This window comes from Siculibacillus lacustris (assembly GCF_004328075.1).
In the GTDB taxonomy this organism is placed as follows: domain Bacteria; phylum Pseudomonadota; class Alphaproteobacteria; order Rhizobiales; family Ancalomicrobiaceae; genus Siculibacillus; species Siculibacillus lacustris.
This window is the reverse complement of record NZ_SJFN01000002.1, coordinates 171952-226493: the sequence shown is the minus strand read 5'-3', so window position 1 is coordinate 226493 and position 54542 is coordinate 171952. Positions and strand designations below refer to the sequence as shown.

Below are 54542 nucleotides of genomic sequence, written 5' to 3'. Positions count from 1 at the left end.
TTCGCCGGCGCGGCCGGGCCGCTGGTGCGCCCGCTCGCCACCGCCGAACACGTCCATGGCGCCACCGGTTTCGAAGGCTACGACCTGCCCGAGCCGAAGATCGTCGCCACCCCCGGCTTCGCGCCGCACGTGGTGATCGATCTGGTGATGAACCGCCCGCCCAAGACCGTCACCCTGTGCTGCCTGGCGCCGCTGACCAACATCGCCCTGGCGCTCGCCGAACGTCCCGAGATCGCCGCGCGGCTGGCCGAGATCGTGCTGATGGGCGGTGCCCGCCGCGAAGGCGGCAACATCACCCCGGCCGCCGAATACAACATCTTCGTCGATCCGGAAGCCGCCGAGCGGGTGCTCGCCTGCGGCGCGCCGATCACCATGATCCCGCTCGACTGCACCCACAAGGCGCTGACCAGCAAGGCCCGCCTCGCCGCCCTGCGCGCCCGGGGCACGCCGTTGGCGGAAGCCTTCTTCCACCTCCTGAGCTTCAACAAGCTGTTCGACGAGGGCCTCAAGGGCACCGACGGCGGGCCGCTGCACGATCCGACGGTGGTCGCCTTCCTGCTGCGCCCCGCGCTCTTCAGCGGCCGGCGGGTCAACGTGGCGGTCGAGCGCTCGGGCGAGTTCACCCGCGGTCAGACGGTGGTCGACTGGTGGGGCGTCACCGACCGGCCGAAGAACGTCCTGTGGATCGACGATCTCGATGCCGACGGCTATTTCGAACTGGTGTTCGAACGCCTGATCCGCGCCGAACGACGCTGATCGCCCGGCTCGGATCCGAAGTCGGATCCCGAATCAGATTCCGAACAGCCGGGCGATCTCGTCGACCGCGATCGAGGCCGAGACCGCGCCGTCGCGCACCCCGCCTTCGAGGTCGTGCAGACGGCCGCGCACCTTCGGGTCGGCGCGCAGCGCCTGCATCACCCGCTCCTCGAGCATCGACCACATCCAGGCGACCTGCTGGGCCCGGCGCCGTTCGGCGAATTCGCCGGTCGCCCCGAGCTTGAGCCGATGGGTCTCGACCAGCGCCCACATCTCGTCGAGGCCGATGTTGGCCAGCCCCGACACCAGCACCACCGGCGGCGTCCAGTTGGGGCTCTTCGGCGCCATGATGTTGAGGGCGGAGCGATATTCCGACGCCGCCCGCCGCGCCCGGGTGGCGTTGTCGCCGTCGGCCTTGTTGACCGCGATCAGATCGGCGATCTCCAGCACGCCCTTCTTGATGCCCTGCAATTCGTCGCCGGCGCCCGGCAACATCAGGACCAGGAAGAAATCGACCATCCCGGCGACCGTGGTCTCCGACTGCCCGACTCCGACCGTCTCGACCAGGATCACGTCGTAGCCGGCCGCCTCGCAGAGCAGCATGGTCTCGCGGGTCTTGGCGGCAACCCCGCCGAGCGTACCGGAGGCGGGCGAGGGGCGGATGAAGGCATGGGGATCGACGGCGAGCCGGGCCATCCGGGTCTTGTCGCCGAGGATCGAGCCGCCGCTGCGCGACGACGACGGATCGACCGCCAGCACCGCGATGCGATGGCCCTTGGCGGAGAGATTGGCGCCGAGCTGGTCGATGGTCGTCGACTTGCCGACCCCCGGCACGCCGGTGATGCCGACCCGGAGCGCCTTGCCGGTCACCGGCAGCAGGTGTTGGACCAGCGCCCGCGCCTTGGCCTGATGCTCGGGCTTCTTCGATTCGACCAGCGTGATGGCGCGGGCCAGCGTCGACCGGTCGCCGGCCTTGATCCGCTCGGCGAGATCTTCGATCGACACGTCGTGGGAGGCCGCGGTCGGGCGCGGCTCCCGGACCGGCGGGGTCGTCGAGACCGCTCCGGCGACGTCGACCGAGACGTGGGCGAGGCCGTCGGTCGGCGCGGCGAAGACGGATTTGGTCATGGCGATCGGCTCCGAGGGCTGTGGCCGTGCGTCGGCCGGCGATGCGGGTCGTCGCACCTCAGCCGGGCGGCGTCCAGATGATCCGTTGTAGCATGCCCGTGTCGAGGATTTCACGCGGCGGCAGGCTGGTGGCCATCGCCGCCTCGCCCTGGAACGAATAGGTCAGCGTCACGTTGGGCGCCCCGCGCGACCGGCAGATCGCCATGCCGAGCCACAGATTGGTGCCGATCCGGCAGGTCGCGGGGTCGGTGCGGGCTTCCGCGAAGCTCATGCCGGGCCGTTCGCCGGCCGGTCCCACCACGTGATGGGTGACGCCGTGGATCTGGGTGATGCGATTGCCTTGCCCCAGGATGTGCAGCACCTGGATGCGGCCGCCGTAGGCGTCCTTGAACAGCACCAGCGCGTCGGGGGTCGAGGTCTCGAGCCCGATGGTGACGTGGCCGGTGGTGTAGCCGGGGAACTGCGCCAGGATCGCCTTGGAGTCGAAGGGCATCGCCGCGCCGATCGGGCCCGCGCCGGCGGCGGTGATCTGCAGGAAGGTGTCCGCGGTCGCCTGGAACGAGGGCGCCGCCGGCCCGCGCGGCGCACTCGGGCGGAAGCTCTCGCCGGTCGGGGCGCAGGCGGCGAGCGCCAAGGCGAGACCGAAGGCGGTCGCCGCGCGAGCGCCGGGGGGCGTCGTCTGGGGTCTGTCGATCATGATCCTCGTCCGTTGGCGAATCGGCACGCCCGCTCTCACCGGGTGATGGGCCGGCGCGCGCGCCCTGTCCACATCCGGCCCGATCGCGGCGGGAGCATGGCGGCAGCGTTGCGTGGATACACGAGGACGCCGGCACAAAAGAGCGGGGTGGTGCGAACGCTCGGCCGCACCACCCCGCCGTCTTCGCCGCGAACGCCCCGATCGACCCGGATCGGGGCGACCGATCGTCGGCTCACAGGCCGGCCGCACCCGCCTGGGCGACCGCCATGTCGTTCTCCACCGAGCTGCCGGAGACCCCGATCGCCCCGATGATGACGCCGTCGGCGTCGTGCAGCAGCTCGCCGCCGCCGAACAGCACCAGCCCGCCGTTGGTCACTTCGATGCCGTAGAGCGACTGGCCGGGCTGGGAGATGTCGCCCAGTGCCTTGGTCGACATGTTGAACATCCGCGCCGTCTTGGCCTTGCGGATCGAGATGTCGACCGAGCCGAGGAAGGCGCCGTCCATCCGCTCGAAGGCCTTGAGGGTGCCGCCGGCGTCGACGACGGCGATGTTCATCAGCGTGCCCTGGCGCCGGGCCTCGGCCTTGGCCGCGGCGATCGCCTTCAGCGCCTGTTCGAGCGTGAGATCGGCGGCGAGTTGCAGTTTCGAGGTATCGGGCGCCGCGGGTGCCGCGCTGTGCTTGGACATGGGGTTCCTCCACGTTTCTCGTCGTTGTCGCCCACCGATTGGACACGCGCCATCGATCGGCCGTCCGATCGGGCGGCGGATGGTCGCGAGGATCGTCCGAGAGGCGAGGGCGGGCGCCGGCAGCCTCGCGCAGGACCGGAGGGCGGTCAATGTGGGTCCTTGGCCTGCGCCGATTTGTCGGAGGCACCGGAATCGTCGCAGATTGCGACGCCCGAAACGATGGAGGCCGCCCCTTTGCAGAGGCGGCCCCGGATTCGGCGTCGAAGAACTTGCGCAGCGCGATCGGCCGGTCGGCGTCGGATCACTCCGCGGCCTTGGCCTCCGCATAGCCGAGCTTGACGTTGAGGTCGTGGATCAGCTTGATCGCCGCTTCGGCGATCACCGTGCCCGGCGGGAAGATCGCCGCCGCGCCGGCGTCGATCAGCGCCTGGAAGTCCTGCGGCGGGATCACGCCACCGACCACGATCATGATGTCGGGACGGCCTTCGGCCGCCAGTGCCGCCTTCAGAGCCGGCACCAGGGTCAGGTGACCGGCGGCCAGCGACGAGACGCCGACGATGTGGACGTCGTTCTCCACCGCCTGACGGGCGGCTTCTTCCGGAGTCGCGAACAGGGGTCCGATGTCGACGTCGAAGCCGAGGTCGGCGAAGGCCGAGGCGATCACCTTCTGGCCGCGGTCGTGACCGTCCTGGCCCATCTTGGCGACCAGGATGCGCGGACGGCGGCCGTCGTTGGCTTCGAAGGCATCGACCAGCTTCTGGATCCGTTCGACCGCGTCGCCCATCTTCGAGACCTCGCGCTTGTAGACGCCGTGGATCGACTTGATCTCCGCGGTGTGACGCCCGAACACCTTCTCCAGCGCCAGCGAGATCTCGCCGACCGTCGCCTTGGCCCGCGCCGCCTTGATGGCGAGCTCGAGCAGGTTGCCGCCGGCCTTGGCCTGGGTGGTCAGCTCTTCGAGCGCCGCCTGGGTGGCCGGCTCGTCGCGCTCGGCCCGGAGCCGCTTCAGCTTCTCGATCTGGGCGGTGCGCACCGCCGAGTTGTCGACCTTGAGGACGTCGATCGCCTGTTCGGTGGTCGGCTTGAACTTGTTGACGCCGACCACGGTCTGCGAGCCGGAGTCGATGCGCGCCTGGGTCTTGGCCGCAGCTTCCTCGATCCTGAGCTTCGGAATGCCGGCTTCGATCGCCTTGGCCATGCCGCCGAGGCTCTCGACCTCTTCGATGTGGGCCAGCGCCTTGGCGGCGAGATCGGCGGTCAGCCGCTCGACATAGGCCGAGCCGCCCCACGGATCGATGGTCTTGGTGGTGCCGCTCTCCTGCTGCAGCAGGATCTGGGTGTTGCGGGCGATGCGCGCCGAGAAGTCGGTGGGCAGCGCCAGCGCTTCGTCGAGCGCATTGGTGTGCAGCGACTGGGTGTGGCCCTGGGTCGCCGCCATCGCCTCGATCGCCGTGCGCACCACGTTGTTGTAGACGTCCTGGGCGGTCAGCGACCAGCCCGAGGTCTGCGAGTGGGTGCGCAGGCTCAGCGACTTCTCGTTCTTCGGATGGAAGTTCTCTTCGACGAGCTTGGCCCACAGCAGGCGCGCGGCGCGGAGCTTGGCCACTTCCATGAAGAAGTTCATGCCGATCGCCCAGAAGAACGACAGGCGCGGCGCGAAGGCGTCGACGTCGAGGCCGACCGCGCGGCCGGCGCGGATGTACTCGATGCCGTCGGCCAGCGTATAGGCGAGCTCGAGATCGGCGGTCGCCCCGGCCTCCTGCATGTGATAGCCGGAGATCGAGATCGAATTGTACTTCGGCATGTTCTTCGACGTATAGGCGAAGATGTCCGAGATGATCCGCAGCGAGGCGGTCGGCGGATAGATGTAGGTGTTGCGGACCATGAACTCCTTGAGGATGTCGTTCTGGATGGTCCCCGACAGCTTGGCCTGATCGACGCCCTGTTCTTCCGCCGCGACGATGTAGAGGGCGAGAACGGGGAGCACCGCGCCGTTCATGGTCATCGACACCGACATCTGGTCGAGCGGGATGCCGGAGAACAGCGTGCGCATGTCGTAGATCGAGTCGATCGCCACGCCGGCCATGCCGACGTCACCGGTCACCCGCGGATGATCCGAATCGTAGCCGCGATGGGTGGCGAGGTCGAAGGCCACCGACAGGCCCTTCTGGCCGGCCGCGAGATTGCGGCGGTAGAAGGCGTTGGAGTCTTCCGCCGTGGAGAAGCCGGCATATTGCCGGATCGTCCAGGGCTGGTTGACGTACATCGTCGGGTAGGGGCCGCGCAGGAACGGCGGCAGGCCCGGCCAGGTCTTCAGAAAATCGAGACCCTCGAGATCGGCGGCGCCGTAGACCGGCTTGACGTCGATCTCCTCGGGCGTCGTCCAGATCGTGGCGCCTTCGCTCGAGGCCGGCACCGCGACGGTGGCGAAGGGAAGCTTGGTGAAATCCGGAATGCGGCTCATGGCCCAATCCTCGTTCTGGTCTGTCGGGAGGCGGACCGGATCGGTCGGGCTCGTCCCGGGAAGCGATCACGCCGGGCGGCCGAGAGCCGGCCGGCGAAGGTGGGTCGCGGGCGGACCGGGCCGCGAGGCCCGGTCGCGGCCCGAGGTCAGCGGCCGAGCGCCGCGAGCGCCTGGGTCAACACGGCCACCACGTCCTGGCCGAGATGGATGAAGCCGGTGACCCCGGCGGCCCGCAGCGTCGCTTCGCGGTCCGCGTCGGCCGGCTTGCCGGCGAGATAGATCGGCGATGCGCCGGCGGCGACCAGAGCCTCGGCGGCCGGAACCGCCTGCGTCTCGTAGACCGCGTCGGAGGAGGCGATCACCGCCCCCTTGGCGCCGGAGGCCTTGAACGCCGCGATCAGTTCGTCGAGCGAGGCGAAGCCGTCGTTGGTCAGCGCCTGGATGCCGCCCGCCTCGAAGAAGTTCTTCGACCAGGTGGCCCGCCCCGTGAAGTCGGCGATCCGCCCGAGATTGGCGAAGAACAGCTTCGGCCGCTCGCCCGTTGCCGCCAGCACCGCGTCGGCGGTGTCGCGCAGGGTCTCGAAGGCGGTGTCGAGCTCGACCGCCCGGAAGGGGGCGACCGTTTCGGCGGCGGCGATCTCGGCCGGCGCCTTGGGCTGGGCGTCGATCACCGGCACTTCGCGCTCGGCGATGTTGGGGAACTCGCTGATGCCGGTCACCGGCTCGCGCCGCTTGGCGATCGCGTCGAGACGCTTCTTGGCGACCGCCGCGACCTTGGCGAGGAACGAGCCCGAGCGCAGCGCCGCGACGATGCCGCCTTCCGCCTCGAGGCCCTGGAACAGCGTCCAGGCGAGCTCGGCGAGCTGATGCGTCTCGGTGTCGACGAGGCCCGACCCGGCCGCCGGATCGGCGACCCGGTGGAGGTTCGATTCCTCGATCAGGATGGTCTGGGTGTTGCGCGCGATGCGGCGGGCGAAGGCGTCGGGCAGGCCGACCGCCGAGCTGTAGGGCAGCACCGTCACCGAGGTCGCGCCGGTGACCCCGGCGGCGAAGGTGGCGATGGTGGTGCGCAGCACGTTGGTGTGGGCGTCGCGCCGGTTCATCATCCGCCGCGCCGTCTCGACATGGATGCGGGCGGGCGTCGGGGCGAGGCCGAGGGCGTCCTGGATCCGCGCCCACAGCAGCGTCAGGGCGCGCAGCTTGGCGATCGAATGGAACTGGTTCTGGTCGGCGACGGCGGTGAAGCCGATCTTGGCGACGGCCGCGGCGAGGTCGAGGCCCTGCGCCTCGAGCGCCTTGAGATAGGTCACCGCGGTGGCGATCAGCCCGGCCAGTTCCTGGGCTTCGGACGCGCCGGCGGCGTGCCAGACGCGGCCGTCGGCCTCCAGCACCGTGCCGGGGAAGCGCTTGCCGGCGGCGGCCGCCGCGGCGATCGCCGCTTCCGCCGCGACCGCGAGGCGTCCGCTCGCGGCGAGTTCGCCGACCGGATCCTGGATCAGCGCCAGATCGACGGTCTTGCCGGTCTCGGTGGCGAAGGCGGTGATCAGACCGGCCAACTCGGCGGTGCGTGCACCGGCGTCGACGCGGATCGGCACCAGGTCGACGTGGACGCCGGCCAGCAGTTTGGCGATGCAGCCGCCGCACGAGGCGGCAATGCCGAAACCGGCGGCCTGCGGGCTCTCGGCGAACACCAGATCGAGACCGCCGGCGCCGCCCATCAGATCGTCGAGGATCTGGGCATTGGCCGCCTTGGGCTCGGGAATGTCGATGCGCTGGGCGACCGTCCAGGGCTTGCCGGCGGCGCGACCGCCGAGCGGCGCGGGGACTTCGGTACCGACGTAGATCGGCTCGATGACGATGCCGTCCGCGGTCGTCGTCTTGAGCCGATCCAACGGCGTCGTCTTGAGGGCCTTGGTCGCGACCCCGACCCAATCGTCGTGGGTGCGAGCCGCGAACGACTCCGTGAAACACATCGCCTTCGAGTTCACCGTTACACTCCCGCTGTCACGCCGCTCCCCGATCCTGAGATCGCGGGAGCCGGACTTTGTGATGTTGCGCCCGATTTCGACCCGAAGCGGACGGGCGTCAATCGGGTCGAGGCTTCCCCCTTCGTCCGGTTTGCGGCGCCGAACGAAAAGCGTCGTCGAAAACCGTGATCCGAAACGTTTTTGAGGCTACGATCCGCTTACATTCTCCGATAGTATGAACACTGAAGAGGGGATGTCGATCAATCTGCGTTCCTCCCGAGAGGGAAATCACGAAAGCGGCCGTGACGCGGTCGCCGGCGCGAAATGTTCGTCGCGGGCGAGGTGGCGCGTCCGATCGCTACCGTGAAGACCGCGGAGCGCGGGAAATCGTCGTCGAATAATCGCCAGCGGTGCGTCTTGTATACAGAGTCGCACCGTCAAAAGCGACAATTGAACCCGTGATGGAACTTCTGACATTGAAGCCTGTGCAGAAGAAATCAGTGAGTCGGCGTGCATGGATCAGGGATTGGTACGCGGCATATATGGGGAGGCGACCCAGATTTCTTCGCTTCGGGAAGCCGATCGTGTTCTCGATTTTTTCGAGCGGGGATTGCGGCGGCAAGGGGCGAGCCATGTCCTCGTGACGGGGCTGCCGCTCCCGCGGCGCGCGGCGAGCAAGCTCATCCTGCGCATCGTCTGGCCGGATCTGCGCAACGGCGGCCACGTCATCGACGTCTCCAACACCGATCCGTTGCTGCGGCGGTGCCTGGGAACCCGGCGCGCCTTCGGGATCGGACCCAATCCGCTCGGCGACGAAGGCGTCGCCGAGGCTTCCGAGACCCTGAGTCGGTCCGACCTGATCGCGGCGGCCGGTGGGCCGGTGGCGCGTCTGATCGCCGTGCCGATCCACGACCTCAACCCCTACCAGGGCTGTGTGGTGATCGCCGGCCAGGATCTCGACTTCGATCCCGCGACGATCGCCGGCCTCGAATATTATTGCCTCGCCGCCTTCCGCACCCTGATCGAGGTCGGCCGCCTCGATCCGACCCGGCCGGGTGAACTCTCCGATCGCGAGCGCCACGTCCTGACCCTGTCGGCCGCCGGCAAGACCGCCTCGGAAATCGCCGGCTTGCTGGAGATCTCGCAGCGCACCGTGCACGCCCATCTCCAGAACGCCTGCGACAAGATGAACGCCGCCAACAAGACCCAGACCGTGGTCGAGGCCCTGCGTTACGGTCAGATCGTGCTCTGAAGGAGTGCCGCCCCGGCGGAGCGGGCGGACGGGCCGCAGCCCGCGGCGAGGGCCGCGGGAATACCTGCGATCGCCCGGTGCGGCGGCGCCCGGTTTCGGCGATCCCGCGGCGATTCGCGCGAGCGGCGGACCGGCGACGCGGCGTCGCGAAGCCCCTCGTACGCCTGCGGTGATCACCGCCGCGCACGACGATCCCGCGAGGATGGGTCGGCGGCCCCGGTCGGCCGCCATCGCCGCGCCACGAACGAAACCAGCGACGGCCAGCGCATCCGCCGGCCGCGTCTTCGCCGTCATCTCCCCGGTCGGCCGCGAACGTGTCGCGCCGCTCCGGCTCAGTAGGTCAGCACCGCCGGCAGGACCTTGGCCTGCTCGACCCAGTCGGTGACCGCCTTCAGGCTCGGCAGGGCCCGCACCAGATTCTTGGCGGCGTTGACCTCTTCCATCTTGGCCAGCAGGTTCTCGGGCTTGCGGTGCTTGAGTTCCTTGACCGTGTCGACGCCGGCCGCCTCGAGCAGGTCGGAATATTCCTCGCCGACGCCCTTGATCCGCATCAGGTCGGCCTTGTTGGCCCAGGCGAGGATCCGCGTCACGTCGATGCCGGTGGCCTCGGCGAGCTCCTTGCGGCCCTTGGCGTCCTTGGTGCGCTCCAGGAAGCCTTCGACCGTCTTGGCGCCGACGGCGGTGAGCTTCTCGGCGTAGACCGGGCCGATGCCTTCGATGGTGGCGATGTTGGTCATGCTTCTGTCCTCCGATGGTCTCGCGCCCCGGGCGCGACCGGGCGGCGCCCGAACCGGGCGCGCCTGCCCTCGGGGAAGTTGAAACGAAACGCCCGATTCTTCAATAGCCGCACCGGCGACCGCGGCGGCTCCGTCACCCGAGGAAGTGACCGACCCCGGGGATCTCGGCGACCAGCCTGTCGACCACCTCGTCGCCGGCGACCTGACGCAGATGGCCGATCAGTCCGCCGGCCAGCGCCTGCACCTGGCCGATTTCGAGCCCGTCCTTGCCGAGATGACCGAGCAGGGCCATCGCCTGACCGATCGCCCCGTCGCCGCCCATCAGACTGCCCAGAGCGCCCATCAGGCCACCGCCGGTCAGGCCGCCGAGCACCCCGGTGGCGCCGTCGGCGGCTTCCGCCGCCGCGGTATGGGCGGCGCCCGTCGCGGCGATCGCGTCGAAGTTCGGCAGGTATTGCCGGATCGTCTCGGTCAGCTCCGGCGAGGCCTGATTCGAGAGAAAGTTGACGATCATCGAGGTGGCCTTCTCGGCGAGCGCCGGTTCGATGCCGACCTGTCCGGCGAGCGTGTCGATGAGATCCTGCTGCATGGCGGGGGTCCCGAGAGAAGGCCGTCGCGGGTGCGCACGGCGGGAGGGCGGGGGAGGGGAGCCGTGGTCGCCGTCCGCGGCCGCCGGACCGTCGAAGGGCACGGCGGACGGCGCGGAAGACGGGCCGCCGGACGTCCGGACGACCGCGGCAATTGACACCATCCAGGGTGGAAAGGCAAGTCGGCGCCGGGACTTCGCCGGCCGGCTGCGAGTCCTCGTGGACCCTGCCGCCGCGGGCTGTGGGCGGGGGACGCGCGCCCCGCAGCCGGTTCCCAAGCCGCCGCCGCCGGCCTATAGGAAGAGTGGCAACGAAGGAGACGGCGACACATGGCGATCAACGGCGGCGTCGATCTGGGCCGGAGCGTCGAACCCGAGTGGCTCGAGCTGCGCTTCGCCAACCGCCACGGTCTGGTGACCGGCGCCACCGGCACCGGCAAGACCGTGTCGCTGCAGGTGATGGCCGAGGGCCTCGCCGCGGCCGGCGTCTCGGTGTTCGCCGCCGACGTCAAGGGCGACCTCTCCGGCATCGCCGCGCCCGGCACCCGCAAGGACTGGATCGACGCCCGCTGCCGGGCGATCGGCCTCGACGACTGGGCGCCGAAGACCTTCCCGGTCGTCTTCTGGGACCTGTTCGGCGAGCAGGGTCATCCGATCCGCGCCACCGTTTCGGAGATGGGGCCGCTCCTGCTGTCGCGCCTGATGGGGCTCAACGACACCCAGGAGGGCGTGCTCGCCATCGTCTTCAAGCTCGCCGACGAGGAAGGCCTCCTGCTCCTCGACCTCAAGGATCTGCGTGCCGCGCTGGCCCATGTCGCCGAGCGCGCCGATCAGCTGACCGTCGACTACGGCAACGTCTCCAAGGCCAGCGTCGGCGCCATCCAGCGCCAGTTGCTGGTGCTCGAACAGCAGGGCGCGGTGCATTTCTTCGGCGAGCCGGCGCTGGCCGTCGCCGATCTGATCGCCACCGATGCCCAGGGCCGCGGCACCGTCAACGTGCTGGCCGCCGATCGACTGATGGCCAATCCGCGCCTCTACGCCACCTTCCTGCTGTGGCTCCTGTCGGAACTGTTCGAGGAACTGCCCGAGGTCGGCGATCTCGACCGGCCGAAGCTCGTCTTCTTCTTCGACGAGGCCCATCTCTTGTTCGACGAGGCGCCGCCGGCCCTGCTCGCCAAGATCGAACAGGTGGTCCGGCTGATCCGCTCCAAGGGGGTCGGCGTGTGGTTCGTCACCCAGAACCCCCTCGACGTCCCCGACAGCGTCTCCGCTCAGCTCGGCAATCGCATCCAGCACGCGCTGCGCGCCTTCACGCCGCGCGAGCAGAAGGCGGTACGCGCCGCCGCCGAGACCTTCCGCCCCAACCCGGCCTTCTCCACCGAAGCGGCGATCACCGAACTGGCGGTGGGCGAGGCGCTGGTGTCGATGCTGCACGGCAAGGGCGTGCCGTCGATCGTCCAGCGCACCCTGATCCGCCCGCCCGAGGCCCGCGTCGGCCCGCTGACCCCCGCCGAGCGCACCGCGGCGGTCGCCGCCTCGCGGCTCGCCGGCCGCTACGACGTCACCGTCGATCGCCCCTCGGCCTGGGAAAAACTGCGCGGCAAGGTCGCCGCCCCCGCCCCGAGCGAGTCGGCGCCCGCACCGAGCGGCGGCGGCTTCTTCGACGGCATGCTCGGCGGCGTCCTGTCGAGCGTCGGCGGGCTCGCCTCGCGTCGCGTCGGCGGCCCGCGCTCCCAGACCCTCGGCGAGGCGATCCTGACCTCGGCCGCCCGCTCCGCCGCTTCCGCCGCCGGACGCCAGATCACCAATGCCCTGGTGCGCGGCGTGCTCGGCTCTCTCCTCAAGCGTTGATCTCCATCCGACCCGGGAAGGTTCCGCCGATGTCCCTCGCTTCCGCCCTCGACCGTATCGACGCCGCTCTGCCGGCGAGCCTCGAGCGCCTGTTCGCCTTCGTGCGCCTGAAGTCGATCTCCGCCGATCCCGCCTACGCCGACGAAGTCCGCATGGCCGGCACCTGGTGCGTCGCCGAACTCGAGGGCCTCGGCTTCGAAGCGTCGTTGCGCGAGACCCCCGGCCATCCGATGGTCGTCGCCCATTGGACCGGCCCGGTCGCCGATGAAGCCCGCCACGTGCTGTTCTACGGCCATTACGACGTCCAGCCGGTCGATCCGCTGCACCTGTGGCGCTCCGATCCCTTCGATCCCAAGATCGAAGTCCAGGACGGCGTGAAGGTGATCGTCGGCCGCGGCGCCGCCGACGACAAGGGCCAGACCCTGACCTTCATCGAAGCGGTGCGGGCGCTGCTCGCCGAGGACGGCCGCCTGCCGGTGCGCGTCACCGTGCTGCTCGAGGGCGAGGAGGAATCCGGCTCCCCTTCGCTCGAGCCCTTCCTCGCCGCCCACAAGGACGAACTCGCCCGCGACGTGGCGCTGGTCTGCGACACCAACATGTGGGCGCGCCGCCGCCCGGCGATCACCGCCAGCCTGCGGGGTCTGGTCGGCGAGGAGGTGACCATCGCCTGCGCCGATCGCGACCTCCATTCGGGGCTGTTCGGCGGCCCCGCCTGGAACCCGATCCGCCTCCTCACCCACGTCCTCGCCGATCTCCACGACGCCGACGGCCGCGTCACCTTGCCCGGCTTCTACGACGGCGTCGGCGATCTGCCCGACGAGGTGTGGAAGTCCTGGGAGGCGCTCGGCACCACCGAGGCGACCTTCCTTGCGCCGGTCGGTCTGAAGACCCCGGCCGGCGAAGTCGGCCGCTCGATCCTCGAACAGGTCTGGGCGCGTCCGACCTGCGAGTTCAACGGCATCCTCGGCGGCTACACCGGCGACGGCTTCAAGACCGTGCTGCCGGCCACCGCCTCGGCCAAGGTGTCGTTCCGGCTGGTCGTCGGTCAGGATCCGGCGAAGATCCGCGAGGCCTTCCGCGCTCATGTCCGCGATCGCCTGCCGCCCGACGCCACCGCGAGCTTCCATCCCCACGGCGGCAGCCCCGGTCTGGCCCTGCCCTGGGACAGCCCGTGGCTGAAGGTCGGCCTGACCGCGCTCGAGGCGGAATGGGGCGTGCCGGCGGTGGTGATCGGCGGTGGCGGCTCGATTCCGGTGGTCGGCTCGTTCGAGCGGATCCTCGGCATGCGCTCGCTGCTGGTCGGCTTCGGCCTCGACGACGACCGCATTCATTCGCCGAACGAAAAGTACGACCTCGAGAGCTTCCACAAGGGCATCCGCTCCTGGGCGCGCATCCTGACGGCGCTGGCGGAATGAACGAAATCGACGGCGGGACCTGCGCCCGCCGTCACTTCACCACGCCGAGCCGGCGCAGGATCAGGTAGACGATCCCCGATCCGCCGATGCACACCAGGAAGGCGTACCAGAAGCCGATCTCTTCGCTGTCGAACGGCAGGCCCTTGGTGTTCATCCCGAACAGGCCCGTGACCAGAGTCGCCGGCAGGAACAGGGCGGTCAGGATCGACAGGGTCGAGAGCTGGCGGTTCATGTGTTCGGCGGCCTTGGCCGACACTTCTTCCTGAATGATCCGCGCCCGTTCCTGGATCGCTTCGACGTCGCGCCCGAGCGAGGTGAGCCGCAGCGACACCCGCTCGGTCATCGCGAAGACGTCTTCCGGCAGATCGCGTTCGGGGTTTTCGACCAGCGCCGCGAAATGGATCCGCAGCGCGCCGACCTGACGGTTGAGCCGCAGCGCCATGCGCCGGACCGGACCGACCCGGAGGTCGTCAGGATCGACCCGATCGTCGACCACCCGGTCCTCGATGGTCTCCAGCTTGTCGGCGAGCTCGCGCGTCATGGTCGCGACCTGATTGGAGAAATTGTCGAAGATCTGCTCCAGCAGGGTGCCGCCGGCCTCGAAGGTCTGGCCCTGGGCGATGGCGCGCCGCGCCTCGTCGACCGAATGCAGCGCCTGACGCCGGCCGGTCACCAGGGTGCGGCGATGCAGCGCGAACTTCAGTCGGGCGATGTCCTGGGTGTCGTGGTCGAGCTCGCGGCGGAAGTCGGCGAACACCCCGAGCAGCGCGTCGTCCTCGGCGATCAGACACAGATGGTCGTCGGTTTCGAGCAGCAGTTCCTTGGCCGAATCGGGCAGCGGTGCGTGTTCTTCGATCCAGTCGCGGGCGCGGGCGTTGGCGAGGTTGAAGTGCAGCCACAGCCAGCCGGAGGTCGCGGTCAATTCGGTGGCGAGATCGGCGCTGCCGAGCAGCCGGCCGCCGCCTTCGTCGTCGAAGCCGTAGGCGCAGACCAGCCCCGGCAGGGCCTCCGCGAGGCCGCCCAGCGCCGTCTTCGCGTTTCGCGTCACGTTCGCATCGCTCGCCATGCGCCTGTGCTCCGCATTCCGGCGTCGCCGCCGTGCCATCCCGTCGTTGCCGTCATAGTCGCTCGGATCGGCGCTGTCGACGGCCGCGGCCCGTCGCAGGAGCGCCGAATTCTCGATCGACAAGCGCGACCGGACCGGTCGCTCCTGGAACTACGCCCTCGATCTCCTCGACATCCAGGACCCGAACAAGCTCGCCCGCCAGGGTGGCAAGGACGGCAAGCCGAGCTTCCCCCTCGTCACCATCGAGAACGTCGACGTGGTCGATCCGACCCACATCGTCGTCGGCAACGACAACAACTTCCCCGACTCGGCCGGCCGTGCCCTCGACGAGAACGACGACAACGAGTTCGTCCTGCTCGAGGTCGAGGACTTCCTGCAGGCGAAGTGATCGGCGCAGCGCACATCGCGGCGGGGGGGAGGGGCTCGGCGCCTCCCCCGGTCGTCGCATCGAGGCCCGCGCGAGGCCGGTCGCGCGGACGCCGGGCGACGCGGTATTGCGCGGGGCGCTCAGGCGAGGGTCAGCAGGCCCTCGAGGCTCGGCAGCACCGCGGCCGGGCGGAAGTCGTGATATTCCTCGGGCAGGTTGTTGCGGTTGACCCACACCGAGCGGAAGCCGAAGGCCGTCGCCCCGGCGGCGTCCCAGCGGTTGGACGACTGGAACGACACCGCTTCCGGGAACACCCGGTACTTGGTCGCGACCATGTCGTAGACCCGCGGATCGGGCTTGTAGACCCGGATCTCGTCGACCGAGACGATGTCGTCGATGACGTCGTCGATGCCGCCCGAGCGGCAGGCCGCCTCCAGCATCTTGGTGGTGCCGTTCGACAGGATCACCAGTTTGGCGCCGCGCATCTTCAACTGCTTCAGCACCTCCGGCACGTCCGGATGGACGTCGCAGCTCCAGTAGCTGTCGAGCAGGGCGGCGCGGCTGGCGCGGTTGGCCTGGGGGACGCGCGCGAAGGCGTAGTCGAGCGCCTCCTCGGTCAGCGTCCAGAAGTCCCGGTAGCGACCCATCATGGTCAGCATCCAGGAATATTCCAGTTGCTTGGCCCGCCACAGGGCGGATACCAACTGGCCCTCCGGTCCGACCTCGTCGGCGTGGCGCCGCACGGCGGCATGGACGTCGAACAGCGTGCCATAGGCGTCGAAGACATAGATCGAATGGGCCATGCGTCTCTCCGGGATCGATCGGAACCATGTACCGGAACGCTCCCCGTGTGAACTCTCTTGCACGGCCGATCTGCGGATTCCGATCTGCGTTGTGCGCCTGTCGGACGATCGTATAAGATCGAACATCCGCGGACCGCTCGGTGGTCCGCACCCCGTTCCGGCGTCCCGAGGAGAGATCGATGAGCCACGGAAACGAAGTGCCGATGTCCTGGACCTGGTATGACGGCCGTTGGCTGGAGGGCAATCCGCCGCTGATCGGCCCGCGGTCCCATGCCTTCTGGCTCGGCACCTCGGTGTTCGACGGGGCGCGCGCCTTCGAGGGCGTGGCCCCCGACCTCGACCGCCACTGTCATCGGGTCAACGCTTCGGCTCTGGCGGTCGGTCTCGCCCCGACGCTGCGCGGCGAGGAGATCATCGAACTCGCCGAAGAAGGCCGCCGCCGCTTCGCTCGCGACGCCGCGCTGTACATCCGGCCGAGCTACTGGGGCGAACTCGACGACCCGACCCTGGTGATCGGTGCCGATCCCGCCTCCACCCGCTTCGCCATGACCTTGTGGGAAGCGCCGATGCACGAGCCCACCGGTATCTCGGTGACCCTGTCGCGCTTCCGCCGCCCGTCGCTGGAATGCATGCCGACCAACGCCAAGGCGAGCTGCCTCTATCCCAACAACGCCCGCGCCGCCCGCGAGGCCCGCGACAAGGGCTTCGACAACGCCCTGGTTCTCGATCTGCTCGGCAACGTCGCCGAACTGGCGTCCGCCAACGTCTTCATGGTCAAGGACGGCGTCGTCCTGACCCCCGCCGCCAACGGCACCTATCTCGCCGGCATCACCCGGGCGCGCACCATCGATCTGTTGCGCAAGGCCGGCACCGCGGTGGTCGAGAAGACCCTGCGCTACGAGGATTTCCTCGAGGCCGACGAGATGTTCTCCACCGGCAACTACACCAAGGTGATGCCGATCATCCGCTTCGAGCACCGCGTCCTCGAGCCCGGCCCGGTCTATCGCCTCGCTCGCCGGCTCTACTGGGACTTCGCCCACGGCGGCTGAACGCCGCCGCCCGCGCCTTCGGGGCCGCGCGGTAGCGGTCGGGCGTTGCCGTTCGGCTTCATCAGCGCCGGCAGGGTCGTGCCGGCCTCGCTCGGCGAGGGGCTGCGCACCCGCGTCGAACCGAACGGCGTGGCGCGCGAATCGTCCCGTGACCGATCTTCGAGGGCCGGCTCGTAGGGACCGGCCCAGACCCCGGCGCGGCGGGCCTTCGCCTCGGCCAGGGCCTCGAAATGGTGCGCGCCGGCATGGAGCGCCGGAAAGGCGAAGCCGGCCCGGATCATGTGCAGCGCCAGATCCTCGCCGTCGACGCTGCAGCGCACCTCGAGCATCTCGGCGCGGGCATCCTCGGCGAGGAACGCCCGCTCACAGGTCGGTTCCTTGCCGGCGATGTGGTTCTGCAGGGTGGCGCGGGCCATCAGGCCGCAGGCGAAGCGGCGCCCGTCTTCGGCGAGACAGATTTCGTTGCGCCCCACCGGAACCACGCCGTGGAGCTTCAGGCGCTGCCGCAACGTGTCGAACAGCACCGAATCGATGGCGTCGAAGGGCGGTTGGGCCCGGAACGCCATCTCGAAACCGGCCGCCGGCGGCGCCGCTTCGGCGATCTCCGAGGTCGACGGTGCGGCGAAGGCCTCGAGCCGTCGCGCCGCGATCTGCGCCTCGGTCGACAGCGCACGCGGGCGCTCGACGGCGGCGACCGGCGCCGACGGGGGGGCGACCGCCGGCGGCGGCTCGGAGCGCCGTGCCGCGACCAGCGCCGCCACCGCCAGCCCGACCAGCACCGCCCCGGCGACCGCACCGATCACCACCGGCGGCACGCGGAGCGACGTCACCGCCGATCGGATGAAACCGGCCACGGCCGCGGGCTCGGTCTCGGCGGGGGCCGGTGCTGCTTCGGCGCTCGGGACCGGCGTCACATCGGGGTTCGCCGTCGGGACCGCCGGCGTCGCTCCGATCTCGGCTTCCGCGGTGTCGGGCGCGGCATCCGCCGGAACTGCGTCTCGCGGCGGCGGCGCGGACGCCTCGGCCGAACCGCTTCGTGGGTTCGGCGGGGCGTCCTGCGGCGACCGGCGCACGACGCCGTCGAGGCGGGCGAGGATCTCGCGGATCGTTGTGGCGAGGGGCGGAACGGGCGGCATGAGACTCGCATCTGTCGGCCGGAACGGCGGGAAGACCGGCGGATCGGTCTCGACCGAGGACGAAACCGAACGAAAACATAGCATGAAGGTTGCCGCGATCCGTAGGGAACCCTATGTTTCGTCTCGGCCCCTCTTCCCTCGCGACGCCGCGCCCTGCGCCCGGTCGACCGAGATCCTCCCGACGACGAAGGAGTTTTGCGATGGCTTTCGAACTCGCTCCGCTGCCTTATGCCTATGACGCGCTCGCGCCCTTTACCTCGGCCGAGACCCTCGAATTTCATCACGACAAGCATCATGCGACCTACGTCACCAACCTCAACAACCTGATCAAGGGGACGGAGTTCGAGGGCAAGTCGCTCGAGGACGTGATCACCGGCAGCTTCGGCAAGAACGTCCCGATCTTCAACAACGCCGCCCAGCACTACAACCATCACCATTTCTGGCTGTGGCAGAAGAAGGGCGGCGGCGGCAAGAAGATCCCGGGCAAGATCCAGACGCTGATCGACCGCGACCTCGGCGGCTACGACAAGTTCCGCGCCGACTTCATCCAGGCCGGCGTCACCCAGTTCGGGTCGGGCTGGGCCTGGCTGGCGCTGAAGGACGGCAAGCTGTCGATCACCAAGACCTCGAACGCCGAGAACCCCCTGGTCACCGGCGCCACGCCGATCCTGACCGCCGACGTCTGGGAACACGGCTACTACATCGACTATCGCAACCTGCGCCTCAAGTTCCTCGAGGCCTTCGTCGATCACCTGCTCAACTGGGATTACGTCCTGGAACGCTACGAAGCCGCGGTGTGATCGTCGCGTCCCTCGGAAGTTTCTTTACGGCCGGGCCTCGCGCCCGGCCGTTTCGTCTCTGCGGCCCGGCCGAATCACCGCCCGACGGAAACACTGCGGAAACCGAAAATTAGGGTCCTGCCGCTATGTCGAGCCGTGAGACCTGACGTAGGGGAGGGGGCGATGACGGAGCGGGACGATACTTTCGACGACGTCCGCGTCCTCGTCCTCGACGACAACCGCAACTTCCAGAATCTGCTGCGCACCATGTTGCGTCACATCGGATTCCGGCGGATCGACTTGTTTTCCGAACCCGCCGAGGCCCGCCGCCATGCCGTCGGGGCGCCGGTCGACCTCGCCTTCGTCGATCTGGTGATGCCCGGCGAGAGCGGCCTCGACTGGGTCCGCGCCGCCCGCCGCACCGATCGGTTGAGCAATCCCGAGATGGCCATCGTCATGGTCACCGGCCATTCCGACAAGCGCATCGTCGAGGCGGCGATCGACGCCGGTGCCGACGGCTTCCTGGTCAAGCCGCTGTCGCCCGATTCGCTGCGGCGCCACGTCGCCACCACCCTGAAGCGGCCGTTCCCCTACGTCCGTTCGGGCGACGGCTACTACGGCCCCGACCTGCACGGCCGCCGCCGCGCCGAGATCGTCGCGCCGATCGTCGAAGCCGGCGCGTCCCCGCGTCCCCGGCGCGAACCGGCGCGCACCGTGCCCGGGCTCGACGTGGCGTTGCGCGAGACGCCGGCCCATGTTCTCGATACGATGTTCCTCGATTGAGCCGCAGCCCGGTGGATCGTCCGGCCGGGGGCGGCGACGCTCCGGTGTCCCCGTGACCGTGCCCGCCCTCTGGCTCGACGCCTTTCCCGACCTCGCCGATCTCGCCGCGGCCGACCGGGCCCGCCTGCTGGCCGACGGGCGCGAGGTCGCTTTGGCGCCGTCGACGGTGCTGTTCACGCCCGGTACCCCGTGCGAGCTCTATCTCCTGGTGCTCGACGGCTCGATCCGTGTCCAGATGCTCGCCGACACCGGCCGCGAAATCGTCCTCTACCGAGTCGCCGCCGGTCAATCCTGCCTGCTCACCGCCGCCGCCCTGGTCGCCGGCGAGGCCTATGCCGCCGAAGGCGTGGTCGAGGCGCCGACCCGCGCGGTGGTGCTGCCGCGCCGCCTGTTCGAGCGCCTGCTCGCCGATTCCGGCGTGTTCCGCCGCTTCGTCTTCGCCGGCTTCGGCCACCGTGTCGCCGGCATCCTCGACTGCATGCAGCGGGCGGTGTTCCACCGCATCGAGCGGCGCCTCGCCCGTCACCTCGCGGCGGCGCCGGGCGGCTCGCTCGCCGTCACCCATCAGGATCTCGCGGTGGAACTCGGCACCGCCCGCGAAGTGATCAGCCGCCACCTCGAGGCCTTCGAGCGCCGCGGCCTGGTGCGCCGCCGCCGCGGCGCCGTCGACATCCTCGATCCCGCCGCGCTCGCTCGGCTCGCCGCGCCGGTCGATTGATCGGTCCGAAGGTCGGGGGGCAGGCGCCGCGTCCGTGTGACCAAGTCACCGACGGCCGCTCGTCGACGTGTCAGGGTCGGGGATCGGAGCCGCCGCGCCGCCGGCGCGTCGTCCGCAATCGACCGGAGAGCGTCATGACCAGCAACGTCGGTGGAATCGACAAGATCGCGCGCATCGTGGTGGGGCTGGCGCTGATCGCCTTCGCTCTGCTGGCGCCGGCGAGCCTCGGATGGAAGTGGATCGGCTGGATCGGCGTCGTGCCGCTCGCCACCGCCTTCCTCAATTTCTGCCCGGCCTATACGCTCCTCGGCATCAACACCTGCCCGATCGACAAGCGCTGAGCGAGGCCCGTCGCCGCCGCCGCGGCGCCGACGGGATCCGCGTCGGCGCGGTCAGGCCCCCGCCCGGCCGACCGCCAGGAGCGCGAAGGCCTGGACCAGGGCGACGTCCTTCAGCCGCGCGAATCGGCCGGCGGCGCCGCCGTGGCCGGAGTCCATGTCGGTCTTGAGCAGCACCGGGCGATCGTCGGTGCGGGTGGCGCGCAGCTTGGCCACCCATTTCGCCGGTTCCCAATAGGTCACCCGCGGATCGGTCAGCCCGGCCAGCGCCAGGATCGGCGGATAGGGCTGGGCGGCGACGTTGTCGTAGGGGCTGTAGCCGAGGATGGTGCGGAACGCCGCCTCGTCCTCGATCGGGTTGCCCCATTCCGGCCATTCCGGCGGGGTCAAGGGCAGGCTTGCGTCGAGCATGGTGGTCAGCACGTCGACGAACGGCACTTCCGCGACGATTCCCCCGAACAGCGCGCCGGCGCGATTGGCCACCGCCCCCATCAGCATGCCGCCGGCCGAGCCGCCGCGCGCCACGATCCGCCCGGCGGCGGTGAAGCCGTGGGCGATCAGGCCGTCGGCGGCGGTGACGAAGTCGTCGAAGGTGTTGGTCTTGTGCTCGCGCCGGCCGAGCGCGTACCAACGCCAGCCCTTGTCCTTGCCGCCGCGCACGTGCGCAATGGCATAGACGAAGCCACGGTCGACCAGCGACAGGATGTCGGTCGAGAAGGCCGCCGGAATGGCGATGCCATAGGCGCCGTAGCCGTAGAGCAGGGCGGGGGCCGATCCGTCGATCGGCGTGTCGCGCCGGTGCAGCACCGACACCGGCACGGTTTCGCCGTCGGGCGCGACGATCTGCAGACGGCGCGTCACATAGGCCGCCGGATCGTGACCGCTCGGCACCTCCTGCTCCTTGCGCAGCACCCGGTCGCGGGTCTCCAGGTCGTAGTCCCACACCCGCACCGGCGTGGTCATCGACGAATAGGTGAAGCGCAGCGTGGTGGTGGCGAATTCGTAGCCGGCCGAGGCGCCGAGCGAATAGGCCTCCTCGTCGAAGGCGATCGCATGTTCGGCGCCGTCGGCGAGGCGGCGGACGATCAGCCGCGGCAGACCGTCGACCCGCTCCAGCCGCACCAAGTGGTCGGCCAGTGCGATCATCGACAGGATCAGACGTCCGGCGACGTGCGGCACCAGGGGCCGCCACGAGTCGCGGGCCGTCGCGTCGATCGGCGTGGTCAGGATCTGGAAGTCCTCGGCGCCGCCGTGGTTGGTCAGGATCACGAAGGCATCGCCGCAGTGCTCGATCTCGTATTCCTCGGCGGTGATCCGCGGCGCGATCAGCCGCGGCGGCGTCGCCGGCGCATCGGCCGGGATCACCAGGGCTTCCGAGGTCTCGTGGTCGTGCACCGAGATCACCACGAAGGCGCCCGAGCGGGTCTTGTCGAGCCCGACGAAGAAGCCGGCATCGGCCTCCTCGTAGACCAGCGAATCCTCGGCGCTCGGCCGGCCGATCACATGGCGCAACACCCGCGACGGCCGATGTTCGGCATCGAGCCGGACGTAGAAGAAGCTCTGGCCGTCGGCCGCCCACACCGCTTCGCCGCCGGTCTCTTCGATGCGGTCGTCGAGATCGACCCCCATTGTCAGATCGCGCACCCGCAGCGTGAAGAATTCCGAGCCGTTCTCGTCTGCGCCCCACACGATACGGCGATGGTCGGGGGCATGGACGACGCCGGACAGGCGGAAATAGGCGGTCCCGGCCGCCCGCGCGTCGCCGTCGAGGAGGATCTCCTCGGGACCACCGTCGCGGGGGCTGCGGACGTGGATCGGATGCTGACCGCCGGGGGCGAAGCGCAGCCCATAGGCCCAGGGCCCGTCGGGCGCCGGCACGCTGGAATCGTCCTGCTTGATGCGGCCTTCGGCTTCCGCATAGAGGCGGGTCTGGAGCGCCTCGGTGCCGGCCAGCATCGCCGCGCAATAGGCGTTCTCGGCGTCGAGATGGGCACGGATCTCGGGATCGAGCCGGTTCGGATCGCGCATCACCTCGCGCCAGTTGTCGGCCCGCAGCCAGGCATAGTCGTCGCCGAGCGCGACGCCGTGGACGTGGCGCATCGTCGGGCGCCGCGCGGCTTCCGGTGCGGCGAGGCCGGCGTCCCAGGAAATGTCGGTCATCGGTCGTCCTTCGTGTCCGGGCTCGGATCGAGCGTCGGCTCGTTCATACAACAGTGCGGGCCGGTCGGGGGAGGCCCGTCGCGAACGACCCGGCGATTCGCCGTTCGGCAGGCGAACCCCGGCGAAATCGATACTCGGCGCCGGGCGATCGTCATCCCGGTTCATCTTCGCCGATCCTCGCGCCGATCCACCTTTTGTTGGGCGCCGACGCCGGCCGTGCGCGGTCGCGTCCGCCCACTCGCACCCGCGATCGCAGGTGCCCCGGGGAGAAGGGGAACCATCGACCCGAGTTCGCGCCGGATGCCGGGGGGATTCGCGTGTCTCGGCCGCCAACATCGGCTCCGGACTCGAGCCTTCTTCGCGGCCTACGAGCGCGATAGCCGGAGGCTGAGCAGGGTCTCTCGTCGGCACTTTGCTTGGCGGCGTCGGCCACGCCTTGCCGCAATGATGGAGCGGACATGCGTTTTTCGATGGTCGACTGCGAAATAACGCCCGTGAGGGGTTTCAATATCTTGTGCTCTGGTGAAGTTCTGCCTATAGGAAGCATACGATCGAGGGCCGAAGCGATTCATTGCTCGGGAGTGCGAATTCGGAACAGATTCGAAATCGACATTCGGCGTGAACCCCGAATCGAATGCGTTGTAATCGGAACGGCCGTGCGGCGTTCCTCATGTGAGACAGGTGACAAATGAGCGACATTTCGGGAAGCAGCAACCTGATCGATCTGGCGGCCGACATCGTGTCGGCCTACGTCAGCAACAATACGGTCCCGTCGGCCGAATTGGCCGGGCTGATCGCCGAGGTCTATGCCGCTCTGCAGCGCACGTCCTCGGGCGTGGCTCCCGAGCCCCTGCCGGAGCCGCTGAAGCCCGCCGTGCCGCTGAAGAAGTCCGTCACCCCGGACTACATCATCTGCCTCGAAGACGGCAAGAAGTTCAAGTCGCTGAAGCGCCATCTGCGCACCCAGTACAACATGACTCCGGAAGAGTACCGCGAGAAGTGGGGTCTGCCGGCCGATTATCCGATGGTCGCCCCCAACTACGCCCAGGCTCGTTCCGACCTCGCCAAGAAGATGGGCCTCGGTCAGCAGCGTCGCCGCGGCGCCCGCTGAGCCTCCGCTCGATCCGACGATCGCACGAAGCCGCCGCCCGGATCGGGTCGGCGGCTTCGTCGTATCCGGGGGGGCGGGGCGGGCCGGGCCTCGCGATTCGGCGTCGATCGTCAGCCGTCGTCGCCGCGCCGATCGGCCGGCCCGAGGCGAGATGCCGCACCGGCGGGCGCACCTGGGATCGCGGCGCATTCGCGGACCCGCTGCCGCGCCAGGGCGCGCCGCTCGGCGGCGGCCGCCTGCACCAGCCCGACATGGCGGTCGAGACTGTAGCTCCAGTGGCCGGCGCGCCCGCGCATCCGCTCGCCGCGCAGGGCCCGCAACAGCCGCCGCAACACCGCCGAACGCCCGCTCGCCGTGTCGTCGGCGATCTCCTCGGGGCCGACCGCGATCAGGCGCGGCAACATCCGCTCGCGCCGATAGGCCTCGCGTCCGGCGATCCTCGTCGCCCACCCCGGCGTGGCCGCGCCGCTCCGGCCGGCCGTCCCCGTCTCGCTCTTCGTCGCCGTCATCGGGATCTCCTCGTTCGAGGTCCCGATCTTCGCACCCCTCCCGCACCCGGGGATCGGTGCGGCACTTGTCCCCGCACCGAATGATTGTCCGAATTCACCATACAACTCGTTAGTTATCCCCGCCCGCCGAACGTCTCCGATAATCGAAAGGTATTTATTCCTATCGCGCTCGGACGGAGGAATTCACCATGCGGTTTTCGGAATGTGGGAGTGCCGGCCGGTCGGAGGCCGGTGCGGCCGCCCTTCGTGGGCCCCTGCGGCCCTGGACGCCGTCGCAACGCCGCCCGCGGCGCCGCCGCGCCCGCGGCCGCATCGACGGCGGCGATGCCATCGACGCCCAGTGCCGATGCCTGGAGGCGATCGTCGCCCAGGCCTTCCAGACCAGCCTCGATCAGTTGCGCTCCGACAGCCGCGGCGGCGCCCACATCGCCTTCGCCCGCCAGGTGGCGATGTATGTCGCCCACGTCTGGTTCGCCCTGTCGCTGACCGAGGTCGGCCGCCGTTTCGATCGCGACCGCACCACCGTCGCCCATGCCTGTCGGGTGGTCGAAGACCGCCGCGACGACCCGCGCGTCGATCGCGTGGTGGCGGCCATCGAGACCGCCGCCGATCTCGGCCAGCGCCTGGCCCGTGGACTGGGGACCGACGCATGACCTCCCGCGACGAACGCGCCACCCGCCGCCGCGATCGCCTGATCGCCCTCCTCGGCGATGCCGAAGCGATCGTCGACGGCGGTCCGCCGCCGGTCCTGCGCCTCCTCGGATCCGAGGGTCTGCGTCGCCTGCGGGTCGATCCGGATCTCCTCGCCGCCCTCGCCGCCGAGGGCGTGATCCGCATCGAGGCCGCCGCCGGCGGCGACCGGGTGATCCTCACCGCTGCTGGTCACGCCCTGCGCGGCGGCTTCGGTGTCGACCGGTTTCGCGCCGCCCACGGCGACGTCGTGCGCCGCGCGGTCGAGCCGGCCGGTCCGGCGGTGCTGGTCGACGAGGCCGAGAGCCCGCTCGGCCGCCTCGCCCGCCGCCGCGATCGCGACGGCCGTGCCCTCCTCGCGCCGGCCCGCATCGCCGCCGGCGAACGCCTGCGCCGCGACTTCACCCTCGCCCGGATGATGCCGACCGTGACCTCCAACTGGTCGATCGGTCGCACCGGCGGCGGCCCGCCCGGCGGCCCCGGCGATCTCACCGACCGCGCGCTCGCCGCCCGCGACAGGGTCCACGCCGCCCTCGACACGGTCGGCCGCGGCGATCTCGCCGACGTCCTGCTCGACGTCTGCTGTTTCCTGCAGGGACTGGAGACGGTGGAGAGCCTGCGTCACTGGCCGGCGCGCTCGGCCAAGGTGGTGCTCGACATCGCCCTCGGCCGGCTCGCCGTGCACTACGGTCTCGCCGAGGAAGCCCGCGGCCGCGACGGCCCCGGCCGCACCCGGCGTTGGGGCGCGGCCGATTATCGGCCGAGCGTCGGAGGCGGGACGGCGGCGGGTCGCGATTAGGGTGAGCGCCGATCGAGCCGAATCGGTCCGATCGCCGTGCGCCGCCGTCGACTCACTGCATTCCGATCGGGCGCTCTCTCAAACCCCGGCGCGGGCGGTGCGCGCCTCGTGGCGGATGCGCTCGATCATCGAGGCGACGCCGTTGGCGCGCTGCGGCGTGAGGTGTTCGCGCAGGTGCAGGGCGGCGAAGGTCGGCTCGGGATCGAGGGCGAGGATCTCGCTCGCCCGCCGGCCGGAGAACATCGCCAGGATCACCGCCACCAGCCCCTTGACGATGTGGGCGTCCGAATCGCCGGTCAGCCACAGACGCGGGTCCCCGGGGACGTCCGCTTCGATCCGCGTCGACAGCCACACCTGGCTGGCGCAGCCGCGCACCTTGTTGGCGTCGGTGCGCTCCGCCTCGTCGAGGGGCGGCAGGCCGCGGCCGAGTTCGATCAGGTAGCGGTACCGCTCCTCCCAATCGTCGATCACGTCGAAGTCGGAGAGGATGTCGTCGAGGCTCGGCAAAGGCGGGGTCTCCCGGTTCGCCCCTCTATACCCCGCCGCGGCGGAGGGGGGAACCGGCCTCGGCGTCACGCCGGCGAGGGCCGGAAGGCCGGGCGCGGCACCGGCAACGGTCCGTCGATTGGCCGGCCGTTGCGCGGCTGGGCAGGACCGGCGGTCGCCGACGGGGTCGAGCCGGTCGGCGCCGTGTCCTTGGGCTCGAGCTGGTCGTAGACCCATCGTGCGCCGTGGCGGGCCTTGGCCGAGAACGTGTCGGCGAAGGCCCGGCCGGTCTGGCAGGCGTCGGGATTGCGGCCGCAGAAGCCCTTGAGATCTTCGTAGGTGGAATGGGCCGCGCCGACCGCCTCGAAGGTCGAGACCGCACGGGCCGCGGGCACGCTCGGCGCCGCCTCTTCGCCGGAGGGGATCAGGAGCACCACCAGGGAGAGCCAGAAGGCGGCTCTGAGCAGGAAGAACATGGACGTGACCCTCGCAGGACGGACCGGCCGGAGGGAGGGGCGCGCCGACGGCGATCCCGCTTCCATCCGTGTCCGACCCTAGCGCAGAGCCGTGAAGTCCCGGTTGGAGCGATCGTTCAAATTGGATCGATCGGCGAGGTAACGCTACGTTCACCATGACCACCGATCGCCGTCGCGGAGGGCTTCCCAGGAGGGGTGAGAGCCCCGGAACGGCCCCTTCCGAGGGCCCGCGTGCCCCCCGGTCCACCGCTCTTCAACAGCCTGTTAAGTCCGGGATGCGAAGCTTCCGGAGGTCGCGGACCAACCCGCCCCCGCGTATCACGAGTTGTGAGTGAGCCAGTGAGCGAGTTACGTCATCAGGGCCTGCAGGCGCCGTTCGATCGGTTCGTCGACGGGCTCGTGCACGTCCGGGCCACCGTCGACCCCCTGGTGTGGCGCCGCCATCGCGCCTTCATCGCCGCCAACCTGTTCGTCGGGCTGCTCGCGCTCGGCCTGCTGCCGCTCTACCTCAGCGTCTGGGGACGCCCCGGACTGGTCGAAGCGGTGGCGCTGATCGGCCTGACCGCGCCGGCGCCGCTCGCCCTCTACGTGTCCCAGACCGGCCGCCTGATGGCCGGCCATCTCCTCGCCGCGGTGATCACCAGCGCGCTGCTCGCCTGGATCGGCGCCTTCACCGGCGGCCTCGGCTCCTATGCCCTGTTCGCCCTCGGCATCGTGCCGATGGAAGCGGCGCTGTCGGGCCGTCGCGACGTCACCCGCACCGCATTCGTCATCGCCCTGGCCGCGCTGGCCCTCGTCGCCGCCTTCGACGTCGCCGGCAGCCTGCCGGCCAGCGTCGCCGCCGGAGCCGGCCTGCGGTCCCTGGTCCCGATCCTCGCGGTCCTCTACACCGGCGCCCTGGCGCTGCGCATGGAGGCGCTGCACCGCGCCAGCGAAGAGGTCGCCCGTCGCCGCGGCCTCCACTATCGCCTGGTCGCCGACAACATCTCCGACATCGTCACCGGCCATGCCGGCAACGGCGACATCGTCTTCGTGACCCCCGCGGTCGAACGCGTCCTCGGCGTGCCGCCGTCGAGCATCCGCGGCGACGGGCTGTTTCGCATGGTCCATGTCGGCGACCGCCCGGCCTATCTCACCGCCCTGTCCGACGCCGTCACTCGCGGATTGACCAGTCAGGTCGAGTTCCGCCTGCACGTCGGCGAGACCGGCGAAGGCCGCGGCCGCTGGCTGTGGCTGGAGATGCGCTGCCGGCCGCTCGGCGAATTCGATCCCCTGTCGGGCAGCGCCAAGATCGTCGCGGTGACCCGCGACATCACCGAGCGCAAGGCCCAGGAGGCCGAAGTGATCCGGGCCCGCGAGGCGGCGGAAGTCGCCAGCCAGGCCAAGACCCGCTTCCTCGCCAACGTCAGTCACGAGTTGCGCACCCCGCTCAACGCGATCATCGGCTTCTCCGAGATGCTCGGCACCGAGATCTGCGGGGCGCTCCCCGATCCGCGCCAGCGGGAATACGTCGGCCTGATCCACCAGTCCGGGGCCCATCTGCTGCAGGTGGTCAACGACATCCTCGACATGTCGAAGATCGAGACCGGGACTTTCGACGTCGCGCCGGAAGCCTTCGAACTCGCCGATCTGATGTCCGGCATCGGCCACATGATGACCCATCAGGCCGAGGAGCGCGGCCTGACGCTGGCGCTGCAGCCGCTGCCCGAGATGCCGGAGGTGGTCGCCGATCGCCGCGCCTGCCGCCAGATCCTGATCAATCTCCTGTCCAATGCCGTGAAGTTCACCGACCGCGGCGGCGCCGTGACCTTCGGCGCCCGCCGCGACGGCACCGACGTCGCCCTGTGGGTGCGCGACACCGGCATCGGCATCGCCGAAAAGGACGTGGTGCGCCTCGGCACGCCCTTCGTCCAGGCCGATTCCGGCTACGATCGTCGTCACGAGGGCACCGGGCTCGGTCTCTCCGTGGTCAAGGGTCTGGCCGAACTGCACGGCGGATCGATGCGCATCGAGAGCCGCCTCGGCGAAGGCACCTGCGTCACCGTGCGCCTGCCCTTCGCGGGCGAAGCCGCGGCGCCGCCCCGCACCGCCCGCGTCGTCGATCTCGTCCCCGTCGTCCCCGTCTCCGAGCCCAGGCAGAAACGCGCATGACCGCCCCGCGATCCCTTCGTCCGACCTCCCGGGACGCCCGCTCCGTGGTCGACGGTCCCGACGTGGCCGGCAGCCTGCCGATCCGGATGGTCGAGACGGTGTTGCGCAATCCGGTGACCTCCGGCGGCATCTTCGTGTCGCTGGTGATGGTCGGGGTGATCGTCGCCAACGCCTTCGCCAATCAGCCCAAGCCCCATCCCCATCCGTTCTTCACCACCCGCCTCGCCGATCCGGCGCGGACCGCCCCGACCGGCGGCGCCGCCGTACCGACCGCGCCGGTGGTGCCGAGCGTGCTGCCGCGGCCCAAGCCCGCCGCCGCCCTCGACCAGCCCCAGGCGATCCAGGATCTGCAACTGGCCCTGCGCGACCGCGGATTCTATACCGGCCCGCTCGACGGCGTGGTCGGTCCGGCCACCGCCGACGCCATCCGCGCCTTCGAGCGTCGCCTCGGGGCGCCGCAGACCGGCGAGCCGACCGATCTGCTGATCGCCGCGGTGCGCGCCACCCCGCCCTTGCCGAGCGTCGCCGCGGCGCCCACCCCGCCGCCGCCCCCGGCCGCCCCGACGGTGCCGGCCCGCGCCGTCGCCACCGGACCGACGCCGCCGTTGCGCGTGCCCGCCGCCGATGCGGTCGCCTGGCCGGCCGCGGCGGAAGTCGCGCCGCTCGAGGTCGAGGCGCCGGTCGCCACCGCCACCATCCGCCGCGCGGCGCGCGAACCGCTGGCCCGCGGCGGCGACGAACGCCTGCAGAAGATTCAGCGCGCCCTGATCGGCGCGGGCTATGGTCCGCTCAAGGCCGATGGCCGCTGGGACGATCACGCCACCTCGGCGGTGCGTCGCTACGAGGCCGATCGCGGCTGGCCGGTGACCGGCAAGCCGTCCGATCGTCTGGTCTATGATCTGATGCTCGGTGGCGCCCAGGCGCGACGCTGACCGATCGCCGCATCGCGCCCCCCGCCACCGAGGAGGCCCGCATGCGCCTGCGTTCCGACATCTGGGTCGCCGCCCTCATCCGCCGAGCCTTCGGCGCCGGGGCCCATGCCGCGGTCGCCCACGGCGGCGACGCCATCGCCGGTGCGGTGTTCGTCACCGTCGACCGCCTCGACGGCACCTGCGATCTCTACGGGCCGCGCCCCCAGAGCCTCGACGACGGCGAGACGGCCGAGGGCACCCGCACCTTCGAGCGGGTGCTGTCGCGCGTCGACCGCCCGACCATGCTCGCCCGCATCGCCTCGGAACGCCGCTTCGATTCGGACCTGTGGCTGGTCGACGTCGAGGATCGCGACGGGCGCTGCTTCATCGAGCCGCCGCCGTATGATCCCGCCCGGCCGTCGCCGCCGCCGGTCGAATGGCCGCCGCGCGGCTGATCGCCGCCGTCCGTCCGTTCACTCCGCCCCGAGCCGCCGCGGCGTGGTCTCGCGGGTCGCCTCGCGCCGCGGCACCGCGGTCTCGCGCCGGTCGTCGCGCCGCTCCGCCGGATCGAGCACCCTTTGCGCCTCGCCCCGCGTCGCCGCCACCCCGCGCCATTGGCCGAGGAGATGTTCGGCGGTGCGCCACCCGATCCGCGCAGTCAGCGACGACAGGTCCTGCATCTGACCGAGGGTGGCGTGTTCGCCGGTGTGGAGCAGCAGGATCGAGGTCGCCGAACGTTCGTCGATGCCGAGGGCGGCGAGACACACCGCCAGGGCTTCCCCATGGGGGTCGGCGAGGATCCGCGCGACGTCGTCGACATCGAGCCGCAACGCCGCCGCGAGATCGTCGCGGAAGGCGAGGCGGTCGTGGATCACCAGCGCCGCGAACAGCCGCGGCCCGATCGCCTCGACCGCCTTGCGCCGCGACCGGCTCGGGGCCGCGCCGAGCGCCGCGGCGGTGGCACCGTCCTGGATCGCCCGCCAACGGGTCGCCGGATCGAGCGCCAGGAAGGTCGCCACGCTGGTGACCCGCGGCTCCGCCCGCGCCTCCGTCGCCGAGCGCGACGGCGAGGCGGTCGGCGGCTCGGCCGCCGGCACGACGATCGCCGCGGCGACCGGTTCGGTGGCGTGCGGTCGCGGCCGCGCCTCGGACGGCGCCAGATCGAAGGGCATCGGCCGGGTCAGCGAGGCGGCGACGTCGGGGGCGAGATCGAGCCGCTCGGCGACCAGCCGCACGTGCCCCGGCCCGCAGCGCATGATCTGCACCAGATCGGCCGAGGTCAGCACCGGCGAGCGCACCACCATCGGCGCGGCGACCCGCGGATCGTCCATCGCCAGACGCCGCGCCAGGGCCGGCAGCAGGTCGGCGCGCCCGGCGAGCCGATTCGACACCTCGCACCGATCCTCGAGCCCGACGTCGTCGAGAAGCCCCCCGACCAGATCGGCGAAGGTGCGGATTTCCGCCTTTTCGTGGGACGGATCCCGGACGAACAGATCCACGGCGTTGCGCAGGACCGAGGCGGAGGTGGTCGAGGTCGGGGGCGGGGAGGACGGCGCGATCGGGTCGTCGGTACTGTGGGGCATCGGGTCCCCTTCTCGTTGTCGTTCGGCGGTGAGGCGACGCGACCACGGTCCCGCCGAGAATCAGTTTCGAAGATTGTATTTAACGCTTCGTTAACCATGAAGGGGCACAGATCGTCGCAGAAAGTGCGTATCGGACGCGTCCGGACCCGGACGTGGACCGTCGGGTCGTGATCGCCTGCCGCCGTCGCTGGGCGGCCTCGGCGACCGCATTCCTCTTCCGAAGACGCGAGGGAACACCATGGGTGACGTCCTTGCCTTTCCGCCGCTGCCCCGCCCGCGCACCTCGCGGGGAGCGCCGCCGCTCGCCGGGGCGATGGGCGAAGTGGTGTTCTTCACCGGGGTCCGCATCGAACGCTGGACCGCGCTCCCGCCCGATCGTCACGACGAACCGCCGGGCGTGGTGCCGCCGAATCCGCGCCGGAAGCACCGCCGCCGTGCCCTCTGAGGCCCGTCGCGGGTCCCGCCGCCCCTCGGCCGCCGCCCGGAGAGCGCCATGACTCCCGCAGTCCTCCACGCGACGGTGATCGTCGCCGCCGTCCTCGGCCTCGCCGGCTGCGGTCGCGCGACTGGTGACTTCGGGCGTGCCGAACGCAACGTCGTCGACGATTCCTGGTTGCCGGCGCTCGGCGACCAGATCGCCCGCCACGGGCGCGGCGAACTGGTCTCCGACTTCAACCGCACCGACCGCGAGGGCGTGTTGCGCGACCGCGCCTGGAGCCTGGTGCGCCCGCCCCATGCCCGCGACTGGTTCGGCGCCTCGCTGGTCGAGTGGCAGCGCACCCGCATCCTGCCGACCGTCGATCCCCGCTTCGACCCCGACGGCTACTACAACTACCTGCGCCGCGATCCCTTCCGCTCGAGCGAGGCGCGGTGGAACCGGATGATCGCCGACATGCGCGCCGACGCCGCCCTGGTCGGCCCGTTCTGGGCCGAGGCGCGCCGCGTCCGCGACGACGACCGCGCCCGACTCGGCGAGGTCGACGGCCGCCGCGACGTCGCGCCGCCGGAGTTGAAGGACGCCTATGCCCGCATCGACGAGAACGCCCGGGTGGTCGACTGGGTGTGGCGGTCGATGCGCCTGCGCCTCGCCGCCTATCGCCGCGCCATCGATCGGATCGAGGTGGAGACGCCGTCCGATCGCCTCTACACCGCCAATCTCGCCTGGAACGCCCTGAAGGCCGCGGTCGACGCCGCCGAGCGCGACTTCCCCGCCGCCCCGCACGGCACCGCCCCCGAGCCTCCCGGCCGCTCGCGCTACGCCACCGGCGCCGGCATCCACGAGGACGTGCCGCAGAAGTGAGCCGGCCTCACGGCAGTACGGTGGTCCGGCATTCGGCGGTGGCCAGCGCCGCATCGATCTCGGCGGCCTGCGAGGCGAGCGGCACGAAGATCTTCAGCAGCGCGAAGCCGCCGCGGTCCTTCCAATCGACCACCACGATGTCGTCGAGTTCCTCGGGCGGGTTCTCGCGCAGCCGCGCCACTTGGGACGCGGTGGCGATCAGCACGTCGACCGCCTTCTGCGAAGCGGCGCGGTCGTCGATGCCGTAGACCGGCAGGCCGCGCCGGTCGTAGAGCTCGAGGATCCAATAGCCGTCGCCGGGGGTCGCCTTGATCCGCACCGGGCCGCCGTCGAGGGTGAAGCGGCAGATCGCATGGCGCATCGCCGGATCGAGGCCGGGCAGGGCGGTGGCCTTGCCCGGTTCGGCCGGCGGCAGGCGGCGGAACACCCCGTCGGCGCCGAAGGCGGCGATCTCCGCCCAGGGGTCGGCGACCGCGTAGCGCGGCACCCCGAACACCGTGACGATGTGGACGATGCCGGCCAGCAACACGGCGCCGATCAGGCCGACCAGGAGACGGATCATCGGCACCCCCGTCGGATCACGTGCGGCAGGTCGGCCGGCGTATCGGTGCCGGCGGCCACCGGCGTGTCGTAGAGGCGCAGCACCAGGGTCGGCGCGCCGCTCGCCGGTCCCGGCAGCCACAGGCCCGGACGGGCCTCGGCCGAGACCATCACTTCGAAGGTGCCGTCGGGGGCCCGCGTCACCTCGCGGCCGTGAACATGGGTGCGGCCGATCGGGTTGGCCGGCAGGCGGCCCTGGGGATCGAGCACCGACAGGGTCCACAGCCGCGCCGAGGGCATCGATCCGGCGACCGCGTAGTCGCAGCGCGCATCGAGGCCGTGGCCGGCGTCGTCCTGCGTCGCGCGGAACACCAAGCCTTCGCCGGCGCCCGAGACGATCTCGCCGGTGCGGGCGATGCGGGCGCGGGTATAGGGATCGACGGTTTCGGCGTCGACCGGCAGGTTCAGCCGCCACGCGCCGAAGGCGACGGTGCCGTAATGCGGCGCCGAGATCATGTACCACGCCGAGCCGAGCCCCAGAGCGAGCGCGACGATCGGCGGCAGGAGGATCAGCACGAAGAATCGCAAGGTCAGCGGTCCGATGCGGCCGACGCCGCGCCCTCGGCGCGGCAGGAGGGGAAGGACGACACCGGCGCGCGGAATCGACGCCGTCGCGGCTGCCGGATCCTCGGCGCCCCGGCGCGCGCCGTCAATGGCGGCGGCGCCGGACTTCGCAGGGACCGCGCATCGCGAGCGCTCCCCCGGTCAGCGGGCTGCGCCGCCGATCGCCGTCAGGCCGTCGCCGTGGGCCGCCAATCGGGTCAGGCCGCCGCCCTCGCCGCCGAGCGGCACCAGCCCGGTGCGCAGCGCCGGGGCCGTGGGTGCGGCCGGGGCCGGCAGGCTCGGGGCGGCCTTGAGGCGCCCTTCGAGGTCGGTCAGGGCGCCGATCGCCTTGGCCGACAGCGGCTTCGGACGTTGGGCCCCGGCCGCCGCAGCGACGTCGGCGAGACCGCCCGACGGCGGCCGATCGCCCGCCGCCACCGCCGGTGCGCCGCGTTTCGGCGGCGGCATGCCGGAAGCCTGCTTCAGGTCGATGTTCTGATGGGCGTAGGTCATGATGTCGTGCCAGATCGGCGCCGGCACCATGCCGCCGGTGACCCGCTCCATCGGCCGGTAGTCGTCGTTGCCGACCCACACCACCCCGACGTAGTTGCCGGTGAAGCCGCAGAACCACGCGTCGCGCGAATCCGAGGTGGTGCCGGTCTTGCCGCCGGCCGGCACGCCGTCGAGTTTGGCGTTGCGGCCGGTGCCGGTCTCGACCGCGTTGTAGAGCATCGAGGTGATCTCGGTCATCTTGTCGGCCGGGAAGATCCGTTCCGGCGGCGGCAGGTTCTTCGACCGCTCCCACAGGACCTCGCCCTTGGAGGTGGCGATCTGTTCGATCGCGAAGGGCGTCACCTTCAGGCCGCCGCTGGCGAACACCGCATAGCCGGCGGCGTGGTCGATCATGTGGACCTCGACCGAACCGATCACGAAGGGCCAGTCCGGCTTGACCGGCAGATCGATGCCGAACATCCGCGCCACCGCCGCCACCCGCTCGCGACCGATCTGCTGGGCCAATTGAACCGGAATCGAGTTGAGCGAGCGGGCGATCGCCTCGAGCAGGGTGACCCGGCCGTAATAGCCGCCGCCGTAGTTCTTCGGGCACCAGTTGCCGATGCACACCGGCTGGTCGGTGACCACGCTGGTCGGCGTCTTTCCGGCCAGCAGCGCCGCGGTGTAGACGTAGGGCTTGAACGACGAGCCCGGCTGGCGCGCCGCGTCGGTCGCCCGGTTGAACTGGCTGGTCGAATAGTCGCGGCCGCCGACCATCGCCCGCACCGCGCCGTTGGGCTCCAGCACCACCGCCGCCGCCTGGCTGATGTCGAGTTCCTCGCCGCGCTGGCGCAACTGGTTCTCGATCGCCTCTTCGGCCTTCTTCTGGATGCCGATGTCGATGGTGGTGCGCACGGTGAGCGTATGATCGGCCGGCGCCATCTCCTCGAGCTGGTCGAAGGCGTAGTCGAGGAAATAGTCCGGCGAATAGGTCCGCGCCCGGTCGATCGGCTTGGCCGGCCGCCGCCGCGCGCCGATCACCTGGCCCTCGGTCAGGAAACCCGCCGCCACCATGTTCGACAGCACGTCGTTGGCCCGCGCCCGCGCCGCCGGCAGGTTGGCGTGGGGGGCGTATTTGGTCGGCGCCTTGAACAGGCCGGCGAGCATCGCCGCTTCCGACAGGTCGATGTCGCGCACCGACTTGCCGAAGTAGAAGTCGCTCGCCGCCGCCACCCCGAAATTGCCGCCGCCCATGTAGGCGCGGTCGAGATAGAGCTTGAGGATCTCCCGCTTGGTCATGTGGGTCTCGATCCACATCGCCAGGAAGGCTTCCTTGATCTTGCGCTCGATCGACCGCTCGTTGGTGAGGAACAGGTTCTTGGCGAGCTGCTGGGTCAGCGACGAGCCGCCCTGGACCACCGTCTTGTGGCGCAGGTTGGCGACCACGGCGCGCGCCGTGCCGATCACGTCGATGCCGAAATGCTCGAAGAAGCGCCGGTCCTCGGTGGCCAGCAGCGCCTTGATCAGATGATCGGGGAAGGCCTCGAGCGGCACCGTGTCGTTGAGCACGATGCCGCGCCGGCCGATCTCGTTGCCGTAGCGGTCGAGGAAATTGACCGCATAGTCGGCGTTCTTGCGCCAGTCGTGGCGGGTCACCTCGAAGGCCGGCACGGCCAGCGCCAGCGCCAACACCGCCCCGGCGGCCCCGAAGGTCACCGCGTCGTCGAGGATCTCGACGGCGAATCGCGAGATCCCGCGCAGGCGGAACGCCCGCATCGCCAGCGACAGCCGCCGATAGCGCTCGACCGAACCGACGAAGGCGCGATAGACCGTGGTGTCGACCCAGGCGTCGACGATCAGCATCCGCCGCTTCAGCCGCGCCCCGAAACTCGGCCGCGGCGGCGCCGGATCGGGCGTCGGAACGGCCGGCGTCGCGGACGGATCGTCGCCGGCGGGCGGCCGGCCGTCTGCGTCGTCGGGGCTCGGGGTCGGGTCGGACAAGGGTTCGGATCCGTCGGTTGCCGGCCTTCGCGCCCCCCGCCCAGGCGAGGGACGCGGGCCGCATGGTTGACGGGAGTTTAAGCAAAGCCCATGTCCGGGTCGAGAGCTTCGACCGATCGATCCTTCGCCGCGCCGCAAAACCGGGAGTTCCCGCCTTGGACGACTTCGAATCCCCTGCCGAGCCCTTGCCGTTCTGGCGCACCAAGCGCCTGGAGGAGCTCGACCGCGACGAGTGGGAGAGCCTGTGCGACCGCTGCGGCCGCTGCTGCCTCAACAAGCTCGAGGACGAGGAGACCGGCGAGATCTACTGGACCAACGTCGCCTGCCGCCTGCTCGACCACGCCTCTGCCTGCTGCAGCTCCTATCCGAATCGCCACGATTTCGTGCCCGACTGCATCGAGCTCGATCCCGACGAAGTGGTCTCGCAGACCTACACCTGGCTGCCGCCGACCTGCGGCTATCGCCTGATCGCCGGCGGTCGCGACCTGATGTGGTGGCACCCGCTGGTCTCCGGCGATCCCGACACCGTCCACGCCGCCGGCATCTCGATCCGCAACCGGGTGATATCGGAAGTGGATGTCCCCGAGGATCGCCTCGAGGATCACCTCGTCGACTGGCCGGGCCTCGTTCCCGACGGTACGACGCTGCCGCCGCGTTCGTGACGAGCGTCGTGAAATCAAAGGGTTGAACGAATCTCGGCGACCGGTTCAGGAAAATATTCCTGACTTCGGTCGCTTTTTCTTGACGACCGTACGTTGCTTCGGCACTCTTTCCTCACGATCGCAGTGGTGTCGGTGAAGCCCGGCCGCCCCGGCGCCGATCACCCCGCCCGGGGAGGGTCGCCGCCCTCCCGGCCCCGCCGCCCGACCCGCGTTCGTTCAAACCCCATTCCGTCCGTCGACGTCCCATTGCCCGAGGCTCCTCGGCCGCGCGGCATCGCCCGTCGCCGTCGGGCCCTTCGTCCTCGTCCCACGGGGGGCGCGTCTTGACCGACACTTCGTCCGCATCCGCCGCGCCGCCGGTCGCGCGACCCGCGCCCGCGTCGCCGCCCTGGGCGGAGATCCGCGCGCCTACGAGGGCTCGGCCCTGGCGGTCGGCGCCATCGCCGAGGTCTACGGCGTCACCGCCGCGCTGATCTATGCCCGCATCCGTCGCGAGGACTGGCCGCGCCGCCGCCGCCGCGGGACCGCCGCGACCCCGCCGGCCGCCCCGGCGCTCGACCGCGGCGTGCTGGTCGAGCGGCTGTTCCGGGCGGTCGAGCGGCAGATCGCCGAGATCGAACGCCGCTTCGACGGCGCCGCGCCGCCGAGCCTCGAGGAGAAGGACGCCCGCACCCTCGGGGCGCTGGCCCGCACCCTCGAACTCCTGATCGGCCTGGAGAAACAGGCCGGTCGCGACCCGACCGCAGCGGAGCCCGACATCGATGAGTTCCGCCTCGATCTTGCGCGCCGCCTTGAGAGCCTGCGACGAACGGACTGAACTCGACCGCGCCGTGCTGGCGCTGACCGCCGCCGAGCGCGAACGCCTGCGCGACGACTGGTCGATCTGGGCCCGCCCGGACCAGTTGCCGCCCGACGGCGACTGGACCACCTGGCTGCTGCTCGGCGGCCGCGGTGCCGGCAAGACCCGCGCCGGCGCCGAATGGGTCAAGGCCATGGCGCTGGGCCGCCCGCCCTTCGCCGACCGACCGGCCGGGCGCATCGCCCTGGTCGGCGAGACCCATGCCGACGTGCGCGACGTGATGATCGAAGGCGTCTCCGGCCTGCTGCGGATCCACCGCCGCGCCGAGCGGCCGCAATGGAAATCGTCACTGCGCCGGCTCGAATGGCCGAACGGCGCCGTCGCCCAGGCCTTTTCGTCGGAAGACCCGGAAGCCCTGCGCGGCCCCCAGTTCGAGATCGCCTGGGCCGACGAGATCGCCAAATGGCGCCATGCCGAGGAGGTCTGGGACATGTTGCAATTCGGATTGCGCCTGGGCGACCGCCCCCGCCAGGTCGCCACCACCACGCCGCGCCCGGTGGCGCTGGTCAAGCGGCTGGTCGGCGATCCCGCCTGTGCGGTGTCGCGCGCCTCGACCCGCGCCAATGCCTGGAACCTCGCGCCGCGCTTCCTCGACGCGGTGGTCGGCCGCTACCAGGGCACCCGCCTCGGCCGCCAGGAACTCGACGGCGAGCTGATCGAGGATCGCGACGACGCCCTGTGGCGCCGCGACGAGATCGAGCGCGGCCGCCTCGACGTCGCCCCGCCCATGACCCGCATCGTCGTCGCGGTCGATCCGCCGGCGACCTCGGGGGCCAGCGCCGACGCCTGCGGCATCGTCGCCGCCGGCCTCGGCGAGGACGGCGTGGCCCATGTGCTCGCCGATGCCTCGGCCCGCGGCCTGCGTCCGAGCGAATGGGCGGCGCGCGCGCTGGCCCTGCACGAGACCCTCGACGCCGACGCTCTGGTGGTCGAGGTCAATCAGGGCGGCGAGATGGTCGAGGCGGTGCTGCGCGAGATCGAGCCCGGCGTGGCGATCGAGGCGGTCCGGGCGACGCGGGGCAAATGGCTGCGCGCCGAGCCGATCGCCGCCCTCTACGCCCAGGGTCGGGTCCGCCACGTCGGCCCCTTCCCCGAACTCGAGGACGAGCTCTGCGACTTCGGCCCCCAGGGTCTGTCGTCCGGCCGCTCGCCCGACCGCCTCGACGCCTTGGTCTGGGCGCTCACCGCCCTGATGCTCAAGGGCCGCGGCCGGCCGAAGGTGCGCGGACTGTGACGCCACCGCCGCGGTGCAAGTCGCTGCGCTCCATGCACCCTACGACCCTGCACCCTGCCTCCAGGCACACCACGCCCCCCCGAGGACCTCCGCCCATGTCCCTCCTCTCCCGCCTCCGGCATCGGGTCCGACCCGCCGCCGGTCGACCGCCCGTGTCCGAGACCAAGGCCTCGCGGGTCGGCCCGCTCCTCGCCTGGGCCTCCCAGGGCCGGCCGGTGTGGACGCCGCGCGACTACGCCGCGCTCGCCCGCGAAGGCTATGTCCGCAATCCGGTCGTCCACCGCGCGGTGCGGCTGGTCGGCGAGGCCGCCGCCTCGGTGCCGTGGCTGCTCTACGAGGACGATCGCGAGCTGACCACCCATCCGCTGCTCGCCCTGCTCGCCCGCCCCAATGCCCATCAGGCCGGCCCGACCTTCCTCGAGGAGGTCTACGGCCACCTGCTGGTCGCCGGCAACGCCTGGATCGAGCTGGTGGCGGTCGACGGGGTCCCGCGCGAACTCTATGCGCTGCGCCCCGACCGCATGAAGGTGGTGCCCGGCCCCGACGGCTGGCCCGAGGCCTGGGACTACGGCGTCGGCGAGCGCACCTTGCGCTTCCGCGCCGACGGCGACGGGCCGCGACCGATCCTCCAGCTGAAGACCTTCCACCCGCTCAACGATCACTACGGCCTCGCCCCGCTCGAGGCCGCCCAGATCGGCCTCGACATCCACAACCAGGCCTCCGCCTGGACCAAGGCGCTGCTCGACAATTCCGCGCGGCCCTCCGGCGCCCTGGTCTATCGCGCCGACGGCGGCGCCAATCTCTCCGACGAGCAGTTCGAACGCCTCAAGCGCGAACTCGAGGACGGCTTCCAGGGCGCGGCCAACGCCGGCCGGCCGCTGCTGCTCGAGGGCGGGCTCGACTGGAAGGCGATGGGCTACTCCCCGAAGGAGATGGACTTCATCGAGGCCAAGCGCGAAGCCGCCCGCGAGATCTGCCTCGCCTTCGGGGTGCCGCCGATGATGCTCGGCATTCCCGGCGACAACACCTACGCCAACTACGTCGAGGCCAACCGCGCCTTCTGGCGGCTCACCGTGCTGCCGCTGGTCGCCCGCACCGCCGCCGCCCTCGAGGCCTGGCTCGCTCCCGTGTGGGGCGACGCGCTGCGGCTCGGCTGGGACACCGATGCGGTCGCCGCCCTCGCCGTCGAGCGCGAGGCGGTGTGGACCCGGGTCGGCACCGCCGACTTCCTCACCACCGACGAGAAGCGCGCCGCGGTCGGCTACGGCCCGGCCGCGCCCGCCGATCCGGGCGGCCCGCGATGAGCGATCTCGCCGCCGTCTTCGCCGAACGCGGCGATCTCGCCCATCTCGCCCTGTTCCTGTGGGCGTCCGGCGCCTCCGCCCTGCTGGTCTGGGCGCTGCGCGAACTCGCCGCCTCCAACCGCCGGTTCAACGACTTCGTCACCGAGATCGCCCGGCTCGAACGGCTGTTCGCCGATCCCGACTGATCCTCCGAGGCTCCGCCATGACCGAATGGATCGCGCGTCTCTGCGCCACCCCGCTCGCCGCCCGCCCGACGGCCGATCACCGCGAGGTCTTCGCCCGTTTCGTCGACCGCCTCGCCGCGCGTCTGCCGCGGCCCGAGCGCTCCGTTTCCCGCGAGGTCTGACCATGCCGCTCCTGCCGCTCGCCGCGCCTGAAGTCAAACGCCTCGCCGGCGAGGTCGACGCCGTCGCCGCCGACGGCACCTTCTCCGGCCACGCCTGCGTGTTCGGCGCCGAGGACCTCGCCCACGACGTGGTCGAGCGCGGCGCCTTCCTCGCCTCGCTCGCCCGCCGCGGCGCCGCCGGGGTCAAGATGCTGTGGCATCACGACCCGGCCGAGCCGATCGGTCGCTGGCTGGAGGTCCGCGAGGACGCCCGCGGCCTGTTCGTCCGCGGCCGCCTGCTCGACGGGCTGGCCCGTGGCCGCGAAGCCGCGACGCTGATGCGCGCCGGCGTCCTCGACGGCCTGTCGATCGGCTTCCGCGCCGTGCGCGGCGCGCGCGACCGCAAGTCGGGCATCCGCCGCCTGACCGAGATCGACCTCTGGGAGATCTCGCTGGTGACCTTCCCGATGCAGCCCGAAGCCCGCATCGCCGCGGTCGAGACCGCCGGCGCGGACCCGCGGGCGCGCGCCCACCTCCTCGCCACCATCCGCCGGGCCACCGCCCTCATCCGCACCACGAGGTGACCATCCCATGACCGACACCCCGATCTCCCGCGAGGCTCTCGCGGCCTGCGAATTCTCCGGCGACGCCGTCGCGGCGCCCGAGATCAAGTCCGCCGAGCCCTCGCCCGGCGCCCTCGATTCCGCCTTCGAGGAATTCCTGCGGACCTTCGAGACCTATCGCGCCGACAACGACCGCCGCCTCGCCGAAATCGAGAAGCGCGGTCACGCCGATCCGCTCCTCGACGAGAAACTCGCCCGCATGGACCGCGCCCTCGACGAGGACCGCCGGCGCGCCGATCGCCGCGCCCTCGACGCCGCCCGGCCGCACCTCGGCCGCGAGACCCGCGCCGCGTCGCCGCTGGCGCCGGAACACCGCGCCGCCTTCGAGAGCTACGTCCGCACCGGCGCCAGCCAGGGCCTGCGGCCGCTCGAGGAGAAGGCCCTGTCGATCGGCTCGGGCACCGACGGCGGCTATCTGGTGCCGACCGAGCTCGAACGCGAAGTGACGCTGCGGCTGGCGCAGATCTCGCCGATCCGCGCCATCGCCGGCAACCGCCAGGTCTCCGGTGCGGTCTTCGCCAAGCCCTTCTCGGCGACCGGCCCGGCCGTCGGCTGGGTCGGCGAGACCGCGGCGCGGCCGCAGACCGCGACCCCGCAGCTGCAGCAGCTGTCGTTCCCGACCATGGAGCTCTACGCCATGCCGTCGGCGACCGCCGCGCTGCTCGACGACGCGGCGATCGACGTCGAGAGCTGGATCGCCGAGGAGGTCCAGCAGGCCTTCGCCGAGCAGGAGGGCGCCGCCTTCGTCAATGGCGACGGTTCCACCCAGCCCAAGGGCTTCATGGCCTATGACCGGGTCGCCGCGGCGAGCTGGGTGTGGGGCAAGCTCGGCTATCTGGTCACCGGCGCCGCCGGGGCGCTGCCGACCAGCAACCCCTCCGACAAGCTGGTCGATCTGGTCTATGCGGTGAAGGCCGGCTACCGCCAGAACGCCGCCTGGGTGATGAACCGCAAGACCCAAGCCGAGATCCGCAAGCTCAAGGACGGCCAGGGCAACTATCTCTGGCAGCCGCCGGCCTCGGCCGGCGCCCAGGCGACGCTGATGAACTTCCCCGTCGTCGAGGCCGAGGACATGCCGGCGATCGCCGCCGATGCCTGCCCGATCGCCTTCGGCGACTTCCGCCGCGGCTATCTGGTGGTCGACCGGCTGGGGGTGCGCGTCCTGCGCGATCCCTTCTCCGCCAAGCCCTACGTGCTGTTCTACACCACCAAACGGGTCGGCGGCGGCGTCCAGGACTTCGACGCGATCAAGCTCCTGAAGTTCGGCACGGCCTGAGACCGGGTCCGGCGGACGCCCGTCCTGCCGCCGTCGGTCCCGAAGTCCGTCGTCGCCGATGCGGCCCGGTGGCGCGCCTCCCCCGCCACCGGGCCGCCCCCTCCCGACCCGAGAGCTCCCATGCCCGTGCTCCTGATCACCCCGCCGGCCCTCGAGCCGGTGTTGCTCGCCGAGGCCAAGGCCCATCTGCGGATCGACTCCGGCGACGACGACGACTACCTCGCCGCGATGATCACCGCGGCGCGGATGCAGGTGGAGACGGCGATCCGCCGTGTCCTGATCGACCAGACCTGGCGAGTGTGGCGCGACGACTGGCCCGGCGACGGGCGCCTGACCTTGCCGGTGGCGCCGGTGCGCTCGATCGCCGAGATCGTCGTCTACGACGCCGACGGCCGCCCCGAGACCTTGCCGCCCGCCGCCTGGACCCTCGATGCGGCGAGCGTGCCCGCCCGCCTCGTCTTCACCACGCCGCCGCCGGCGCGCCTGCGCCGGATGAACGGCCTGGAGATCGATCTGGTCGCCGGCTACGGACCCTCCGGCATCGACGTGCCGCAGCCGCTGCGTCTGGCGATCATGATCCTGGTGGCGCGCTGGTACGAGAACCGCGAGGGCTACGCCTATGGCGTGGTGCCTTCGTCGATCGCCGACGCCTTCGAGGCGCTGGTCGCCCCGCATCGGATCCGGAGGCTGACGTGACCCTCGCGCCCGCCTCCATCGCCGCTCTGCGCAGCCGCCTCGTCCTCGAACGCGCCGCGACCGCCGCCGACGGCACCGTCGCCTGGACCGCCGCCGCGACCCTGTGGGCCGCCCTGTCGCCCACCTCCGACGGCGAGGCCGAGCGCGGCGCCGCGCTCGCCGGTCGCACCGGCTGGCGGATCGAATGCCGCTGGCGCGACGACCTGACCAGTGCCGACCGGCTGCGCCGCGGCACCCGCATCTTCCGCATCCTGGCGGTGCGCGATCTCGATCAACGCCGCCGCCGACTGGCGATCCTCGCCGAGGAGGAGACTCCGTGACCACCGCGGCCCATGCTCTCCTGACGGTGATCCTCGCCCGCCTGCGCGCCGACGCTGGCCTCGCCGCGCCGCCGCTCGCCGGCCGCGTCTTCGACGCCCCACCCCGCGACGCCGCCTTTCCCCATCTGGTGGTCGACGCGATCACCAGCCGCGACCGCTCCGGTCTCGACGCGCCACTGGACGAGCATCGTCTGACGCTGCGGATCCTGTCGCGGGCCGGCGGGCGCGGCGAAGCCTCCGGCCTCGCCGCCGCGGTCGAACGCGCACTGTTGGCGCCCGGCCTGAGCCTCGCCGGCCACCGGCTGGTCGGCCTCGCCCGCGAGGGCCTGGAGAGCCGGCTGCTCAAGGACCGCACCACCGCCGAGGTGCTGCTGCGCTTCGTCGCCCTCACCGAACCGCTCGCAACCGACCCCTGACCGGGAGCCCGCCATGGCCATCCAACGCGGCAAGGACCTCTTGCTGAAACTCGACGACACCGGTGCCGGCAGCTTCGTCACCGTCGCCGGCCTGCGCGCCCGCCGCCTCGCCTTCTCCTCCGACACCGTCGACGTCACCACCGCCGACAGCCCCGACCGCTGGCGCGAGCTCCTGGCCGGCGCCGGCGTGCGCCGCGCCCATGTCTCCGGCGCCGGCGTGTTCCGCGACGCGGCTTCCGACGCCAGCGTCCGCGGCACCTTCTTCGCCGGTGCCGCGCGCGACTGGCAGGTGGTGCTGCCCGACTTCGGCACCGTCCAAGGGCCGTTCCAGATCACCGCGCTCGAATTCGCCGGCGACCACGACGGCGAGATGACCTTCGAGCTGACCCTCGAATCGGCCGGCGCCCTGGTCTTCACCGCCCACTGATCCCGCCCTCTCATCGGAGGATCCTCCCATGGCCAATCGTCGTCGCGGCGAGGTCGAGGCGCTCGTCGACGGCCGTCCGGTCGTCCTGTGCCTGACCCTCGGCGCACTGTGCGAACTCGAAACGGCCTTCGGCGTCGACGATCTCGCGGCCCTCGCGGCGCGCTTCGCCTCGGGGCGGCTGTCGGCGCGCGACATCCTGCGGGTGCTCGCCTGCGGCCTGCGCGGCGGTGGCACGGCGATCTCCGACGCCGAGGTCGCGGCGCTGCCGATCGACGGCGGCCTGCTCGGCGCCGCCGCGGTGGTCGGCGAGCTCCTCGCCGCGACCTTCGGCCGCGATCCCCAACCGGCCGATCCGCCGATCGACCGAGGGGAGGGCGGGGCCGTCCCTCCGGCCGTCTCGGGGGGCCCGGCGCCTTCCCCTGGGACGATCTGATGCGCCTCGCCTTCACCCGCTGGGGCCTGGCGCCGGCCGCCTTCTGGGCCCTGACCCCGCGTGAAATCGCCGCGGCCCTCGGGCCGGCCCCGGGTACTGCGGCCACCGATCGTGGGGCTTTCGAGCGGCTGATGCGTCGTTTCCCCGATCCGCCGGCCTGACGACATGCGAATTCGCATGACCCAGCGTCAAAATGGCATTTCGTACCATACCAGGATCTGGTCAGGCCACCGGCGATCCCGTATAAGAGCCTCGTCGGCGATGTCCGCCGACAGGGGAGAGATCGGCGCCGATCAATCGCAGCCCTCCAGGGCGTGCCGCCGATCGAAACACACGAGGATCGCAATCATGACCCGGATCGTACAGACCCGCCGCGCCGCCCTGGCGACGGTCGGTGCCGCGCTCGTCGCCACCGCCTTCGCCGCCCCGGCCGTCGCGGCCGACGACGCCGCCGCCGTGGCCGCCGCCGTCGAAGCGCTGCGCGTCGCGATGGTCGCCGGCGACGGCAAGGCGCTCGCCGCGCTGGTGTTCGACCAACTCGTCTACGTCCATTCCGACGGCCACCTCGACACCAAGGAGTCGTTCCTGAAGAGCCTCGACGGGACCAATTCCTTCAAGTCCCTGGCGCTGTCCGACCAGATCGTCGACGTGGTCGGCGACAACGCGCTGGTCCGCCACACCTTCGATTCGGTCAACAACCTGCCCGAGGGCAAGACCAGCACCGCCCACATCCGCGTGCTGCAGGTGTGGAAGCTCGACAAGGGCGCCTGGAAGCTGCTCGCCCGTCAGTCGACGCCGCTCAAGGTCTGAGCGGTTCGCGGGACGGCGTCTCGCCGGAGTCCGGAGCGCGGTTCGATCGAGGTCGAGCCGCGCTCTTTCTGTGTCCCTGCACCATTCGGGTTCACTCGTCCGACCGGAGGTCCGCCATGGCCGACGCCGAGAGCGGCGACGTCACCGCCGCCACCGACACCACGCAGTCGCTCGCCGTCTCGCTCGGCAGCCTCGACGGTCTCTCCAAGAGCTTCGGTCGCTCGCTCACCGCCGCCTTCAAGGGCGCGGCGGTCCAGGGCAAGGCCCTCGACGTGGTGCTGCGCGGCATCGCCGAGCGGCTGTCGAGCAAGGCCCTCGACACGGCGCTGTCGCCGCTGACCAGCCTGATCGCCAGCGGGACCGGATCGCTGTTGAAGAGTCTCGGCTCGGCCCTCGGCTTCGCCCGCGGCGGCGTCTTCGCCGGCGGCGGCGTTGTGCCCTTCGCCAGTGGCGGCGTGGTCGCGACTCCGACCTATTTCCCGATGACCGGCGGGCGCACCGGGCTCCTCGGCGAGGCCGGCCCGGAGGCGATCCTACCGCTCGCTCGTGGCGCCGATGGACGCCTCGGCATCGCCACCCAGGGCAACGGCGCCGGCGCCAACGTCACCTTCAACGTCACCACGCCGGACGCGGCGAGCTTCCGCCGGGCCGAAGCACAGGTGACCGGGATGTTGGCCCGCGCCGTCGGACGGGGACGGCGCGGGCTCTGACACCGGACCCAACGAGGAGGGGCTCAGGTTCCGGTGTGCCTCTGCCGCAGCAGCTTCTCGTGGATCTCGTCCAGGTGCCGCAGCCGTTTCTTCTTGAGCGTTTCCAAATACTCGTCGGACGCAGGTTCCATCTCGCTCTCGATCCGGAGAACCTCTCGGTTGACCTCCGTGTAAGCGGCGACGGCGTTCGAGAAATGTAGATCCGCAGCGGCCAGGTCCCGAATTTGCTCGGCCTGGCCCGGGAACTCTTCGACAAGGTCATGTGAAGAAAGGCTCATCATTTGTCTCTTCCTCCGTGACCCGATCGTTACCCGGACCGTGGGTGATCGTCCTTGCGGAAGATCAAAGTGTGTGAGGTTCGTGACGATGACCGGAACCCCCGTTTTCGACGAGGTGATCTTCCCCCTCGACGTCGCCCTGCGCGCCGCCGGCGGACCGGAACGGCGCACCGAGATCGTCGCCCTCGGCTCCGGCCGCGAGGTCCGCAACGCGCGCTGGGCCGACAGCCGCCGGCGCTACGACGCCGGCTCGGGCCTGCGCTCGCTCGACGATCTCCACGCCGTTCTCGCCTTCTTCGAAGCCCGGCGCGGCCGTCTCCACGGCTTCCTCTACCGCGATCCGGTCGACCATCGCTCCGGCCCGCCGTCGCGCGCGCCGACGCCGCTCGACCAGCCGCTCGGCACCGGCGACGGCGTCACCACGGCCTTCGCGCTCGCCAAGCGCTACGGTGACGGCGCCCGCGCCTGGAGCCGGGCGATCGAGCGACCGCTCGCCGCCTCGGTGCGGGTCGCGGTCGCCGGCGTCGAGCGGCGCGCCGGCATCGATTTCGCGGTCGCGGCGATCGGCGGCCTGGTGACTTTCGCCGGTGCCGCGGTGCCGCCGGCCGGCGTGGCGATCACCGCCGGTTTCGAGTTCCTGGTGCCGGTGCGTTTCGACACCGACGAGATTCGCGTCGACCTCGCCGCCTTCCTGGCCGGCGAGATTCCGTCCATTCCGCTGGTGGAGATCCGCCCGTGAAGACCGTCGCGCCCGAGCTCGCCGCCACCCTCGCCGGCGGCGTCACCACGCTCGCCACCTGCTGGCGCCTGATCCTCGCCGACGGCCGCGTCCTCGGCTTCACCGATCACGACCGTCCGCTGGTTTTCGGAGGCGTCACCCACGAGGCGGCGACCGGCTTCACCGCGTCGGAAGCCGTGGCCCGCGCCGATCTGTCGGTCGGCGGCCTCGAGGTCGACGGCGCCCTGTCGTCGCCGACCCTCACCGCCACCGACATCGAGGCGGGCCTGTTCGACGCCGCCGCGGTCGAGATCGATCTCGTCGACTGGAGCGATCCGAGCCGGCGCCTGCGCCTGCGCCGCGGCAGCCTCGGCGAGATCACCCGTCTCGACGGCGCCTTCCGCGCCGAGATCCGCTCGCTCGCCCATCGCCTCGACGAGACCGGCGGCCGCCTGTTCCAGCACCGCTGCGACGCCGACCTCGGCGACGCCCGTTGCGGCGTCGCGCCGATCGCCCGCGCCGGCACCGTCACGCGCGTCATCGATCGCCGCCGCATCGCCGTCGCCGGGCTTGCCGGCGTGGCCGAAGGCGCCCTCGATCGCGGCCTGCTGCGCGTCGCCTCCGGCGCCTGTGCCGGTCTGGCGGTGGAGGTCAAGGTCCACCGGGTCGACGCGGGCGAGGTGACGCTGGAACTGTGGCAGACGCCGAGCGCGGCGCTCGCCGTCGGCGACGCCGTCACCGTGTCGGAGGGCTGCGACAAGCGCTTCGAGACCTGCCGCGACCGCTTTTCCAACGCCCGCGCCTTCCGCGGCTTTCCCCATATTCCCGGCAACGACTTCCTGGTGGCCTCGCCGGACGCCGGCATGATCACCGATGGCGGAGCGCTGGTGCCGTGACCGAGTCCCCGCGTCCTCTCGCTGCGCCCTTCGACCGCGCCCGCATCGTCGCCGCGGCGCGCCGCTGGATCGGCACGCCCTATGTCCATCAGGCTTCCCTCGAAGGCGTCGGCTGCGACTGCCTCGGCCTCGTCCGCGGCCTGTGGCGCGAATTCTACGGCGCCGAGCCCGAAGCGGTCGAAGCCTACGGCCCCGACTGGGCCGAGGCCTCGCGCGCCGAACGGCTGATCGACGCCGGCCGCCGCCATCTCGTGGCGGTACCGCTCGCCGCGATTCTGCCCGGCGACGTCCTGCTGTTCCGCTGGCGCCCCGACCTGCCGGCCAAACACGCCGGCATCCTCGGCGCCCCCGACCGCTTCGTCCACGCCTATGACGGTGCCGCGGTGGTCGAGAGCCCGCTCGGCCCCTGGTGGCGCCGCCGCCTCGCCGCCGCCTTCGCCTTCCCCGGCCTCGCGCCGGGGGACACCGGCGCCCCCGCTTCGGAGTGATCCACGATGGCCACCCTGCTTCTCGCCGCCGCCGGTAGCGCCCTCGGCGGCGCGCTCGGTGGCGTCGGTGCCGCGATCGGTCAGGCGCTGGGCGGCGTCGCCGGCGCGGTGATCGACCGCACGCTGATCCGCTCGACGATGTCGGTGACCGGCCCGCGGCTTTCCGATCTCGACGTCCAGAGCTCCACCGAGGGCGAACCGATTCCCCGCGTCTACGGCCGCGTCCGCATCGCCGGTCAGGTGATCTGGGCGACCCGCCACGAGGAGACCGTGGTGCGCTCGTCGTCGGGCGGCAAGGGCGGCGTCTCGACCCGCAGCTATCGCTACTACGCCAATTTCGCGGTCGGCCTGTGCGAGGGCCCGATCGCCCGGATCTCGCGGGTGTGGGCCGACGGCACCGCCCTCGATCTGACCGCGATCACCTGGCGCGTCTACCCCGGAACCGAGACCCAGGCGCCCGATCCGCTGATCCTCGCTCGCCAGGGCGGCGAAGTGCCGGCCTATCGCGGCCTCGCCTATGTGGTGTTCGAGCGCCTGCCGCTCGAGCCCTGGGGCAACCGCATTCCGCAACTGACCTTCGAGGTGATCCGCGTCGTCGACACGCTCGAAGCGCGGGTCCGCGCCGTCACCATGATCCCCGGCGGCACCGAGTTCGGCTATGCCACCACCCCGGTCACCCGCACCACCGGGATCGGCGCCGCGGCGAGCGAGAACCGCCACACCGTCGCCGCCGCCACCGATTTCCTCGCCTCTCTCGACGAACTCTGCGAGCTCTGTCCCAACCTGCGCCGCATCGCTCTGGTGGTGACCTGGTTCGGCGACGACCTGCGCGCCGGCCATTGTCGCCTGCGCCCCGGGGTCGACGCCGCCGACAAGACCACCGCGCCGCTCGTCTGGTCGGTGGCCGGTCTGACCCGCGCCGAGGCGCGGGAAGTGACGCAGATCGACGGCCGCGCCGCCTTCGGCGGCACCCCGGCAGACGCCAGTGTGATCGAGGCGATCCGCGAGATCCGCGGCCGCGGCCTCGAGGTCCTGCTCTATCCCTTCGTGTCGATGGATGTTCCGGCCGGCAACGGCCTCTCCGATCCCTGGGGCGGCGCCGAGCAGGCCGCCTTCCCCTGGCGCGGCCGCATCACCTGCGACCCGGCGCCGGGCCGGGTCGGCACCGTCGACCGCAGCGCCACTGCCACAGCCCAGATCGCCGCCTTCGTCGGCACCGCCCGGCCCGCCGACTTCGCGGTCGCCGACGGGGCGGTGGTCTATACCGGTCCGGCGGAGTGGTCGCTGCGCCGCATGATCCTCCACCACGCCCATCTGGCGCTCGCCGCCGGCGGCGTCGACGCCTTCCTGCTCGGCTCGGAATGGGTGGCGCTCAACGCCGTGCGCGACGCCGCCGGCGGTCACCCCCACGTCGCCGCCCTGGTGGCGCTCGCCGCCGACGTCCGCGCCGTGCTCGGACCTTCGACCCGCCTCACCTATGGCGCCGACTGGAGCGAATGGAACGGCCACCGTCCGGCCGACGGCTCGGGCGATCTGACCTTCCACCTCGATCCGCTGTGGGCGAGCCCGGCGGTCGACGTCGTCGGCATCGACTTCTACGCCCCGCTCGCCGACTGGCGGCCCGGCCCCCATCTCGACCGGGCGATCGCCGATCTGCCGACCGATCTCGCCTATCTGCGCGCCGGCGTGACCGGCGGCGAGGACTGGGACTGGTACTATGCGAGCGACGCCGCCCGCCGCGCCCAAGTTCGCACGCCGATCGCCGACGGCGCCACGGCCAAGCCCTGGGTGTGGCGCGCCAAGGACCTGCGCAGCTGGTGGGAGAACCGCCATTTCGACCGGGTCGGCGGCGTCGAACGCCCCACGCCCACCGCCTGGGTGCCCGGCGCCAAGCCGATCTGGCTGACCGAACTCGGCTGCCCGGCGGTCGATCTCGGCGCCGATCAGCCCAACGTCTTCCCCGATCCGCGCTCTTCGGAGGGCGGCGTGCCGTGGTTCTCGATCGGGAGCCGCGACGATCTGCAGCAGCGCCGCACCCTCGAGGCGGTGATCGACGCCTGGGACCCGGCCCGCGACCCCGCCGCCAATCCGCTCTCACCGGTCTACGGCGGGCCGATGGTCGATCTCGACGGCATTCATCTGTGGACCTGGGACGCGCGGCCCTTCCCGGCCTTTCCGACCGCCCTCGACGTGTGGTCGGACGGGGCATCCTGGGCCACCGGCCATTGGCTCAACGGTCGCCTCGGCGGTTGCTCGCTCGAGGCGGCGATCGGCGCGATCCTCGCCGATCACGGCTTTGCCGACGTCGCCTTTCGGGCCGTGGCCGGCCATCTCGACGGTGTCTACATCGATCGCCGGATGTCGGCGCGCGAGGCGCTGGAGCCGCTGCTCGCCGCCTTCGGCATCGACGCCGTCGACTCCGGCACGGCGATCCGCTTCGCCGGTCGGGCCCGCCGCCCGGTCATGACCCTGACCGTCGACGATCTCGTCGACACCGGTGCGACCCATCTCGTCGAACTGCGCCGCGGGCAGGAATCCGAACTGCCGCACGAGGTCGCGGTGACCTTCTCCGATGCGCTGCTCGACCATCGCCGCACCACCGTCACCTCGCGCCGCCTCGCCGGCGCGGCCCATCGCACCTCCGACGCCGATCTGGCGGTGGTCGCGCCGATCGAGGCGATGGTCGGGGTCGCCGACGCCTGGCTCGCCGACCTGTGGGCGAGCCGCACCGTCGGCCGCTTCGCCCTCGACCCGACCCGCATCGCGCTGGAGCCCGGAGACGTCGTCGATCTCGTCGTCGCCGACCGCACCGAGCGGCTGCTGATCGAGAGCCTGACCGACGGCGCCCACCGCGCCGTCGAGGCCCGCAGCCTCGATCCCGAGCTCTACGGCCCGGTCCGCGCGGTGACCCGCCGGCGCGGCGGCGAGTTGCCGATCGCCCGCGCCGACCCGGTCGTCCATGTCCTCGACATCCCCCATGCCGACGCCGATGCGAATGCCCACCGACCCTATCTCGCCGCCTTCGCCGCACCCTGGCCGGGGTCCCTCGCGGTGTGGCGCCGGCTCGCCGACGGCGGCTACGACCTCGTCGCCGCCCTCGACCGTCCGGCGACCCTGGGCGAGACCGTGACCGATCTCGCCCCCGGCCCGACCGCCCTGTGGGATCGCGCCACGATCCTCGACGTCCGCCTCGCCGGCGGCACGCTGGCGTCGTCCGGCCGCGCCGCCGTCCTCGACGGCGCCGGCCGCGCCGCTGTGCGCTCACCCAATGGCGCCTGGGAGATCCTGCAATACGCCGCCGCCGAGCTGATCGGCCCGGCGACCTGGCGCCTCGGCGATCTGCTGCGTCGTCAGGGCGGCTCGGACGACGCCTGGGACGGGATCGCGTCGATCCCCGCCGGGGCCGCCTTCGTGGTCCTCGACGCGGCGCTCGCCCTGCTGCCGACCCGCCCCGACGACGTCGGCCGCGAGATCACGCTCCGCATCGGCGCCGCCGATCGCGACTACACCGCGTCCGGCACCATCGAGCTCCGGGTCACGCCGCAGGCCCGCGGGCTGAAGCCGTGGAGCCCGGCCCATCTCGGGGTGACCGGAGCGGCGACCGGCGGCGATCTGGTGTTCGCCTGGGTGCGCCGCAGCCGCGCCGCCGCCGCCGATTCCTGGGTCCTCGAGGAAGTGCCCGAGGTCGATCCGCCGGAAGCCTACCGGCTGGAGATCGCCCGCGCCGGAACCGTCCTGCGCCGCGTCGACGTCGCCACACCGACCTGGACCTGGACCCGCGCCGATCGCGACGCCGCGCTCGGTGCCGATCTCGCCGACGTCGTGGTCAGCGTCGCCCAGTGCGCCGCGAGCCTCGGCCCCGGCATTCCCGCCCGCCGCGCCCTGCGCCTCTGAGCGGCCTCCCGCCTCGCTTGCCCGCCACCCCGCGCCGGCCTCGCCGGTCGCCGCCGGAGTTCGATGCCATGTCGACCACCCCGCGTCTCGGCCTGCCCGTCATCGAAGCGGCCCAGGCCCAGAAACACGTCACCCACAACGAGACACTGCGCCGCCTCGACGCCCTGGTCCAGCCGGTGGTCGCCGGGCGCGGCTCCGGCACGCCGCCCGCCGCCCCCGACGACGGCGCCGCCTGGATCGTCGGGTCGTCGCCGACCGGCGCCTGGGCCGGCCGCGTCGGCGCCGTCGCGGTCTGGGACGGCGGCGCCTGGGACTTCCTCGTGCCGGCCCTCGGCTGGCAGCTGTGGGTCGCCGACGAACACCGCGCGGTGGTGTGGACCGGCACCACCTGGGTGCCGACCCACGAGTTGGTCGCGACCTTCGGCAACCTCGCCGGCGTCGGCATCGGCACCACCCCCGATGCGGTCAACCGCCTGCACGTGCGCGCCCCCGCCGCCCTGTTCGAGGCCGAGCCGACGGCGAGCGGCGGCAGCGGCGATCTGCGCTTCGTCCTCTCCAAGGACGCCGCCGCCCGCACCGCCTCGCTGCTGTTCCAGGACGCCTTTTCCGGTCGCGCCGAGATCGGGCTCGCCGGCGACGACGATCTCCACGTCAAGGTGTCGAGCGACGGATCGGTCTGGCGGAGCGCGCTGACCATCGACCGGGCGACCGGCAAATGCGCCTTCGGCCGCGGCACCCCGACCGACTGGTTGACCGTCGACAATCCCGCCGGCAACACCGCCTACGCGCAGACGGCCCGTTTCAACGTCTGGAACAACGCCGACGGGTCGCAGGCGACCCGCGTGGTCTTCGCCCAGCAGGCCTACAACACCTTCCTCGTCGAGGTCGCCGATCAGGCCAATGTCAAGGGCAACTGGATGTTCCAGCCCTATGGCGGCGCCGTCGGCCTGCGCTCCTGGCGCACCGCGGCGACGCCGATCGCGTTGGGCGGCACCACCGCCCCCGATGTCGACAACAGCCTGACCCTCGGCACCGCCGCCCTGCGCTGGGCGACCATCTACGCTGCCAACGGCACCATCAACACCTCGGACGCCCGCGACAAGATCATCGTCGGCGGTCTCGGTGCGATCGCCGGAAATCTGATCGACGCCGTCGATCCGATCCTGTTCCGCTGGCGGATCGGCGGCATCGACGTGGTCGAGACCGGTGAAGCGCCGATCGGTCGCAACGACGACGGCTCGCCGATCCTCGCTCCGACCCATCGCGACGTACCGCGTCCGGGCGTCCGCCTGCATGCCGGCTTCCGCGCCCAGGACCTCAAGGCGGCGATGGACGCCCTCGACGTCGAGTTCGGCGCCTGGGGCCTCGACGACAAGGCCGATCCGCAGAGCCGCCAGTGGCTGCGGCCGGATCAGCTGATCCCGGTGCTGTGGGCCGAGCTCCGCGCGCTGCGGGCGCGGGTGCGGGCGCTGGAAGCCGCCGCCGCGGCGGATCGCCCGCGCGACGCCAGACCGAGTTGACGCGCCGGGCGGTCGATGCCGCCCCGACGTCGCCGCCCCTGCCGCCCGAGGCGACGCCGATCCCCGAAATCGGGTGGGAAGATCCCGCGGGCCGCGCACGCGAGCCCCCCTGTCCGGAGGACATCAGCATGACGGAAGATCGTTTCGGGTCGACGTCGCCGACCCGCGAGACGCCGGCGGTCGAGGCCACGACGCTCACCACCCTCGCGCTTTCCGACACCGTCGACCTGCCGGTCTGCGCCAAGGCGCTGCGTGTCTGGA

At 71.4% G+C, this 54542-nt stretch carries 58 protein-coding genes and 1 pseudogene (2 of these 59 only partly in view); 40 read left to right on the top strand and 19 right to left on the bottom strand.

Annotated features, from left to right (window positions below):
• Positions 1–756: the 3' portion of a nucleoside hydrolase gene (locus tag EYW49_RS02420; RefSeq protein WP_131305589.1), read on the top strand. It extends 192 nt beyond the left edge of the window; the window shows 756 of its 948 coding nt (coding positions 193–948); its start codon lies off the left edge, out of view; its stop codon occupies positions 754–756.
• A gap of 33 nt (positions 757–789) precedes the next feature.
• Here EYW49_RS02420 and meaB read toward each other — a convergent pair whose 3' ends face one another.
• The 5 genes from meaB to EYW49_RS02395 form a co-directional block, all read right to left on the bottom strand.
• Positions 790–1884: a methylmalonyl Co-A mutase-associated GTPase MeaB gene (meaB, locus tag EYW49_RS02415; RefSeq protein ID WP_131305587.1), complete on the bottom strand. Its 1095-nt coding sequence runs from the start codon at positions 1882–1884 to the stop codon at positions 790–792.
• A 58-nt stretch (positions 1885–1942) separates the two neighbouring features.
• A complete protein-coding gene (locus EYW49_RS02410) occupies positions 1943–2581 on the bottom strand; it encodes a DUF1131 family protein (RefSeq protein WP_131305585.1) in 639 nt (212 codons plus the stop codon).
• A gap of 232 nt (positions 2582–2813) precedes the next feature.
• On the bottom strand, positions 2814–3269 hold the full coding sequence (locus EYW49_RS02405; protein ID WP_131305583.1) for a GlcG/HbpS family heme-binding protein: 456 nt from the start codon (positions 3267–3269) through the stop codon (positions 2814–2816).
• 301 nt (positions 3270–3570) lie between these two features.
• Entirely contained in the window at positions 3571–5733 is a 2163-nt protein-coding gene (scpA, locus tag EYW49_RS02400; protein WP_131305581.1) for a methylmalonyl-CoA mutase, read from the bottom strand.
• 146 nt (positions 5734–5879) lie between these two features.
• Positions 5880–7706 carry a methylmalonyl-CoA mutase family protein gene (locus EYW49_RS02395; protein WP_131305579.1) on the bottom strand — a complete coding sequence of 609 codons (1827 nt, stop codon included), beginning with the start codon at positions 7704–7706 and terminating at the stop codon, positions 5880–5882.
• 634 nt (positions 7707–8340) lie between these two features.
• Between EYW49_RS02395 and EYW49_RS02390 the strand changes: the two genes are divergently transcribed.
• Complete coding sequence (locus tag EYW49_RS02390) at positions 8341–8952, top strand: helix-turn-helix transcriptional regulator (RefSeq protein ID WP_206365360.1); 612 nt, start codon at positions 8341–8343, stop codon at positions 8950–8952.
• 332 nt (positions 8953–9284) lie between these two features.
• Here the strand turns inward: EYW49_RS02390 and EYW49_RS02385 are convergent, their stop codons facing one another.
• Entirely contained in the window at positions 9285–9689 is a 405-nt protein-coding gene (locus tag EYW49_RS02385) for a DUF4332 domain-containing protein (RefSeq protein WP_131305575.1), read from the bottom strand.
• A gap of 133 nt (positions 9690–9822) precedes the next feature.
• Entirely contained in the window at positions 9823–10278 is a 456-nt protein-coding gene (locus EYW49_RS02380; protein WP_131305573.1) for a hypothetical protein, read from the bottom strand.
• A gap of 327 nt (positions 10279–10605) precedes the next feature.
• Between EYW49_RS02380 and EYW49_RS02375 the strand changes: the two genes are divergently transcribed.
• Positions 10606–12126, top strand: coding sequence for a helicase HerA-like domain-containing protein (locus EYW49_RS02375; protein WP_131305571.1), 1521 nt, complete (start codon positions 10606–10608; stop codon positions 12124–12126).
• A 29-nt stretch (positions 12127–12155) separates the two neighbouring features.
• Positions 12156–13541, top strand: coding sequence for a M20/M25/M40 family metallo-hydrolase (locus EYW49_RS02370; RefSeq protein WP_131305569.1), 1386 nt, complete (start codon positions 12156–12158; stop codon positions 13539–13541).
• A 31-nt stretch (positions 13542–13572) separates the two neighbouring features.
• Here the strand turns inward: EYW49_RS02370 and EYW49_RS02365 are convergent, their stop codons facing one another.
• Positions 13573–14607 carry a CorA family divalent cation transporter gene (locus tag EYW49_RS02365; RefSeq protein WP_165498102.1) on the bottom strand — a complete coding sequence of 345 codons (1035 nt, stop codon included), beginning with the start codon at positions 14605–14607 and terminating at the stop codon, positions 13573–13575.
• A gap of 157 nt (positions 14608–14764) precedes the next feature.
• Here EYW49_RS02365 and EYW49_RS23360 point away from each other — a divergent pair.
• A pseudogene (locus EYW49_RS23360) lies at positions 14765–14995 on the top strand (esterase-like activity of phytase family protein); the annotation flags it as partial.
• Between the two features lie 119 nt (positions 14996–15114).
• Here the strand turns inward: EYW49_RS23360 and EYW49_RS02355 are convergent.
• Positions 15115–15777 (bottom strand): haloacid dehalogenase type II, encoded by a 663-nt coding sequence (locus EYW49_RS02355; RefSeq protein ID WP_131305565.1) that lies wholly within the window; start codon positions 15775–15777, stop codon positions 15115–15117.
• Positions 15778–15956: 179 nt separating this feature from the next.
• Between EYW49_RS02355 and EYW49_RS02350 the strand changes: the two genes are divergently transcribed.
• Positions 15957–16826 (top strand): branched-chain amino acid aminotransferase, encoded by an 870-nt coding sequence (locus EYW49_RS02350; protein WP_131305563.1) that lies wholly within the window; start codon positions 15957–15959, stop codon positions 16824–16826.
• On the opposite strand, the gene EYW49_RS02345 is transcribed toward EYW49_RS02350, so the two are convergent.
• A complete protein-coding gene (locus tag EYW49_RS02345; RefSeq protein WP_131305560.1) occupies positions 16799–17680 on the bottom strand; it encodes a thermonuclease family protein in 882 nt (293 codons plus the stop codon). The genes EYW49_RS02350 and EYW49_RS02345 overlap by 28 nt on opposite strands.
• 482 nt (positions 17681–18162) lie before the next feature.
• Here EYW49_RS02345 and EYW49_RS02340 point away from each other — a divergent pair, with 482 nt between their 5' ends.
• The 4 genes from EYW49_RS02340 (at position 18163) to EYW49_RS02325 (ending at position 20583) form a co-directional block, all read left to right on the top strand.
• Entirely contained in the window at positions 18163–18762 is a 600-nt protein-coding gene (locus EYW49_RS02340; protein ID WP_131305558.1) for a superoxide dismutase, read from the top strand.
• Positions 18763–18924: 162 nt separating this feature from the next.
• Positions 18925–19524 (top strand): response regulator, encoded by a 600-nt coding sequence (locus tag EYW49_RS02335; protein WP_131305556.1) that lies wholly within the window; start codon positions 18925–18927, stop codon positions 19522–19524.
• Between the two features lie 52 nt (positions 19525–19576).
• Complete coding sequence (locus EYW49_RS02330) at positions 19577–20242, top strand: Crp/Fnr family transcriptional regulator (protein WP_206365359.1); 666 nt, start codon at positions 19577–19579, stop codon at positions 20240–20242.
• Between the two features lie 134 nt (positions 20243–20376).
• Positions 20377–20583: a YgaP family membrane protein gene (locus EYW49_RS02325; protein WP_131305552.1), complete on the top strand. Its 207-nt coding sequence runs from the start codon at positions 20377–20379 to the stop codon at positions 20581–20583.
• Positions 20584–20634: 51 nt separating this feature from the next.
• Here EYW49_RS02325 and EYW49_RS02320 read toward each other — a convergent pair whose 3' ends face one another.
• Entirely contained in the window at positions 20635–22740 is a 2106-nt protein-coding gene (locus EYW49_RS02320) for a S9 family peptidase (protein WP_131305550.1), read from the bottom strand.
• Between the two features lie 688 nt (positions 22741–23428).
• Here EYW49_RS02320 and EYW49_RS02315 point away from each other — a divergent pair.
• Complete coding sequence (locus tag EYW49_RS02315) at positions 23429–23851, top strand: MucR family transcriptional regulator (RefSeq protein WP_131305548.1); 423 nt, start codon at positions 23429–23431, stop codon at positions 23849–23851.
• 110 nt (positions 23852–23961) lie between these two features.
• On the opposite strand, the gene EYW49_RS23230 is transcribed toward EYW49_RS02315, so the two are convergent.
• Positions 23962–24360: a DUF6477 family protein gene (locus EYW49_RS23230; protein WP_206365358.1), complete on the bottom strand. Its 399-nt coding sequence runs from the start codon at positions 24358–24360 to the stop codon at positions 23962–23964.
• A 188-nt stretch (positions 24361–24548) separates the two neighbouring features.
• Here EYW49_RS23230 and EYW49_RS02305 point away from each other — a divergent pair, with 188 nt between their 5' ends.
• Together EYW49_RS02305 and EYW49_RS02300 are read left to right on the top strand one after the other, a co-directional pair.
• Positions 24549–25013, top strand: coding sequence for a helix-turn-helix domain-containing protein (locus EYW49_RS02305; RefSeq protein WP_131305546.1), 465 nt, complete (start codon positions 24549–24551; stop codon positions 25011–25013).
• Complete coding sequence (locus tag EYW49_RS02300; protein ID WP_228259421.1) at positions 25010–25849, top strand: DUF6456 domain-containing protein; 840 nt, start codon at positions 25010–25012, stop codon at positions 25847–25849. The genes EYW49_RS02305 and EYW49_RS02300 overlap by 4 nt, the downstream gene beginning before the upstream one ends.
• 78 nt (positions 25850–25927) lie before the next feature.
• Here the strand turns inward: EYW49_RS02300 and EYW49_RS02295 are convergent, their stop codons facing one another.
• Positions 25928–26356, bottom strand: coding sequence for a SufE family protein (locus EYW49_RS02295; protein ID WP_228259418.1), 429 nt, complete (start codon positions 26354–26356; stop codon positions 25928–25930).
• A gap of 65 nt (positions 26357–26421) precedes the next feature.
• Entirely contained in the window at positions 26422–26811 is a 390-nt protein-coding gene (locus EYW49_RS23355) for a DUF5330 domain-containing protein (protein ID WP_228259415.1), read from the bottom strand.
• A gap of 339 nt (positions 26812–27150) precedes the next feature.
• Between EYW49_RS23355 and EYW49_RS02285 the strand changes: the two genes are divergently transcribed.
• From EYW49_RS02285 to EYW49_RS02275, 3 genes are read left to right on the top strand one after another with little or no spacing between them, the layout of a single operon-like run.
• Entirely contained in the window at positions 27151–28962 is a 1812-nt protein-coding gene (locus tag EYW49_RS02285; protein WP_131305542.1) for a PAS domain-containing sensor histidine kinase, read from the top strand.
• Between the two features lie 44 nt (positions 28963–29006).
• On the top strand, positions 29007–29894 hold the full coding sequence (locus EYW49_RS02280) for a peptidoglycan-binding domain-containing protein (protein WP_131305540.1): 888 nt from the start codon (positions 29007–29009) through the stop codon (positions 29892–29894).
• Positions 29895–29935: 41 nt separating this feature from the next.
• Positions 29936–30328, top strand: coding sequence for a DUF1491 family protein (locus tag EYW49_RS02275; RefSeq protein ID WP_131305538.1), 393 nt, complete (start codon positions 29936–29938; stop codon positions 30326–30328).
• 18 nt (positions 30329–30346) lie between these two features.
• On the opposite strand, the gene EYW49_RS02270 is transcribed toward EYW49_RS02275, so the two are convergent.
• Positions 30347–31456 carry a hypothetical protein gene (locus tag EYW49_RS02270; RefSeq protein WP_131305536.1) on the bottom strand — a complete coding sequence of 370 codons (1110 nt, stop codon included), beginning with the start codon at positions 31454–31456 and terminating at the stop codon, positions 30347–30349.
• A 238-nt stretch (positions 31457–31694) separates the two neighbouring features.
• Here EYW49_RS02270 and EYW49_RS02265 point away from each other — a divergent pair, with 238 nt between their 5' ends.
• Both EYW49_RS02265 and EYW49_RS02260 read left to right on the top strand, forming a co-directional pair.
• Positions 31695–31901, top strand: a complete 207-nt coding sequence (locus EYW49_RS02265) for a hypothetical protein (RefSeq protein WP_131305534.1) — start codon at positions 31695–31697, stop codon at positions 31899–31901.
• 48 nt (positions 31902–31949) lie between these two features.
• Entirely contained in the window at positions 31950–32756 is an 807-nt protein-coding gene (locus EYW49_RS02260; RefSeq protein ID WP_131305532.1) for a hypothetical protein, read from the top strand.
• A gap of 7 nt (positions 32757–32763) precedes the next feature.
• Here the strand turns inward: EYW49_RS02260 and EYW49_RS02255 are convergent, their stop codons facing one another.
• The 3 genes from EYW49_RS02255 to EYW49_RS02245 form a co-directional block, all read right to left on the bottom strand.
• Positions 32764–33318 (bottom strand): DUF1254 domain-containing protein, encoded by a 555-nt coding sequence (locus EYW49_RS02255; RefSeq protein WP_131305529.1) that lies wholly within the window; start codon positions 33316–33318, stop codon positions 32764–32766.
• Positions 33315–33884, bottom strand: a complete 570-nt coding sequence (locus EYW49_RS02250) for a DUF1214 domain-containing protein (RefSeq protein WP_131305527.1) — start codon at positions 33882–33884, stop codon at positions 33315–33317. The genes EYW49_RS02255 and EYW49_RS02250 overlap by 4 nt, the downstream gene beginning before the upstream one ends.
• 177 nt (positions 33885–34061) lie before the next feature.
• Positions 34062–36254: a transglycosylase domain-containing protein gene (locus EYW49_RS02245; protein WP_131305683.1), complete on the bottom strand. Its 2193-nt coding sequence runs from the start codon at positions 36252–36254 to the stop codon at positions 34062–34064.
• A gap of 293 nt (positions 36255–36547) precedes the next feature.
• Between EYW49_RS02245 and EYW49_RS02240 the strand changes: the two genes are divergently transcribed.
• The 16 genes from EYW49_RS02240 (at position 36548) to EYW49_RS02170 (ending at position 46487) form a co-directional block, all read left to right on the top strand.
• Positions 36548–37054 carry a YcgN family cysteine cluster protein gene (locus EYW49_RS02240; RefSeq protein ID WP_228259410.1) on the top strand — a complete coding sequence of 169 codons (507 nt, stop codon included), beginning with the start codon at positions 36548–36550 and terminating at the stop codon, positions 37052–37054.
• 565 nt (positions 37055–37619) lie between these two features.
• Entirely contained in the window at positions 37620–37871 is a 252-nt protein-coding gene (locus EYW49_RS02235; protein WP_131305523.1) for a hypothetical protein, read from the top strand.
• Positions 37816–39147, top strand: coding sequence for a DNA-packaging protein (locus tag EYW49_RS02230; protein WP_131305521.1), 1332 nt, complete (start codon positions 37816–37818; stop codon positions 39145–39147). The genes EYW49_RS02235 and EYW49_RS02230 overlap by 56 nt, the downstream gene beginning before the upstream one ends.
• 95 nt (positions 39148–39242) lie before the next feature.
• Entirely contained in the window at positions 39243–40451 is a 1209-nt protein-coding gene (locus EYW49_RS02225; protein WP_131305519.1) for a phage portal protein, read from the top strand.
• Positions 40448–40636: a hypothetical protein gene (locus EYW49_RS02220; RefSeq protein WP_131305517.1), complete on the top strand. Its 189-nt coding sequence runs from the start codon at positions 40448–40450 to the stop codon at positions 40634–40636. Before EYW49_RS02225 ends, EYW49_RS02220 begins: the two co-directional genes overlap by 4 nt.
• Before the next feature lie 17 nt (positions 40637–40653).
• Positions 40654–40797 (top strand): hypothetical protein, encoded by a 144-nt coding sequence (locus tag EYW49_RS22915; RefSeq protein ID WP_165498101.1) that lies wholly within the window; start codon positions 40654–40656, stop codon positions 40795–40797.
• A 2-nt stretch (positions 40798–40799) separates the two neighbouring features.
• Positions 40800–41360: an HK97 family phage prohead protease gene (locus EYW49_RS02215; protein ID WP_131305515.1), complete on the top strand. Its 561-nt coding sequence runs from the start codon at positions 40800–40802 to the stop codon at positions 41358–41360.
• A 7-nt stretch (positions 41361–41367) separates the two neighbouring features.
• Positions 41368–42675 carry a phage major capsid protein gene (locus tag EYW49_RS02210; RefSeq protein WP_131305513.1) on the top strand — a complete coding sequence of 436 codons (1308 nt, stop codon included), beginning with the start codon at positions 41368–41370 and terminating at the stop codon, positions 42673–42675.
• Positions 42676–42795: 120 nt separating this feature from the next.
• A complete protein-coding gene (locus EYW49_RS02205; RefSeq protein WP_131305511.1) occupies positions 42796–43371 on the top strand; it encodes a head-tail connector protein in 576 nt (191 codons plus the stop codon).
• A complete protein-coding gene (locus EYW49_RS23350; protein ID WP_228259407.1) occupies positions 43368–43691 on the top strand; it encodes a phage head closure protein in 324 nt (107 codons plus the stop codon). The genes EYW49_RS02205 and EYW49_RS23350 overlap by 4 nt, the downstream gene beginning before the upstream one ends.
• On the top strand, positions 43688–44107 hold the full coding sequence (locus EYW49_RS02195; protein ID WP_228259404.1) for a DUF3168 domain-containing protein: 420 nt from the start codon (positions 43688–43690) through the stop codon (positions 44105–44107). Before EYW49_RS23350 ends, EYW49_RS02195 begins: the two co-directional genes overlap by 4 nt.
• Positions 44108–44120: 13 nt before the next feature.
• Positions 44121–44534, top strand: coding sequence for a phage major tail protein, TP901-1 family (locus EYW49_RS02190; RefSeq protein WP_131305507.1), 414 nt, complete (start codon positions 44121–44123; stop codon positions 44532–44534).
• A gap of 28 nt (positions 44535–44562) precedes the next feature.
• Positions 44563–44967 (top strand): gene transfer agent family protein, encoded by a 405-nt coding sequence (locus EYW49_RS02185; RefSeq protein WP_131305505.1) that lies wholly within the window; start codon positions 44563–44565, stop codon positions 44965–44967.
• A complete protein-coding gene (locus tag EYW49_RS02180; RefSeq protein ID WP_131305503.1) occupies positions 44967–45128 on the top strand; it encodes a phage tail assembly chaperone in 162 nt (53 codons plus the stop codon). Before EYW49_RS02185 ends, EYW49_RS02180 begins: the two co-directional genes overlap by 1 nt.
• A gap of 187 nt (positions 45129–45315) precedes the next feature.
• Positions 45316–45777: a nuclear transport factor 2 family protein gene (locus EYW49_RS02175; protein ID WP_131305501.1), complete on the top strand. Its 462-nt coding sequence runs from the start codon at positions 45316–45318 to the stop codon at positions 45775–45777.
• Positions 45778–45893: 116 nt separating this feature from the next.
• The gene (locus EYW49_RS02170) at positions 45894–46487 is read left to right on the top strand and encodes a phage tail tape measure protein (RefSeq protein WP_131305499.1); all 594 of its coding nucleotides are present in this window, start codon (positions 45894–45896) and stop codon (positions 46485–46487) included.
• Positions 46488–46510: 23 nt separating this feature from the next.
• On the opposite strand, the gene EYW49_RS02165 is transcribed toward EYW49_RS02170, so the two are convergent.
• Positions 46511–46768, bottom strand: coding sequence for a YdcH family protein (locus EYW49_RS02165; protein WP_206365357.1), 258 nt, complete (start codon positions 46766–46768; stop codon positions 46511–46513).
• Between the two features lie 85 nt (positions 46769–46853).
• Here EYW49_RS02165 and EYW49_RS02160 point away from each other — a divergent pair, with 85 nt between their 5' ends.
• The 6 genes from EYW49_RS02160 to EYW49_RS02135 form a co-directional block, all read left to right on the top strand.
• Positions 46854–47504, top strand: a complete 651-nt coding sequence (locus EYW49_RS02160; RefSeq protein ID WP_131305497.1) for a DUF2460 domain-containing protein — start codon at positions 46854–46856, stop codon at positions 47502–47504.
• A complete protein-coding gene (locus EYW49_RS02155; protein WP_131305495.1) occupies positions 47501–48379 on the top strand; it encodes a DUF2163 domain-containing protein in 879 nt (292 codons plus the stop codon). The genes EYW49_RS02160 and EYW49_RS02155 overlap by 4 nt, the downstream gene beginning before the upstream one ends.
• Positions 48376–48867, top strand: coding sequence for an NlpC/P60 family protein (locus EYW49_RS02150; RefSeq protein ID WP_131305493.1), 492 nt, complete (start codon positions 48376–48378; stop codon positions 48865–48867). Before EYW49_RS02155 ends, EYW49_RS02150 begins: the two co-directional genes overlap by 4 nt.
• A gap of 6 nt (positions 48868–48873) precedes the next feature.
• On the top strand, positions 48874–52761 hold the full coding sequence (locus EYW49_RS02145) for a baseplate multidomain protein megatron (RefSeq protein ID WP_131305491.1): 3888 nt from the start codon (positions 48874–48876) through the stop codon (positions 52759–52761).
• A gap of 68 nt (positions 52762–52829) precedes the next feature.
• On the top strand, positions 52830–54281 hold the full coding sequence (locus EYW49_RS02140; RefSeq protein ID WP_131305489.1) for a DUF2793 domain-containing protein: 1452 nt from the start codon (positions 52830–52832) through the stop codon (positions 54279–54281).
• Positions 54282–54409: 128 nt separating this feature from the next.
• Positions 54410–54542, top strand: partial view of a hypothetical protein gene (locus EYW49_RS02135; RefSeq protein ID WP_131305486.1) — the 5' end (the start) only. Its footprint extends 206 nt past the window's final position; 133 of the gene's 339 nt are visible here — the first part of the coding sequence; it begins with the start codon at positions 54410–54412; its stop codon lies beyond the right edge, outside the window.

What these genes read in the sequence shown, in the direction of transcription:
- EYW49_RS02300 (WP_228259421.1), top strand. Translation starts at nt 25,010, where the DNA reads ATGACCTCCCGCGACGAACGCGCCACCCGCCGCCGCGATCGCCTGATC.
- EYW49_RS22915 (WP_165498101.1), top strand. Translation starts at nt 40,654, where the DNA reads ATGACCGAATGGATCGCGCGTCTCTGCGCCACCCCGCTCGCCGCCCGC.
- EYW49_RS02165 (WP_206365357.1), bottom strand. Translation starts at nt 46,768, where the DNA reads ATGATGAGCCTTTCTTCACATGACCTTGTCGAAGAGTTCCCGGGCCAG.
- EYW49_RS02320 (WP_131305550.1), bottom strand. Translation starts at nt 22,740, where the DNA reads ATGACCGACATTTCCTGGGACGCCGGCCTCGCCGCACCGGAAGCCGCG.
- EYW49_RS02335 (WP_131305556.1), top strand. Translation starts at nt 18,925, where the DNA reads ATGACGGAGCGGGACGATACTTTCGACGACGTCCGCGTCCTCGTCCTC.
- EYW49_RS02205 (WP_131305511.1), top strand. Translation starts at nt 42,796, where the DNA reads ATGCCCGTGCTCCTGATCACCCCGCCGGCCCTCGAGCCGGTGTTGCTC.
- EYW49_RS02305 (WP_131305546.1), top strand. Translation starts at nt 24,549, where the DNA reads ATGCGGTTTTCGGAATGTGGGAGTGCCGGCCGGTCGGAGGCCGGTGCG.
- EYW49_RS02190 (WP_131305507.1), top strand. Translation starts at nt 44,121, where the DNA reads ATGGCCATCCAACGCGGCAAGGACCTCTTGCTGAAACTCGACGACACC.
- EYW49_RS02140 (WP_131305489.1), top strand. Translation starts at nt 52,830, where the DNA reads ATGTCGACCACCCCGCGTCTCGGCCTGCCCGTCATCGAAGCGGCCCAG.
- EYW49_RS02380 (WP_131305573.1), bottom strand. Translation starts at nt 10,278, where the DNA reads ATGCAGCAGGATCTCATCGACACGCTCGCCGGACAGGTCGGCATCGAA.
- EYW49_RS02175 (WP_131305501.1), top strand. Translation starts at nt 45,316, where the DNA reads ATGACCCGGATCGTACAGACCCGCCGCGCCGCCCTGGCGACGGTCGGT.
- EYW49_RS02145 (WP_131305491.1), top strand. Translation starts at nt 48,874, where the DNA reads ATGGCCACCCTGCTTCTCGCCGCCGCCGGTAGCGCCCTCGGCGGCGCG.
- EYW49_RS02315 (WP_131305548.1), top strand. Translation starts at nt 23,429, where the DNA reads ATGAGCGACATTTCGGGAAGCAGCAACCTGATCGATCTGGCGGCCGAC.
- EYW49_RS02215 (WP_131305515.1), top strand. Translation starts at nt 40,800, where the DNA reads ATGCCGCTCCTGCCGCTCGCCGCGCCTGAAGTCAAACGCCTCGCCGGC.
- EYW49_RS02275 (WP_131305538.1), top strand. Translation starts at nt 29,936, where the DNA reads ATGCGCCTGCGTTCCGACATCTGGGTCGCCGCCCTCATCCGCCGAGCC.
- EYW49_RS02355 (WP_131305565.1), bottom strand. Translation starts at nt 15,777, where the DNA reads ATGGCCCATTCGATCTATGTCTTCGACGCCTATGGCACGCTGTTCGAC.
- EYW49_RS02375 (WP_131305571.1), top strand. Translation starts at nt 10,606, where the DNA reads ATGGCGATCAACGGCGGCGTCGATCTGGGCCGGAGCGTCGAACCCGAG.
- EYW49_RS02255 (WP_131305529.1), bottom strand. Translation starts at nt 33,318, where the DNA reads ATGATCCGTCTCCTGGTCGGCCTGATCGGCGCCGTGTTGCTGGCCGGC.
- EYW49_RS02270 (WP_131305536.1), bottom strand. Translation starts at nt 31,456, where the DNA reads ATGCCCCACAGTACCGACGACCCGATCGCGCCGTCCTCCCCGCCCCCG.
- EYW49_RS02220 (WP_131305517.1), top strand. Translation starts at nt 40,448, where the DNA reads ATGAGCGATCTCGCCGCCGTCTTCGCCGAACGCGGCGATCTCGCCCAT.
- EYW49_RS23230 (WP_206365358.1), bottom strand. Translation starts at nt 24,360, where the DNA reads ATGACGGCGACGAAGAGCGAGACGGGGACGGCCGGCCGGAGCGGCGCG.
- EYW49_RS02230 (WP_131305521.1), top strand. Translation starts at nt 37,816, where the DNA reads ATGAGTTCCGCCTCGATCTTGCGCGCCGCCTTGAGAGCCTGCGACGAA.
- EYW49_RS02265 (WP_131305534.1), top strand. Translation starts at nt 31,695, where the DNA reads ATGGGTGACGTCCTTGCCTTTCCGCCGCTGCCCCGCCCGCGCACCTCG.
- EYW49_RS02260 (WP_131305532.1), top strand. Translation starts at nt 31,950, where the DNA reads ATGACTCCCGCAGTCCTCCACGCGACGGTGATCGTCGCCGCCGTCCTC.
- EYW49_RS02245 (WP_131305683.1), bottom strand. Translation starts at nt 36,254, where the DNA reads ATGCTGATCGTCGACGCCTGGGTCGACACCACGGTCTATCGCGCCTTC.
- EYW49_RS02170 (WP_131305499.1), top strand. Translation starts at nt 45,894, where the DNA reads ATGGCCGACGCCGAGAGCGGCGACGTCACCGCCGCCACCGACACCACG.
- EYW49_RS02410 (WP_131305585.1), bottom strand. Translation starts at nt 2,581, where the DNA reads ATGATCGACAGACCCCAGACGACGCCCCCCGGCGCTCGCGCGGCGACC.
- EYW49_RS02160 (WP_131305497.1), top strand. Translation starts at nt 46,854, where the DNA reads ATGACCGGAACCCCCGTTTTCGACGAGGTGATCTTCCCCCTCGACGTC.
- EYW49_RS23355 (WP_228259415.1), bottom strand. Translation starts at nt 26,811, where the DNA reads ATGTTCTTCCTGCTCAGAGCCGCCTTCTGGCTCTCCCTGGTGGTGCTC.
- EYW49_RS02340 (WP_131305558.1), top strand. Translation starts at nt 18,163, where the DNA reads ATGGCTTTCGAACTCGCTCCGCTGCCTTATGCCTATGACGCGCTCGCG.
- meaB (WP_131305587.1), bottom strand. Translation starts at nt 1,884, where the DNA reads ATGACCAAATCCGTCTTCGCCGCGCCGACCGACGGCCTCGCCCACGTC.
- EYW49_RS02325 (WP_131305552.1), top strand. Translation starts at nt 20,377, where the DNA reads ATGACCAGCAACGTCGGTGGAATCGACAAGATCGCGCGCATCGTGGTG.
- EYW49_RS02405 (WP_131305583.1), bottom strand. Translation starts at nt 3,269, where the DNA reads ATGTCCAAGCACAGCGCGGCACCCGCGGCGCCCGATACCTCGAAACTG.
- EYW49_RS02370 (WP_131305569.1), top strand. Translation starts at nt 12,156, where the DNA reads ATGTCCCTCGCTTCCGCCCTCGACCGTATCGACGCCGCTCTGCCGGCG.
- EYW49_RS02185 (WP_131305505.1), top strand. Translation starts at nt 44,563, where the DNA reads ATGGCCAATCGTCGTCGCGGCGAGGTCGAGGCGCTCGTCGACGGCCGT.
- EYW49_RS02365 (WP_165498102.1), bottom strand. Translation starts at nt 14,607, where the DNA reads ATGGCGAGCGATGCGAACGTGACGCGAAACGCGAAGACGGCGCTGGGC.
- EYW49_RS02225 (WP_131305519.1), top strand. Translation starts at nt 39,243, where the DNA reads ATGTCCCTCCTCTCCCGCCTCCGGCATCGGGTCCGACCCGCCGCCGGT.
- EYW49_RS02350 (WP_131305563.1), top strand. Translation starts at nt 15,957, where the DNA reads ATGAGCCACGGAAACGAAGTGCCGATGTCCTGGACCTGGTATGACGGC.
- EYW49_RS02395 (WP_131305579.1), bottom strand. Translation starts at nt 7,706, where the DNA reads ATGTGTTTCACGGAGTCGTTCGCGGCTCGCACCCACGACGATTGGGTC.
- scpA (WP_131305581.1), bottom strand. Translation starts at nt 5,733, where the DNA reads ATGAGCCGCATTCCGGATTTCACCAAGCTTCCCTTCGCCACCGTCGCG.
- EYW49_RS02210 (WP_131305513.1), top strand. Translation starts at nt 41,368, where the DNA reads ATGACCGACACCCCGATCTCCCGCGAGGCTCTCGCGGCCTGCGAATTC.
- EYW49_RS02385 (WP_131305575.1), bottom strand. Translation starts at nt 9,689, where the DNA reads ATGACCAACATCGCCACCATCGAAGGCATCGGCCCGGTCTACGCCGAG.
- EYW49_RS02180 (WP_131305503.1), top strand. Translation starts at nt 44,967, where the DNA reads ATGCGCCTCGCCTTCACCCGCTGGGGCCTGGCGCCGGCCGCCTTCTGG.